42 protein-coding genes, 1 tRNA gene, 2 rRNA genes and 10 pseudogenes (2 of these 55 running past the window's edge) are annotated in these 57,671 nt (G+C 60.9%); 32 read left to right on the top strand and 23 right to left on the bottom strand.

The window, feature by feature from the left end; translation table 11 throughout:
* The 7 genes and pseudogenes from AC0X69_RS00445 to tnpB all read left to right on the top strand — a co-directional run.
* A pseudogene (locus AC0X69_RS00445) lies at positions 1–68 on the top strand (ISAs1 family transposase) (it extends 1,050 nt beyond the left edge of the window).
* A 241-nt stretch (positions 69–309) separates the two neighbouring features.
* Positions 310–1,305, top strand: coding sequence for a hypothetical protein (locus AC0X69_RS00440; RefSeq protein ID WP_482610247.1), 996 nt, complete (start codon positions 310–312; stop codon positions 1,303–1,305).
* 524 nt (positions 1,306–1,829) lie between these two features.
* Entirely contained in the window at positions 1,830–1,949 is a 120-nt protein-coding gene (locus AC0X69_RS00435) for a helix-turn-helix domain-containing protein (RefSeq protein WP_482610245.1), read from the top strand.
* 21 nt (positions 1,950–1,970) lie between these two features.
* A pseudogene (locus tag AC0X69_RS00430) lies at positions 1,971–2,813 on the top strand (IS30 family transposase).
* 66 nt (positions 2,814–2,879) lie between these two features.
* Positions 2,880–3,151 (top strand): annotated as a pseudogene (locus tag AC0X69_RS00425) (IS110 family transposase); the annotation flags it as partial.
* A gap of 129 nt (positions 3,152–3,280) precedes the next feature.
* A complete protein-coding gene (gene tnpA / locus AC0X69_RS00420) occupies positions 3,281–3,652 on the top strand; it encodes an IS66-like element accessory protein TnpA (RefSeq protein WP_256035853.1) in 372 nt (123 codons plus the stop codon).
* Positions 3,649–3,954, top strand: a complete 306-nt coding sequence (tnpB, locus tag AC0X69_RS00415) for an IS66 family insertion sequence element accessory protein TnpB (protein ID WP_482610243.1) — start codon at positions 3,649–3,651, stop codon at positions 3,952–3,954. The genes tnpA and tnpB overlap by 4 nt, the downstream gene beginning before the upstream one ends.
* Here tnpB and AC0X69_RS00410 read toward each other — a convergent pair.
* Complete coding sequence (locus AC0X69_RS00410; protein WP_482610241.1) at positions 3,942–4,823, bottom strand: hypothetical protein; 882 nt, start codon at positions 4,821–4,823, stop codon at positions 3,942–3,944. The two genes, tnpB and AC0X69_RS00410, sit on opposite strands and share 13 nt — an antisense overlap.
* 165 nt (positions 4,824–4,988) lie before the next feature.
* On the opposite strand from AC0X69_RS00410, the gene AC0X69_RS00405 reads away from it, so the two are divergent.
* Entirely contained in the window at positions 4,989–5,810 is an 822-nt protein-coding gene (locus AC0X69_RS00405) for an IS5 family transposase (RefSeq protein ID WP_482610239.1), read from the top strand.
* On the opposite strand, the gene AC0X69_RS00400 is transcribed toward AC0X69_RS00405, so the two are convergent.
* The gene (locus AC0X69_RS00400; RefSeq protein ID WP_482610237.1) at positions 5,804–6,496 is read right to left on the bottom strand and encodes a recombinase family protein; all 693 of its coding nucleotides are present in this window, start codon (positions 6,494–6,496) and stop codon (positions 5,804–5,806) included. The two genes, AC0X69_RS00405 and AC0X69_RS00400, sit on opposite strands and share 7 nt — an antisense overlap.
* Before the next feature lie 657 nt (positions 6,497–7,153).
* Between AC0X69_RS00400 and tnpC the strand changes: the two are divergent.
* The 8 genes and pseudogenes from tnpC to AC0X69_RS00360 all read left to right on the top strand — a co-directional run bounded on the left by tnpC (position 7,154) and on the right by AC0X69_RS00360 (position 22,543).
* Positions 7,154–8,758, top strand: a pseudogene (gene tnpC / locus AC0X69_RS00395) (IS66 family transposase).
* A gap of 2 nt (positions 8,759–8,760) precedes the next feature.
* Positions 8,761–8,994 carry a hypothetical protein gene (locus AC0X69_RS00390; RefSeq protein WP_256032252.1) on the top strand — a complete coding sequence of 78 codons (234 nt, stop codon included), beginning with the start codon at positions 8,761–8,763 and terminating at the stop codon, positions 8,992–8,994.
* 44 nt (positions 8,995–9,038) lie between these two features.
* A pseudogene (locus AC0X69_RS00385) lies at positions 9,039–9,588 on the top strand (transposase); the annotation flags it as partial.
* Between the two features lie 531 nt (positions 9,589–10,119).
* Positions 10,120–11,355, top strand: a complete 1,236-nt coding sequence (locus tag AC0X69_RS00380; RefSeq protein ID WP_482610235.1) for a trypsin-like serine protease — start codon at positions 10,120–10,122, stop codon at positions 11,353–11,355.
* Positions 11,356–11,467: 112 nt separating this feature from the next.
* A complete protein-coding gene (locus AC0X69_RS00375; protein WP_482610233.1) occupies positions 11,468–12,397 on the top strand; it encodes a peptidoglycan-binding protein in 930 nt (309 codons plus the stop codon).
* 48 nt (positions 12,398–12,445) lie between these two features.
* The gene (locus tag AC0X69_RS00370; protein WP_482610231.1) at positions 12,446–15,859 is read left to right on the top strand and encodes a tetratricopeptide repeat protein; all 3,414 of its coding nucleotides are present in this window, start codon (positions 12,446–12,448) and stop codon (positions 15,857–15,859) included.
* Positions 15,856–19,053: a CHAT domain-containing tetratricopeptide repeat protein gene (locus AC0X69_RS00365; protein ID WP_482610229.1), complete on the top strand. Its 3,198-nt coding sequence runs from the start codon at positions 15,856–15,858 to the stop codon at positions 19,051–19,053. The genes AC0X69_RS00370 and AC0X69_RS00365 overlap by 4 nt, the downstream gene beginning before the upstream one ends.
* Positions 19,054–19,216: 163 nt before the next feature.
* Positions 19,217–22,543, top strand: a complete 3,327-nt coding sequence (locus AC0X69_RS00360; protein WP_482610227.1) for a CHAT domain-containing tetratricopeptide repeat protein — start codon at positions 19,217–19,219, stop codon at positions 22,541–22,543.
* A 146-nt stretch (positions 22,544–22,689) separates the two neighbouring features.
* Here AC0X69_RS00360 and AC0X69_RS00355 read toward each other — a convergent pair.
* The 3 genes and pseudogenes from AC0X69_RS00355 to istA (AC0X69_RS00345) form a co-directional block, all read right to left on the bottom strand.
* Positions 22,690–23,469 (bottom strand): annotated as a pseudogene (locus tag AC0X69_RS00355) (IS3 family transposase); the annotation flags it as partial.
* Positions 23,470–23,561: 92 nt separating this feature from the next.
* Entirely contained in the window at positions 23,562–24,290 is a 729-nt protein-coding gene (gene istB / locus AC0X69_RS00350; protein WP_482610225.1) for an IS21-like element helper ATPase IstB, read from the bottom strand.
* A pseudogene (istA, locus tag AC0X69_RS00345) lies at positions 24,223–25,789 on the bottom strand (IS21 family transposase). The gene istB (AC0X69_RS00350) and the pseudogene istA (AC0X69_RS00345) overlap by 68 nt, the downstream one beginning before the upstream one ends.
* 390 nt (positions 25,790–26,179) lie before the next feature.
* Here istA (AC0X69_RS00345) and AC0X69_RS00340 point away from each other — a divergent pair.
* Positions 26,180–26,409: pseudogene (locus tag AC0X69_RS00340) on the top strand (IS5/IS1182 family transposase); the annotation flags it as partial.
* Positions 26,410–26,611: 202 nt separating this feature from the next.
* Here AC0X69_RS00340 and AC0X69_RS00335 read toward each other — a convergent pair.
* Positions 26,612–27,355, bottom strand: a complete 744-nt coding sequence (locus AC0X69_RS00335; protein WP_482610223.1) for a CHAP domain-containing protein — start codon at positions 27,353–27,355, stop codon at positions 26,612–26,614.
* Positions 27,356–27,509: 154 nt separating this feature from the next.
* Here AC0X69_RS00335 and AC0X69_RS00330 point away from each other — a divergent pair.
* A pseudogene (locus tag AC0X69_RS00330) lies at positions 27,510–27,799 on the top strand (IS630 family transposase); the annotation flags it as partial.
* A 1,340-nt stretch (positions 27,800–29,139) separates the two neighbouring features.
* On the opposite strand, the gene istB (AC0X69_RS00325) reads toward AC0X69_RS00330, so the two are convergent.
* Complete coding sequence (istB, locus tag AC0X69_RS00325; protein ID WP_482607322.1) at positions 29,140–30,006, bottom strand: IS21-like element helper ATPase IstB; 867 nt, start codon at positions 30,004–30,006, stop codon at positions 29,140–29,142.
* Positions 30,003–31,268 carry an IS21 family transposase gene (gene istA, locus AC0X69_RS00320; protein WP_482609828.1) on the bottom strand — a complete coding sequence of 422 codons (1,266 nt, stop codon included), beginning with the start codon at positions 31,266–31,268 and terminating at the stop codon, positions 30,003–30,005. The genes istB (AC0X69_RS00325) and istA (AC0X69_RS00320) overlap by 4 nt, the downstream gene beginning before the upstream one ends.
* A 250-nt stretch (positions 31,269–31,518) precedes the next feature.
* On the opposite strand from istA (AC0X69_RS00320), the gene AC0X69_RS00315 reads away from it, so the two are divergent.
* The 4 genes from AC0X69_RS00315 (at position 31,519) to AC0X69_RS00300 (ending at position 34,193) form a co-directional block, all read left to right on the top strand.
* Positions 31,519–32,226: an NAD(P)/FAD-dependent oxidoreductase gene (locus tag AC0X69_RS00315; RefSeq protein WP_482610221.1), complete on the top strand. Its 708-nt coding sequence runs from the start codon at positions 31,519–31,521 to the stop codon at positions 32,224–32,226.
* A 120-nt stretch (positions 32,227–32,346) separates the two neighbouring features.
* Positions 32,347–32,682: a hypothetical protein gene (locus tag AC0X69_RS00310; protein ID WP_482610219.1), complete on the top strand. Its 336-nt coding sequence runs from the start codon at positions 32,347–32,349 to the stop codon at positions 32,680–32,682.
* A gap of 128 nt (positions 32,683–32,810) precedes the next feature.
* A complete protein-coding gene (locus AC0X69_RS00305) occupies positions 32,811–33,029 on the top strand; it encodes a hypothetical protein (protein WP_482610217.1) in 219 nt (72 codons plus the stop codon).
* 432 nt (positions 33,030–33,461) lie between these two features.
* Positions 33,462–34,193 carry a hypothetical protein gene (locus tag AC0X69_RS00300; RefSeq protein WP_482610216.1) on the top strand — a complete coding sequence of 244 codons (732 nt, stop codon included), beginning with the start codon at positions 33,462–33,464 and terminating at the stop codon, positions 34,191–34,193.
* Here AC0X69_RS00300 and AC0X69_RS00295 read toward each other — a convergent pair.
* On the bottom strand, positions 34,190–35,380 hold the full coding sequence (locus AC0X69_RS00295) for an extracellular solute-binding protein (RefSeq protein ID WP_482610214.1): 1,191 nt from the start codon (positions 35,378–35,380) through the stop codon (positions 34,190–34,192). The genes AC0X69_RS00300 and AC0X69_RS00295 overlap by 4 nt on opposite strands.
* Before the next feature lie 421 nt (positions 35,381–35,801).
* Between AC0X69_RS00295 and AC0X69_RS00290 the strand changes: the two genes are divergently transcribed.
* From AC0X69_RS00290 to AC0X69_RS00275, 4 genes are all read left to right on the top strand, one after another.
* Positions 35,802–36,059 (top strand): hypothetical protein, encoded by a 258-nt coding sequence (locus AC0X69_RS00290; RefSeq protein ID WP_482610212.1) that lies wholly within the window; start codon positions 35,802–35,804, stop codon positions 36,057–36,059.
* A gap of 623 nt (positions 36,060–36,682) precedes the next feature.
* Positions 36,683–37,162, top strand: a complete 480-nt coding sequence (locus AC0X69_RS00285; RefSeq protein WP_482610210.1) for an FkbM family methyltransferase — start codon at positions 36,683–36,685, stop codon at positions 37,160–37,162.
* Between the two features lie 416 nt (positions 37,163–37,578).
* Positions 37,579–38,808: an acyltransferase family protein gene (locus AC0X69_RS00280; RefSeq protein WP_482610208.1), complete on the top strand. Its 1,230-nt coding sequence runs from the start codon at positions 37,579–37,581 to the stop codon at positions 38,806–38,808.
* Positions 38,809–38,841: 33 nt separating this feature from the next.
* Complete coding sequence (locus AC0X69_RS00275) at positions 38,842–39,309, top strand: peroxiredoxin family protein (RefSeq protein WP_482610206.1); 468 nt, start codon at positions 38,842–38,844, stop codon at positions 39,307–39,309.
* A 10-nt stretch (positions 39,310–39,319) separates the two neighbouring features.
* Here AC0X69_RS00275 and AC0X69_RS00270 read toward each other — a convergent pair whose 3' ends face one another.
* Positions 39,320–39,733: a metallopeptidase family protein gene (locus AC0X69_RS00270; protein WP_482610204.1), complete on the bottom strand. Its 414-nt coding sequence runs from the start codon at positions 39,731–39,733 to the stop codon at positions 39,320–39,322.
* 95 nt (positions 39,734–39,828) lie between these two features.
* Here AC0X69_RS00270 and AC0X69_RS00265 point away from each other — a divergent pair, with 95 nt between their 5' ends.
* Positions 39,829–40,152 (top strand): hypothetical protein, encoded by a 324-nt coding sequence (locus AC0X69_RS00265; RefSeq protein ID WP_482610202.1) that lies wholly within the window; start codon positions 39,829–39,831, stop codon positions 40,150–40,152.
* A 26-nt stretch (positions 40,153–40,178) separates the two neighbouring features.
* Here AC0X69_RS00265 and leuC read toward each other — a convergent pair whose 3' ends face one another.
* Entirely contained in the window at positions 40,179–41,594 is a 1,416-nt protein-coding gene (leuC, locus tag AC0X69_RS00260; RefSeq protein ID WP_482610200.1) for a 3-isopropylmalate dehydratase large subunit, read from the bottom strand.
* Between the two features lie 207 nt (positions 41,595–41,801).
* On the opposite strand from leuC, the gene AC0X69_RS00255 reads away from it, so the two are divergent.
* Together AC0X69_RS00255 and AC0X69_RS00250 are read left to right on the top strand one after the other, a co-directional pair.
* Positions 41,802–42,797, top strand: a complete 996-nt coding sequence (locus tag AC0X69_RS00255; protein WP_482610198.1) for a small ribosomal subunit Rsm22 family protein — start codon at positions 41,802–41,804, stop codon at positions 42,795–42,797.
* Positions 42,797–43,210, top strand: a complete 414-nt coding sequence (locus AC0X69_RS00250; RefSeq protein ID WP_482610196.1) for a VOC family protein — start codon at positions 42,797–42,799, stop codon at positions 43,208–43,210. The genes AC0X69_RS00255 and AC0X69_RS00250 overlap by 1 nt, the downstream gene beginning before the upstream one ends.
* A 65-nt stretch (positions 43,211–43,275) precedes the next feature.
* Here the strand turns inward: AC0X69_RS00250 and rplS are convergent, their stop codons facing one another.
* Positions 43,276–43,650 carry a 50S ribosomal protein L19 gene (gene rplS, locus AC0X69_RS00245; protein ID WP_482610194.1) on the bottom strand — a complete coding sequence of 125 codons (375 nt, stop codon included), beginning with the start codon at positions 43,648–43,650 and terminating at the stop codon, positions 43,276–43,278.
* A 237-nt stretch (positions 43,651–43,887) separates the two neighbouring features.
* Here rplS and AC0X69_RS00240 point away from each other — a divergent pair, with 237 nt between their 5' ends.
* A complete protein-coding gene (locus tag AC0X69_RS00240; RefSeq protein ID WP_482610192.1) occupies positions 43,888–44,286 on the top strand; it encodes a hypothetical protein in 399 nt (132 codons plus the stop codon).
* Between the two features lie 34 nt (positions 44,287–44,320).
* Here AC0X69_RS00240 and AC0X69_RS00235 read toward each other — a convergent pair whose 3' ends face one another.
* The 4 genes from AC0X69_RS00235 to gltX form a co-directional block, all read right to left on the bottom strand.
* Positions 44,321–44,548, bottom strand: coding sequence for a dodecin (locus AC0X69_RS00235; RefSeq protein ID WP_482610190.1), 228 nt, complete (start codon positions 44,546–44,548; stop codon positions 44,321–44,323).
* Positions 44,549–44,627: 79 nt separating this feature from the next.
* Complete coding sequence (locus AC0X69_RS00230) at positions 44,628–46,136, bottom strand: YcjX family GTP-binding protein (protein WP_482610188.1); 1,509 nt, start codon at positions 46,134–46,136, stop codon at positions 44,628–44,630.
* A gap of 109 nt (positions 46,137–46,245) precedes the next feature.
* Positions 46,246–47,532: a citrate synthase gene (locus AC0X69_RS00225; RefSeq protein ID WP_482610186.1), complete on the bottom strand. Its 1,287-nt coding sequence runs from the start codon at positions 47,530–47,532 to the stop codon at positions 46,246–46,248.
* Positions 47,533–47,828: 296 nt separating this feature from the next.
* Complete coding sequence (gene gltX / locus AC0X69_RS00220; RefSeq protein ID WP_482610184.1) at positions 47,829–49,253, bottom strand: glutamate--tRNA ligase; 1,425 nt, start codon at positions 49,251–49,253, stop codon at positions 47,829–47,831.
* Positions 49,254–49,487: 234 nt separating this feature from the next.
* On the opposite strand from gltX, the gene lexA reads away from it, so the two are divergent.
* Positions 49,488–50,198, top strand: a complete 711-nt coding sequence (lexA, locus tag AC0X69_RS00215) for a transcriptional repressor LexA (RefSeq protein WP_482613279.1) — start codon at positions 49,488–49,490, stop codon at positions 50,196–50,198.
* A gap of 151 nt (positions 50,199–50,349) precedes the next feature.
* Here the strand turns inward: lexA and AC0X69_RS00210 are convergent, their stop codons facing one another.
* A complete protein-coding gene (locus AC0X69_RS00210) occupies positions 50,350–52,614 on the bottom strand; it encodes a ComEC/Rec2 family competence protein (RefSeq protein WP_482610182.1) in 2,265 nt (754 codons plus the stop codon).
* 322 nt (positions 52,615–52,936) lie between these two features.
* On the opposite strand from AC0X69_RS00210, the gene AC0X69_RS00205 reads away from it, so the two are divergent.
* A complete protein-coding gene (locus AC0X69_RS00205) occupies positions 52,937–53,221 on the top strand; it encodes a DUF983 domain-containing protein (RefSeq protein ID WP_482610180.1) in 285 nt (94 codons plus the stop codon).
* 111 nt (positions 53,222–53,332) lie between these two features.
* On the opposite strand, the gene AC0X69_RS00200 is transcribed toward AC0X69_RS00205, so the two are convergent.
* The 6 genes and pseudogenes from AC0X69_RS00200 to AC0X69_RS00175 form a co-directional block, all read right to left on the bottom strand.
* Complete coding sequence (locus tag AC0X69_RS00200; RefSeq protein ID WP_482610178.1) at positions 53,333–53,641, bottom strand: DUF421 domain-containing protein; 309 nt, start codon at positions 53,639–53,641, stop codon at positions 53,333–53,335.
* 170 nt (positions 53,642–53,811) lie between these two features.
* Positions 53,812–54,897, bottom strand: a complete 1,086-nt coding sequence (locus tag AC0X69_RS00195) for a transposase (protein WP_482608161.1) — start codon at positions 54,895–54,897, stop codon at positions 53,812–53,814.
* 74 nt (positions 54,898–54,971) lie between these two features.
* Positions 54,972–55,157: pseudogene (locus AC0X69_RS00190) on the bottom strand (DUF421 domain-containing protein); the annotation flags it as partial.
* A 182-nt stretch (positions 55,158–55,339) separates the two neighbouring features.
* Positions 55,340–55,416: transfer RNA gene (locus AC0X69_RS00185), tRNA-Met, on the bottom strand.
* Positions 55,417–55,531: 115 nt separating this feature from the next.
* Positions 55,532–55,647 (bottom strand): 5S ribosomal RNA (rrf, locus tag AC0X69_RS00180).
* A gap of 73 nt (positions 55,648–55,720) precedes the next feature.
* Positions 55,721–57,671: ribosomal RNA gene (locus AC0X69_RS00175) — 23S ribosomal RNA — on the bottom strand (it continues 869 nt past the right edge of the window).

Here is a 57,671-nt window from a genome sequence, read left to right as displayed (position 1 = left end):
TCAAAAACGCCAGATGGCGCAACGCTATCGATCTCAACGAAGTCCTAAAAATGCATTGGATTTGTTGAGAACTAAACAGCCCTGGCTGCGCCCCTCGCGCAAAATGCCAATGATCTGCTCTTTCGTGAACCGTTTCTTCTTCATCTCGTCCGTCCTACAATAGGCCGGACTCTAATCGACGTGGAGGAGTTTTTCAGAGGCAGGTCAACTTCCCTCGAAGAAAGTGATCCGTCTTTGTCTAGTTGCCGTAGCAATTTCATATTAAGATTGAGCTATAAAATTTTGATTCGACATTGCGGGGGCGCGAGCATGATAATCCTCAGATCGGCAAACCGTAAACTCGCCCTAGGGGCAATTCTCCTTGCTTCTATTTCTCTAGTTGGTTGCGGTTCAACATCGCTCTATCTTACCGAATCTATTTATCTCACGAGCCCGTTCCCCCCTGAGGAGCAAAATGACGACCGCTATATGTTCATTGCACCATATTTTGCGAAGCTAAAGACCAGGCTCAACATAGCAGTTAGCAAAGATTCCAAGATGTCAATAACCACTGTCGCGGTCCCGGAGGCTCGTTCATACCTTTACGTCTTAAAAAATGCTCTATTTGATGATACTATAGCGGTTGATGTTGACGCGGATGGACTTTTGACAAAGTCGGGAACTACCTCCAAGCAGCAATTAACAAGTATCATTACTACTTTAGCGCAAACCGCCGCCCAGCTAACGGGCGGCCCTCGGACTGCGGGGGTTGCAGGCGAGGAAGAGGATCCTTGCCAAAAGGTCTTTAAATCCTTGGCAGAGAGTAGCACTCTTACAGAGGATATCTCCACTACTCCCCAATCATATCTGATTAGAAAGGGGCAAAACGGTGTATCAATTTGGTTGGATTTAAACTTTAATGATTTAAAGCCTGCCGAGGCGGTGACTAACGCCCCGCACGAAGGAATAGTGGTTTTTTATCCTTACCCGGCATATGCAACACTTGTTTGCAAATCAGCAGACAAGGCTGTATTGGTAAAATATGCGGCTGCAAAAATTAATTTATACAGAGATAGCCACTTTATTGACCCGAAACGCGACTTCTTTACTAATGAGGATCACGTGGCGACGCTCGAGGCGGGTTTTTTCACCGGACAAACTTACAAGGCGCAAAGTTCCGCTAAGACAGTAGTGGATACAATTACTGCGCCGGTGCGAGCTGTCATGCCCACTGTTACGGTCAACACACAAGTTGTCAGCGTGCCTGGTAGCGCTGACAAAATTACCACGACCACAAGTAGAACATCCCCCAAAGGAGGTCAGTGAATCTCACCCCCTTGCTGCAACGCTGGTCAACGCTCTTTACAGGCCGCGGCAGGGTGACGGCGGGATCGAGTGCGCCGCTCCAAAGGGCTCGGGCGATGTTGGCGACGTCGTTTGCCCTAACGATGTTGAGGGCTTGCGAACGCAGGCGCGCCATGACGCCTGGATTGACGCGGGATGCGGCTGGCGTCTTCAGCAAGGGTCACGTCGCGAACCCAATGGCTCTCGTTCTCCCCAGCCCAATGACCGCGGATGGCGCACGCGAAGATTTCCGCGGGCAACATGACGGACGACGCATAAAAAGAGGTTTCTTCCCGCCCTTTCCAGAGCCCTGTGGCGGCGGAACGAATCAATGTAAATCGCATGACACGGACGATTGCGGCGATCAACGGCGCCCATTCGTCGTCATCGAGGGCAGCGCCGGGACCATAGACTTCGACAGGCCGGCCTGCGTTCTCACGCGAAGTGCAGCACCCCCTGCCGATGGGATATCGGCAGGTTGTTCAAGCCATTATGGGAGTGTTGCTATGCGAGGCTACTCGCACCTGTCGGAAGACGAAAGAGATCAGATCGCCGTTTTGCGCGCCGCCGGACGCTCCCTTGGCGCCATCGCCGAGACGCTCTGCCGCGCGAAGTCCACCATCTAGCGGGAGCTGCAACGAAACGCCTTGCCGAGCGGCCGCTATTCGCCGCTTCACGCCGCTGGAGCCTATCAACTGCGCAGACGGCGTGAAGTGATCCTCGAAAAGGATCATAAGCTCAAGGCCTTTGTCTGCGATCGTCTCGCCGAAGGCTGGCCCCCTGCACAGGTCGCCGGCTGGCTCAAGGCGGGCCATGAGCGCGGCCTGCGCGCTTTGGGACTCGCGGCCAATTACGCCTTCGTCCATCGCGCCGCCCGCAAAGGCGAAGAGTTATGGCGATATTTGACCCGGCGGCATAAGCGCCGCTGGCCACGCCGGGCGAGGCCGTCCCGGGATATGATCAAAGATCGGACCTCAATCCACGATCGGCCGAAGGACGTCGACGCTCGCGCCGACATCGGGCATTGGGAAGGCGATCTCATCATCTGCAAGCGCATGGGCCCGTGCTTGTGCTGCATGAACGAAAATCCCGCGTGACATTGGCCGCCCATCTCGACGGCAAGACCCGCAGAGACCATCTCCGTCATGCTTGCCGTGTTCGGGCGCATCGATCAGGCCTTGCGAAAATCCATCACCTTCGACAACGACACGACTTTTGCCCAGCATGGCTTGCTACACTCCATGCGTGACATGACGATATGGTTTTGTGACGCATATGCCTCTTGGCAAAAAGGCGGCGTCGAAAACGCCAATGGCCGATTACGCCGCTGGCTGCCTCGCCACCTTGATATCGATCAGCTCTCAGACGAGGACATTCAGGAAATCGTCCTCACCGAAAACCTGACTCCGCGAAAATGTCTTGGTTTTAAGACCCCGTTCCAGGCCATTCTCGCTGAACTTGGCAAAGACGTGAAAATCCGCTTCGCTTAGTCCGTTGCGCTTCGCATCAGAATCCAGGCGTTCTTCCTGGCGATTTCGCGCCAGATTGCCAGATTGCGGCTGTCGTCGACGGCGATGGGCGCGAGGCCGAACAAGACCGACCGCAACGACGCGCGATCGCGCAGATCATGCGCACGGCTGGTTCCGCGAGGTCCATGTGAAATACCCGCACTTTCGCGCGTGGCGCTCGCTTCTGGTCCCGCGCCGAACGGTGCTCAACGAGATGCGCACAATCGAATGTGGTTCGCGCCATCCTGCGCGAAGTCGGGCTGAAGCTCGGGACGCCGAGCCGAAAAGAGTTCGTTGATTGCGTTCGCACTCTGATCGACGACGACAGGGCTCTTGCGCGTATGCCTCCGCGGGGGGCCGCCTGGCGTTGATTGCGGTTTTTGAGATAGCTGCGTGACGGGTGGCGCGATGATCGTGTCCACTACTATTACAAGCGGACACTATCGCCGATGTCGCGCAACGATGCCGATTCGCCGGCTCTCCGGCGCAGGCGCCGGTCCTGGTCTCTCGATGAGAAGCGCCGGATCGTCGACGAGAGCCTCGAGGATGGAGCTTCGATCGCCGAGGTTGCGCGACGGCACGACCTCAACACGAACCAGCTCTTCACCTGGCGTCGGCAGTTTGGCGTCGAGCTGGCCACGCCGCAGGAACGCGCACCGATCCTGCCCGTAACGATCACGCCGGACGCGACGTCGGAATATTCCGCTCCAGGGTCGACCGGCCAGATGGAGATCGTGCTCGCCGAGGGGGATCGGATCATCGTGTGGGCCGATGTCGAGACAGCCGCGCTGTCGCGGGTCGTGAAGGCGTTGCGGCGGTGATCCCGCTGCCGGCGGGCTGCCGGGTCTGGATCGCGACCGGCCATACCGACATGCGGCGCGGCATGCATGGTCTTGCCCTTCAGGTGCAAGAGCAGTTGAAGCGCGACCCGCATGCTGGCGATCTCTATATCTTCCGCGGGCGCCGCGGCGATCTCGCCAAAATCCTCTGGCATGACGGGATCGGACTATCGCTCTACGCCAAGCGGCTCGACCGCGGAAAGTTCATCTGGCCCTCGGCGAGCGCGGGCGCGGTGTCAATCTCGGCCGGGCAGATGGCCTATATGCTCGATCACCCATGTTGATGCCCCTCCTGGTCAGGCCGACAGATTCTGAGATCGAGGCTGTCGATCATGTGGTTTCGAAGGTCTCGAACTCCCTCCAGGACGTTTTCTGCGTCGCCGAAGAGATACGCGCCATTGGGCTGCCGATCCACCATCAGCCGCTGTTTCCTGATTTGCACATACAGCCAGTTTACGGGGATGCTCAGCTTCGCCGCCAGCTCCTGCGCGGAAAGAGCGCCGGCGCTATGGGTCCATCGCGTGCGGGCGCGCGGGAGTTCGACGCGCGCAGCAAGCCGGATTTTCTGCACAGTGACGGGGAGAACCTTGTCCTCGCATGTCGGGGAGCGATGCCCTTCGCTCGTGAGAACGGCGGCGATTGCGTCGTCGTACAGACCCTCGCGCGCCAAGGTGAGCGCGCGCTCGCGCATTTCTTCGGCGCGCGCGAGCTTCGAGAGGGAGGCGACTCTCATTCTGACCTCGAGGCAGGTAACGGCGCCGCCACGCCAGACGATGCGGACGGTCGCGATGTCGTGTCCGCCCCGATCGAGGATGACCTTGTCGACGAGACATCGCAGCAGCGCCTTCCGGCGGGCGTCGGAAGTGGCCGGGTCGTCCCAAATTTGCGGCAGACGTCCCGCCAAGTTGATGACTTTGCCCTCCAAGGCTTTACCGATCCCGAGCCGCGCGCCGACGTCGGGTGAAGCTTGACGGTCGAGCGCCTCTTCGGCTGCCCGGACTTCGATCAAAGCCGCTTCCCAACGGCGTTCGAGCTCGGCGGCGACAAGACGATTATCGGGGTCCACGCGATTGAACTGTCGCTCGGCCAGTGACGCCTCGTATCGCTTCCGTTCGAGCTGGCGCTCGGCGCTCGTCCGCAGGGCGGCGTTCACCTGGGATCGTGCGCGACGGGCCTTCGACAGGGCATCGAGTTCCGCCGGCGCCAACGCCGTCAGAAACGCCTCGGCGACGGCGGCGTCGACCGGCGCCGCGCGAACGTGCTGAGAGACCGTTTGAGAATGGTTGCGACGGAGTGAGGGGCGTGATTCAAGCTTGGGATGTGGACCCGAGCGAATCGCGCCAAGATGGCCGCCATTGAGAAGAAAACCAAGCGTTACCCAACGGATTTGACCGATGAGGAGTGGGAGCGCGTTGAGCCGTTCCTTCCCTCGCCGGCGCGCAGAGGGCGCAAGCCTTCGGTCGACCCACGCGAGGTTTTGAACGCCATCCGCTACATCGCCCGCGCCGGCTGCGGCTGGCGCATGCTGCCCAAGGATTTTCCGCCCTGGCAAACCGTCTACTGGTGGTTTCGCCGCTTCATGCGCCGTTTTCTGTTTGAGACCATCCACGACGTGGCGCTGATGATCGACCGGGAACGCGCTGACCGCGATGCGAGCCCATCGGCTGGCGTCATCGACAGCCAATCGGTCAAAGCTCCGGCGGCGCAAGCGCGGGGTTACGACGCCGGCAAGAAAATCAAAGGGCGCAAGCGCCACATTGCGGTGGATACGGACGGACGGCTGCTCATGGTCAATCTGACGACAGCGGATGTTTCCGACTCCGCGGGCGCGCAGCATATTCTCGACGCCATCCGCAAGCGCTGGCCGTGGGTCAAACATCTCTTCGCTGACGGCGCCTATGATCGCAGAAAACTCATGGATAAGGCGGCGTTCAAGGAGTTCGTCGTAGAGATCGTGCGAAGGATCGACGCCGATCCGGGCTTCAAGGTTCTGCCGCGACGCTGGGTCGTCGAGAGAACCTTCGGCTGGATGACCCGCTGGCGGCGCCTCGTGCGAGATTACGAAAAGCGCATCGACGTCTCAAAAGCCATGATCCACGTCGCAATGGGCGGCCTCATCTTGCGAAGGATCGCTCATTGAACAACATTCTCAAACGGACTCTGACAGGTCGGCAGACCTTCGTTGGAGCGCAGATGATTGCAGACATATTCGCCGCCGCGACTCTTGTAACGGACGTACATCTTGTGTCCGCAACGTGCGCACCAAGCGATCCCATGCAGCAAGAGATCGCCGTCGCGAGGCGCGCCTCTGGTCTTGATGCGCATGTACTCGGCTCGGTTGTCTTTCAGGGCGGCGTTGATCTTTTCATAAGTCGGCCAATCGATGTAGGCGGGATATCGGTCCTTCACGACAATGCGCCATTCACCCACGGGGCGCGGCGCCTTCATCTTCGACGCGCCTTCGCGCCCGCCGGCATGCATCCGCGTCCGTCCATAGACGAAAGCGCCCGCGTAGGCGGGGTTTTTCAGAATCGAGGTCACGGACGAGACAGTCGCCCGCGCCCAGCAAGAATCGCCTCGCCGGTCGCGTCGCGGCAGATCGAGACCGCGCTCGTTGAGTTTGCGCATGACTTGGGCGGCGGCGCCGAACTTCAGAAACAGCTCGAACACCAGCCCGAGCCGGTCCTGAACCGCCATATCGGGATCTTTGACGACCACGCCGCTGGGATCGCGCGTCAGGCCGATGGGCAGATTGAGCGCGAGTTCGCCACGTTCGGCTTTTGCGAGCAGGCCGGCCGTGAGCCGGCTGCGAATGGTGTGGACCATCCGAGCTCGCGAGCGCGTTGACGCAGCGCGTATTGCAGCCTCAGGCTTTCTTGATTGCTCACCACCTGATGCGGCGTCGACTGACGGATATAAACGACCGCCTTGCGCGCCAGGTGAGCCGGCTTGACCAGTTCGGACATCATGGGAGAGCTCCGCCAGAATGGCCGCGACGTCGTCGACGACTTGGCGGCGCAGAGCGTTCGGCAACGTCGCCCAAAGATCCTTCGGATCCATGCTCATCGCCTTCGAGACATTCTGCGGCTGAAACGAGCTCGCGAAGCGCCTCTATACTCAGCTTAGTTTGATTCGTGTCCTGTTGATAGGGCTCCGTTACAGCTATTGGGATCAATAGACTGGCGCCCTTCAGGTATTCGACCTCGTATGAGGGGGACACGACGCCGCCAGGAGATCTCGCGCGCCCGATGACCCGAAACGATCGCCCGTAAAGCGGGTGTCGCGGGTCGCGGACCTGAACGACCGATGATTCATCAGCCTGCTCAGAGGGGATATTCCTGAATGCCTTCGCTGGAAGGAATCGACTGGCGAAATCCGCAACTCACCTACAGGCCGCAAAGCGCGGCGTGAGGCGCGAAAAATCCGGGCACGGGGGCATTTTGGGGCGCCTCGAATCGCTGGATTCGTGATTCACTTCAGGTCATGGACGCCGCCGCTCTTCTCGATGAAAACGCCGCGCTGAAGGCGGAATTCGCCGTCGCGCGGGCGAAGGCGTCGGAAGACATGGCGCTGATCGCTGCGCAAAAGCTCCAGATCGCCAAATTGCAGCGCCAGATCTACGGGCAGAAGTCAGAGCGGTCGGCGAGGCTGCTCGATCAGTTGTCGCTCGAACTCGAAGAGCTGGAAACGAGCGCGACGGAAGACGAACTCGCCGCGGAGCGCGCTGTCGCCAAAACGACGACGGTCGCTGGCTTCGAGCGCAAGCGACCGGAGCGCGACACCTTCCCCGACCATCTGCCGCGCGAGCACGTCGTGACCGAGGCGCCGAAAGCCTGCGCCTGTTGCGGCGGCGCGCGTTTGCGCAAGCTCGGCGAGGACGTGACGCCGACGCTGGAGACGACGCCGCGCCAGTGGAAGGTCATCGAAACCGTGCGGGAGAAGTTCACATGCCGCGACTGCGAGAAGATCACGCAGTCGCCGGCGCCGTTCCATGTCGTCGCGCGCGGCTGGGCGGGTCCGAGCCTGCTCGCGATGATCGTGTTCGAGAAGTTCGGACAGCATCAGCCGCTGAACCGGCAGGCCGAGCGCTATGCGCTCGAGGGCGCGCCGATCGCGCTGTCGACCATGGCCGACGCAGTCGGCTCCGTCTGTGCGGCGCTCGAGCCGCTGCTGCGTCTCGTCGAGGCGCATGTCCTCGCCGCCGAACGGTTGCATGGGGATGACACTACGGTTCCAGTCTTGGCGAAGGGCAAGACGGACACGGGCCGGTGCTGGGTCTATGTCCGCGACGACGCGCCCTTCGGCGGCGCCGGGCCGCCGGCGGCGATGTTCTATTACTCGCGCGATCGGCGCGGCGAACATCCGTAGGGCCATCTGTCGACTTATTCCGGCATCCTGCAAGCGGACGCCTATGACGGCTACAACCGGCTGTATCTGGCGGGGCGCGCGCCCGGCCCGATCCACGAGGCGGCGTGCTGGAGCCACGCGCGACGGCCCTTCTTCGCCATGGCCGACATCGAGGCGAACGCGCGTCGCAAGGCGGCCGGGAAAAAGGAAATGCCCCTTTCGCCGATCGCTATGGAAATCGTGCGTCGCATCGACGCGCTGTTCGCCATCGAGAGATCGATCAACGGCAAGAGCCCCGAGGAACGGCTTGCTGTTCGTCGTAACGAGAGCCGGCCGCTGGTCGACGCGCTCCGGACTTACATGCGAGAGCAAGTCGCGAAACTCTCACGCGGACACGACCTCGCCAAAGCGATACAATACATGCTGAAGCGCTGGCCCGCCTTCACACTGTTCCTCGAAGACGGGCGCGTTTGCCTCTCCAATAATGCCGCCGAACGCGGCCTGCGCGGCATCGCTTTGGGAAGAAAATCGTGGTTGTTCTGCGGTTCAGATCGCGGGGGCCAGCGTGCCGCCGCCATGTACAGCCTCATCGTCACGGCGAAGATGAATGGCGTTGATCCGCAGGCATGGCTCGCCGATGTCCTCGCGCGCATCGCCGCCCATCCCGCGCACCGGCTTGATGAACTGCTTCCGTGGAACTGGCGCCCGCCGGCTCAGCGGGCATCAGCGCTGGCGGCCTGAGCATGCACGTCAACAAGGTCGATCACGTCACGACCGTCGAGCGCGTCGCCGCACGTCTCGGTGAGAGCGTCGACTTCATCCACGACGTCGCTCTCGAAATGGATGCCGAGGACGGCGTCATCTGGGTCTACGGCATCGGAGACGACGGCGTTCTCGCATTCACCGACTTCGGCATCGAAACTCTCGTCGAACTCATCGAAATCCACAAGGACTTGAAGTCGAGCGCGGACGCCTGACGCAGCGCGAGATCAGCCTCTGCGGCCCACGCCGGATGCTTTCTCTTGCGCAAACGCTCGAGCCTTTGCTCGGCATTCTCGTCACTATGCTGCGACAGTTTGCCAAATTGACTAGGCAGGCGCTCGATATTGTTCGCAGGGAGCCCGTATGCCGCTGATTGATGAGCGCCCGGGCGTCGGACCGCTCACCGCCTGGCGTTTCGCGCGACGATCGACGATCCTTCACGATTCGAACATTCAAGAGCTGTCGGGGCGCATCTGGGGTTAATACCGAGACGCTATCAGTCGGGCGAAACCGACGTGCAAGGACGGATCAGCCGATGCGGTGACGAACTGGCGCGCACGGCGCTCTATGAAGCGGCCCATTCTCTGCTGACGCGCAGCAAGAAATGGTCGAGCCTGCGGGCGTGAGGAATGAAGTTCGCCACGCGGAGGGGCATGGCGAAGGCGCGCGTCGCCGTGGCCCGCAAGCTTGCGACGATCTTGCATCGCATGTGGGTCGAGGCGACGGCGTTCCGCTCCGGCCGCGAGACCGTGTCGCCGCCGCCTGGAGCGCATAAACGTCTCACCGGCAAAGGAGACCGAAGGATATAAAGGTTCTCGAGTTCCGCATAGCGGAAAGGCGTCGTCTGATGGCGACGACAGGCAGGGCGATCTCGTTGAGAGTCCGGAACCCGAAGGCGAAAGCCTCTGAAGTCGTGAAACAGATTGAGACGCCTTACCTTCTGACCCATCATGCGGCGGTCGCGTGCCGACCGTGCAGAGAAGCGTGTGATCCACGCGAACGAAGCCACCGGCATGCGGCAAACCGGAGCAGCTCAGGAAATCACTTGACGAAGAGAACCCCAATCAGAGAGGTCTCTCATCTTGATTGCCACGCGTTACTGTGTTTGATATACAAGCTAAACAGCGGACGACTCACATTATACGTATGCAACCTTCTAATCAAAGATTAATTGACAGAGCCGTCGAATAAATGGCGGGAAGAAGCGGGTCGGACGCGTCGGCTCTCACGACAACGCTTTGTCTGGAAGCGCCGAGGAAGGGAGGTGGGTAATGGCTTGCGCCCGAAATGTGCTTCGGTCTCTCAGATATGCCCCTATTGCTTTTGCAGTCTTAGGTTCCTTGAGCGCCGCTAACGCTGATGATTTGAAGCGGGGCTTCGATTATGAAAAGGAAGAAAATCGGCGCGTATTGAATGAGATAATTGATCAAACGCAAGAGGCCCTCAGGACGCTTGATAAACCCGAGGAGGCTCGCGATGCGCGAGCCGTACGCAACAGACGCGAACGAAGCCAACCTCGAATAGTGAATGGACGTGGAACAAAAGAATACCCCGCGGTTGGAGCCTTGTTGAAGGGATCCGAATCTCGGGCAGCAATTGCTTGGTGTTCAGGCACGCTGATTGCGCCAGACAAGTTTTTGACGGCGGCACATTGCATTGCGAAAGATCCGCGCCCGAGCCAATATAAAGTGTTCTTGCACAGCGCTGGTTTCCTAGATGTCAGCGCGATCGACTGGCAAAAAGACCTTTATCAATTTCCCAAGGCGGACGTTGCCATTCTGACTCTAGCTGCTCAAGTTTTGAGGATAACGCCTGAGGCAATGCTGAAGAACGAGCGACCGTTGCATGGGACGCTTGGTACAATCGTCGGCTTCGGACGCACTGGCGGGTTAAACCAAGACTACGGCCTCAAACGCGAGGGGTTCATCGAAACGGCGGCCTGTCCAGCAACACAAAGCGGCATACCGCTGGTCTGTTGGAATTTCTCGGCCGAAGTGCAGAACGGTGCGCTAAGATCCAACACGTGCAACGCCGATTCAGGCGGACCGCTCTTTGTCTACGAGGTCGTAGGAGGCCGGCAATACCGCAGGCTTGCGGGCGTGACCTCAGGGGGCGAAGCAGAAGATTGTTTGCTCGGTGATCAAAGCTATGACGCCGATGTGGTTGAGTATTCGAAGTGGATTGCGGAGCAAGCTCGGGTGAGCGGTGAGCCCGCACCGGTGGGTCCGGGGCCAGCATTGGTCACGGAACGCGATGTTGCCGCAGAGACCTCCAAGCTTACCGAAGCTCGTCCTGAAATCACGTTTCCCTTCGATGTCCGCCAAGGCATTGGGACTCTTATGGTGGCCATGAATGGAGACGATAGTGGCAGCGGCCGTAACAATTTCGATCTCTATGTAATCCGGACGAATGCGGGTGCAGATACCGTTGTTTGCAACGAGGAGGGACCTGGACAGTTTGCATTTTGCCGCTTTGAAAACCCGGGTTCCGGGGCATGGAAGGTCATGGTTAAGCGCAAGAAGGGGGAGGGAGCAGTTCAGGTCGTTGTCACCCAGCTCCCAGCCGCCGCGCCATAGCATTTGAGTGGAATGCGCTTGCTTGCTTCAGGCGATTAGAAATCATTCGGTTTAGCGCCGAAGCGCACTTTTTGGGGGGGTTGGAATGACACCGAGAACTCTGCGTAGCTGCATGGCGATCGCGTTGTTGCTGACAGGCAGTTCTCTCCTCGCTCAAACTGAACAGGATCGGGCGGCAAATCGGCCCACTTCGGAAGAATATCGGCTCGATACAGGTACTCTCGCCCGATTCTCTCCGCGCGCCCGAGCGGATCTCATTGGGGTGATTCTACAGCAGTGGAAACTCGCTGAAGCCGAAGGCATCAATTCGGCAGACAGAGTTCACCACTTCATCGCACAGATGGCGACCGAGACGGGCGGCCTTCGGCTAATCGCTGAGAACATGAACTACTCCGCAGAGCGTTTGCTGAAGGTATTTCCACGCAGGGTGACGCCCCAACAAGCGGAACAGCTGGCGCACAAACCGGTTTTAATTGCGAATCACGTCTATAATGGAAGGCTAGGAAATCGATTGCAGAACGATGGATGGGATTACCGGGGTTCCGGGCTTATCCAACTCACTGGGCGTGGGAATTTCTCGAGCAGGGGAAAGGAGCTGGGTCTTCCATTTGAGGATAATCCGGAAATGGTCCGCACGCCCGCAGCCGCGTTCCAAGCCGCGGTTGGATATTGGACCGCCCGCAAAGTAAACGCGATTGCAGATACGGGAGATCTACGCGCGGTACGAGTGGCTGTGAACGGAGGAACAAACGGCCTCGAGGAATCCGGTCTTTGGCTGGCGCGCGCTCGGCGATATATCAGGGCAGCGGGCGCTCGCGAGGCAGAGAACCAAGCCGAGGAATCGCTTGCTGTTGAGCGAACGCTGCGCAGTCTCGGGTTTTTGCAGAGCCCGAGGTCAGGCGAACGCAGCGCGCTTGAGGACGTCGACAGCGCCGTGAAACGGTTTCAGCGCAGCCGGGGATTGCCCGAAACCGGACAGGTCGATGAGGACACGCTCTACGAACTCGTCGATCCTGACAATTTCAGGAAAGAGGAACCTTAGAGCTGATGGCGAGCATCGCTCGAGTGCTCGCTCCGGCGGGACTTTGAGATGAACCTCTATTTTTTCGCAAAGCCAAGGTGTCGCGGCCTGTGCGCATTGGTTCTGCTGGGTTTCTTTGCAACGAATCAAGCTCGACCTCAGTCCTCTGAGCGCGCGGTCCGCAACTTCGACGAAGTGTTTTCATCTGGACGGATGCTTGAGGCCTTTGCGCTAGCTAAAGAAAACCTAGATGCCGCCAAGCAGGTTTCGCAATACGATCCGGGCGCACTTGCGGAGCGGTTCGCCGATACCTCGCGGGCGCTAATAGGCCTGCGGCGATCGGCCGAAGCCATACCTTATATCGATCAAGCCTTATCGATGAGCACGGACTCGCGCCAGCGCGCTCGGCTATCCAATATACTTGCGACTGCTCTGATCGGCACCGGCAAGGGGGCTGATGCAGAACGCCTGCTCAAAGAGCTTATAGAGCTCCAATCAGCCGCAGGCCCCTCGGCTGCGAGCGAGCTCAGTCAAAACCTTTATGATCTCGGTAACCTGCAGCGGGAGTTAGGCCGACTAGACGCTGCCCAGCTGTCCCTGCAACGTTCATTGAATATCCGACTAAATTTGCTTGGAAGGCAGCATCCCGACGTAGCTGCCACGCTAGTAAGCTTGGGAAACGAGCGGTGGCAGCGGGGAGACTACGTCGACGCGAAAGAACTCTACGAACGAGCGCTTACGATCCTGGATAAGCCTGCTCACGCGGATGACCCACGCTTGGCAACGGCGTTGAATAATCTGGCTACTACCCTGGTCGAACTGGGAAGGTTCGATAACGCACTTGCTCTTCACAATCGAGCGCTAGCAATTCGGGAGAGGTCGCTAGGTCCAGAGAATTACGAGGTTTCCGTCAGTCTGAATAACATTGGGAATGCTTCGAGAGAGTTAGGTCGACTATATGACGCACAAGGTGTTCTTAGGCGAGCACTGGCAATCAGAGAGCAGTGGGATGCTCCTAACAGCCCGAGTGTTACGACAATTTTAAACAATCTTGCCTTGGTCTACGCGGCCATGGACCGGCGAGAAGATGCTGAGACGCTCTATATTAGAGCAATTGAAATCCTGCAGGACCGTCCTGATGCTGGCCTAAGAGGCTTAGGGCAGATCCTTTCAAACTTGGGCCGCTTGTATCTCTCGTCAGGCCAAAACGACCAGGCCGAAAAAACATTAAAGCGCGCATATGACGTGAGTGTCCGGACGAGGTCGCCGAAACATCACGAGATCGCGACAGCCCTTAATTTTTTGGCGCTGATCAAGATACGAATCGGCCGGTACGACGAAGCGATTTCGGATCTCCACGAGGGTTTGGCTATTCGGAAGGAAAGCCTGGGCAAGGATCATCCTCACACAGGGATCACCGAAACTCGACTGGGTGAAGCTCTGTACGAGAAAGGACAGCAACGCGAGGCTGAAGAGTATGTGCGGCGCGGAATCGAGAGCTTGCAAACCCAGCTCGGTAACGACCATCCCGAGACGGCGGCAGCAGTGCGGCAGCTCGGCTCAATCCTAGTAGACCGTGGGGAGTTGACGGAAGGATTTAGAATGCTCGAGGCTGCTGCGGCGACACACACCAAACTCCAAGAGTTCAACTTCGCGCAGTTTGCAAGCCTTGATCAAATCAGTGCTGGGAAGGTGATCTATGGGGAACTCGTGCGAGCAGCCTTGCTCCGTTCAGGCGACATTCCTGGACACAGCGATGATCTAGAACTTGCCTTTTCTGCTGCCCAGTTGAGTTCCCGCACCGTCGCTGGCACGGCCCTCACTCAGATGAGTGCTCGATTTGGTTTAGGGTCAGGAGAATTGGGTCAATTAGTCCGCGGCGCACAAGACCTTTCAGAGCTCAGATCAGCAATCGATCGTCGTCTCTTTGCCGCGTTGACATCTGCAGGGGGACGCAATGAACAGATCGTATCAGTTTTGCGCCGTGATCTCGGGGCAGTAGAGGATCAGCTATTGAAATCAGCCCAGCGGTTAAAGGCTGAGTTTCCAGGTTATGCAGCTTTCGCGCGCCCGTCACCTCTGACGACTGCGCAAGTTGCTAGCGAACTCGCAAGCGGTGAGGCTCTCATCATGTTCTTGGACCGCCCCAAGATCGGACGGTCGGCAGAGGAAACGACAATCTGGGTGGTGACGCGGGAGACTGCGCGATGGGCGCGAACACCGTTGGGCACGTCGGCGCTCACCGAGAAGGTCCAGGCGCTTCGCTGTGGTCTCGACAGCGAGGAATGGGAGGGGATCAGCCGGCCGGCTCGCTGTGGACGTCTGTTGGGGATGAGGATGCAGCCGCGGTTGGCGGACCCGCTCCCGTTCGATCTCGGGATTGCGCATGAACTCTACCAAGCGTTGCTGGGTCCGGTTGAGGACCTGATCAGGGACAAGCACCTCCTCATCGTCCCCTCCGGCCCACTCACAAGCTTGCCGTTCCAGGTGCTGGTGACGGAACAGCCCCAATCGGTCCGGCCGAAGACCTTCGATGGGTATAAGGGGGTAGCGTGGCTCGGCCGGCGCCAGCCCCTCACGGTTCTGCCTTCCGTCGCCAGCCTGCAGGCGCTACGCAAGTTTGCCAAGGCGAGCATGGGAGAGAAGCCATATCTTGGCTACGGGAACCCCGTGCTGCTGGGCGACGGCGGGTGCCGACGCCCGATGATGACGAAGCAAGCATGCACGCCGCCCCTGATAGTAGCAGCCAATGGCCCGATGCCATCACGCGAACGGTCAGACGTGCGCAGCGGCAGCCTTGACCGGATCTACCGCAGGGGCGCTGGCCAAGAGGCTGTGATTGCGGAGGTTCGCGCGCTCTGTCCGCTGCCGGACACAGCCTTCGAACTCCGGTGCGTGGCGAAGAGCCTGGGCGTCCCAGAGAGCGAGATCCGCCTTGGACCATCCTCAACTGAGGCCGACATCCAACGGCTGAGCGAGACGCATAAGCTCGAGAACTATCGGGTGGTGCATTTTGCCACCCACGGGCTCCTCGCCGGCGATACTGAGGCGATGGCCCGTCGCCAAGGAGAGCCGGCTCTGGTGATGACACCGCCAGATCGCCCCAAGGATGCCGACGATGATGGCCTGTTGACCGCCTCAGAGGTCGCGCAGCTGAGGCTCAATGCCGATTGGGTGATCCTGTCGGCCTGCAATACGGCCGCCGGCGACAAGCTCGGCGCAGAGGCCCTCTCCGGCCTTGCACGAGCGTTCTTCTATGCTGGCGCCCGCGCCCTGCTCGTCTCGCACTGGCCTGTCTACTCCGATGCCGCCGTGCAGCTGTTGGACAAGACCTTCGCGGAACTGCGTCAGGACAAAACCATGGGCCGATCCGAAGCGCTTCGCCGCGCCATGGTCGACCTCATGGACGACCCTCGCCAAGACGATAACCCGCACCCCTCCATCTGGGCTCCATTCTCCCTCGCCGGAGAAGGTGCTCAATGAAACGCTACCTGCGAGAATTCGCGAGGCGCAGCTTTAATTGCGCGCTTGTCGGACTGAGCATGCTTTTAAGCGGTACCCTTGCCTTAGGTCGGCCGCTGGAAGAAATCGACCGCTTGTCCACGCTCGCCGAGCGATATAGCGCGGAAAACAGATGGAACGAAGCTATTGCTGTCGACGAGCAGGCTTTGGAGATTGCTTCTCGTAGCGCAAGCACGGAGGATGCGCGTATTGCCGACATATTGGACCGTCTTGGCCGGCACTACGCGAGATCCGGCGATCCGCGCGCTGCTGAGGATCGTTACCGAAGGGCGCTAAAGATCCGCAGACAACTCCACCCGATGGCTCTTCAGACCGCCATCACCCTAAACAATTTAGGAGGTGTTCTGAAAGACCGCGCGCGCTTTTCCGAGGCAGAAGACCTGTACAAAGAATCGCTTGCCATCCGGCAAGCTCTTAACAATCAGATGGCTGTAGCTACTGTCCTGAATAACATTGGCCTGCTTTACTTAACTCAACTGCGTTTCACCGAAGCTGAGCCGAACTTTGTAAATTCCCTCGACATACGCGCTCGAATCAAGGGACCGACCTCCTCCGAGGTTGCGACCGCGCAAAACAACCTTGCATTTTTCTATCACCAAGCGGGCCGATTTGCGATTGCAGAGGATTACTATAAGCGGGCTGCCGCAACTCGCGAACAAAGACTTGGGCTTAATGACCCATTGTTAGCCACCACACTTGGTGGACTCGCAGTGTTGTATCGAGTTCAAGGGCGTTATGACGAAGCCGAACCGCTCTTCGAACGTTCGCTTTCCATCCTGCGTAGCAGGTTGCCGCCAAATCATCCAGACATCGGCACCACCTGCAACAATTTCGGCAACCTACTCATGGACGAGGGGCGCTACGATCAAGCCGATATACTGTACCGCTGCGCGTTGGTCATCCGTGAGAAGCTTAACAACACACCCGCGGTGGCTACTACACTGATTAATCGCGCTGGTCTCCTTGCACGCCGACGGGCTTATTCCGAAAGCGAAGCGCTGCTTACACAGGCACTTGAGATGGTGCAAAGGGACTTCGGAACGGAAAGTCTACGCGCGAGCGTCATCATCAACAGCATGGGCGGGCTTGCGCTGGAGCAGTCGCGCCGATCTGAGGCGCAAGAGTTTTTTGAGCGAGCGCTTGCCATTCGGGAAAAGGCGCTCGCCCCAAGTCACCCGGACATAATCGAGTCGCTCGGCAATTTGGGAGGCTTGTATTACCTCAATGGGGAATGGGGGAAATCAGTCGCCTTCTTTCGCCAAGCGAGCCATGCGGCTATGTCGCGATCTCGGAGAGGAGGCAACTCAGTTGGCGGCGCTCTGCTCGATAGAGAGCAAGACGACCTTACCCTGCGTGGCCGCGTGTTCGGTTTTTTTGCGCAATCGACATTCCGGTTGGCCGCTACGCAACTTGCTGACTCTGGTTTACTCGAACGGGAAGCTTTCGAGGCTGCGCAATGGGCCCAGCAATCCGCCGCTGCGTCGTCTCTAGCGCAAGCGTCTGCGCGACTGAGCCAAGATGATCGCGATTTGGCTACTATGATCCGAGAGCGTCAGGATCTCGTACACGAGTGGCAGTCGAAGGATGCCTATCTCGTGCAGAGCTTTTCGCAGGATCCTAACGATCGCGATTCAAGTCTTGAACAGGAATTCCGCACTCGGGTGGCGGGGATCGAGAGCCGGGTGGCTGAGCTTGACGAGCAACTGCAGAAAAATTTTCCCAGATACGCTGCCCTGATTCAACCGAGGCCGCTTGGAATCGGTGAGGTGCAGGCTCTGCTCGGACCTACCGAAGCTCTGATAACTATATTGAGTACCGAAACGGTGCGAGCGATAGAGGGTGCAACGTTTATCTGGGTGGTGACGCGGGAGACTGCGCGATGGGCGCGAACACCGTTGGGCACGTCGGCGCTCACCGAGAAGGTCCAGGCGCTTCGCTGTGGTCTCGACAGCGAGGAATGGGAGGGGATCAGCCGGCCGGCTCGCTGTGGACGTCTGTTGGGGATGAGGATGCAGCCGCGGTTGGCGGACCCGCTCCCGTTCGATCTCGGGATTGCGCATGAACTCTACCAAGCGTTGCTGGGTCCGGTTGAGGACCTGATCAGGGACAAGCACCTCCTCATCGTCCCCTCCGGCCCACTCACAAGCTTGCCGTTCCAGGTGCTGGTGACGGAACAGCCCCAATCGGTCCGGCCGAAGACCTTCGATGGGTATAAGGGGGTAGCGTGGCTCGGCCGGCGCCAGCCCCTCACGGTTCTGCCTTCCGTCGCCAGCCTGCAGGCGCTACGCAAGTTTGCCAAGGCGAGCATGGGAGAGAAGCCATATCTTGGCTACGGGAACCCCGTGCTGCTGGGCGACGGCGGGTGCCGACGCCCGATGATGACGAAGCAAGCATGCACGCCGCCCCTGATAGTAGCAGCCAATGGCCCGATGCCATCACGCGAACGGTCAGACGTGCGCAGCGGCAGCCTTGACCGGATCTACCGCAGGGGCGCTGGCCAAGAGGCTGTGATTGCGGAGGTTCGCGCGCTCTGTCCGCTGCCGGACACAGCCTTCGAACTCCGGTGCGTGGCGAAGAGCCTGGGCGTCCCAGAGAGCGAGATCCGCCTTGGACCATCCTCAACTGAGGCCGACATCCAACGGCTGAGCGAGACGCATAAGCTCGAGAACTATCGGGTGGTGCATTTTGCCACCCACGGGCTCCTCGCCGGCGATACTGAGGCGATGGCCCGTCGCCAAGGAGAGCCGGCTCTGGTGATGACACCGCCAGATCGCCCCAAGGATGCCGACGATGATGGCCTGTTGACCGCCTCAGAGGTCGCGCAGCTGAGGCTCAATGCCGATTGGGTGATCCTGTCGGCCTGCAATACGGCCGCCGGCGACAAGCTCGGCGCAGAGGCCCTCTCCGGCCTTGCACGAGCGTTCTTCTATGCTGGCGCCCGCGCCCTGCTCGTCTCGCACTGGCCTGTCTACTCCGATGCCGCCGTGCAGCTGTTGGACAAGACCTTCGCGGAACTGCGTCAGGACAAAACCATGGGCCGATCCGAAGCGCTTCGCCGCGCCATGGTCGACCTCATGGACGACCCTCGCCAAGACGATAACCCGCACCCCTCCATCTGGGCTCCATTCTCCCTCGCCGGAGAAGGTGCCCTATGAGAAAACCTGATTCCCAATCATTGCCTAAGGCACCAGCGCTGTCATCCGAGCGTGGGGCGCGGACACACAATAGCGGACACTGGCATTTCCGCGCTGGGGAGTAACCATTCGGCACCACCGCAATTCGCGCGGCAGCATAGTGCTGGCTTTTGGGGGACGCCAGATGAACGATGATGGCAATTCGCTTCCTGATAACGTTCTCAGGTTGAGAGCCCTTTCAAACAAGACTCTGTTTAATCGTCTATGCTCCGACGCGCTCAGGAAACTCACTCGAGTTGTGGTGCTCCTGACCTTCTTAGCGGCAATGCCGACGTCCCGTGCACAAACTCCGGAGGAGATGGAGGCAGTTAGTCAATACGTGTTCCAGCTGTACCAACAAGGACGTTACGATCAGGCACTTCGAATAGCGGAGAAAATGCTCGTAACCACGGAAAATGCTTCGGGATCCGACCACCTCGCCGTAGGTACTTGGGCATTAATCACTGGAACAATACTATCGGCTCAGGGCAAATACGATGCTGCAGAGCCTCTCCTAAAACGTGCGTTGCAAATTCGCGAGCGCTCCCTCGGCCCAGTGCATGTGGCCGTCGCTGAGTCAGCAAACAATCTTGCATCCCTTTATGTCAAGACTGGTCGATTCTGGGATGCAGAGCCACTGCTGATTCGTGGCCTAAACATCCTAAAGGGTCTTCTCGGTGAGGAACACACACAAACATGGGCTGCTATGAACAACCTCGCTGCCCTCTATGTCCATCGTGGATTGTTCAACGACGCCGATGTCGTTCTTCGTCGTATTGTTGAGTTAGCTGAGAGTAGAGGTGATACAAACGACGACTTCTTTTGCACAGCATTAAACAACTTGGCCACCGCCTCTTTTCGTCAAGGCTCCTATTTAGAAGCCGAGAAGCTATTCAAACGCGCTTTGAGGATCGCCGAGGCAAATTCTGGACCGGAAAGCATTATCTACGCGAGGCAAATGAATAGCTTGGCGCTCCTCTATGTTCGGATCGGCCGATACGAACTCGCTGAGCCCCTGTATAAAGCCGCGCTGAAAATTTTGCACAAGAGGCTTGGCCCTTACCATCTCGACGTAGCTGAAATAACGGGCAATGCGGCAGAAATGTATCGTGCGATCGGCCGCCTAAATGAGGCCACGCCGCTGTATGAGCATGCTCTTGCTATTCGCGAGCGACTCCAAGGACCAGATCATCCGGATGTAGGACGTGTCTTGAACGATCAGGGTTTGCTATTTCTCGATGCAGGAAAACAAGGCGAGGCTCGAGGTGCTTTTGAGCGTTCCGTGAAGATTATGAGGTCGGCGCTTGGTTCAGAGCACCCTTTTGTTGCCAGCTCCATAAACAACTTAGCCATATCTTACCTTAAGGAACGGCGGCTCGCCGACGCAACCAACCTGCTCAAGGAAGCGATTTCCAGTCAGGCCAAGGGTGCGAACCTCGGAACGAGGCTGACGGCCACGCTCTACATCAGTTTAGGGAGAGTTTATGCTGCTGATAACAATTGGGCAGAAGCGGTCAGCTCTTTGGAGCACGGGACTGAAATTCTAATTCAGCGTACTAAGCGTATGGCGAGCAGCCATGCAATGACGACCGAAGCCGAACCGGAGTCGGTCCGGGAATCAGGTGCATTCTCGCTTTTCGTAGAAGCGGCCCATGCGTTGGCGAGTTCTGGCGGGATAAGACCGGACGCTCTATCGGCCGCTGCTTTTGAACGTGCTCAATGGGCTATGGCGTCCAGAGCGGGCGATTCACTTCGAGAGATGGCCGCTCGGTTGACGCGAGGAGACCCAATCCTGTCGAAAATGGTTCGTGACCGTCAGGATCTGCTGAAGGAATGGCGTGGTCTCGATGAACGAGCGGTTTCGATGGGTGCAGACCGCATGAGGAGCATAGACTCCAAATTTGAGCTTGTTCTACGCCAAATCAGCGCAATCGAGCGTATTTTGGCCGAATTAGATAATTCACTTGCGGCTCGCTTCCCGGAATTTACCGCCTTAGAATCGCGTAGCACGCTTTCTGTTTCACGTGTTCAGGCACTTCTTCAGCCGGATGAGGCCGTGGTTCTCATTTTTCTCGCGTCCAATCGCGATTTTCAGGACGAGACGTTCGTTTGGACGATTACTCAACGAGAGGCTCATTGGTATCAGCCTAAACCGAATAATGGCGAAGCGTTGGGCACGTCGGCGCTCACCGAGAAGGTCCAGGCGCTTCGCTGTGGTCTCGACAGCGAGGAATGGGAGGGGATCAGCCGGCCGGCTCGCTGTGGACGTCTGTTGGGGATGAGGATGCAGCCGCGGTTGGCGGACCCGCTCCCGTTCGATCTCGGGATTGCGCATGAACTCTACCAAGCGTTGCTGGGTCCGGTTGAGGACCTGATCAGGGACAAGCACCTCCTCATCGTCCCCTCCGGCCCACTCACAAGCTTGCCGTTCCAGGTGCTGGTGACGGAACAGCCCCAATCGGTCCGGCCGAAGACCTTCGATGGGTATAAGGGGGTAGCGTGGCTCGGCCGGCGCCAGCCCCTCACGGTTCTGCCTTCCGTCGCCAGCCTGCAGGCGCTACGCAAGTTTGCCAAGGCGAGCATGGGAGAGAAGCCATATCTTGGCTACGGGAACCCCGTGCTGCTGGGCGACGGCGGGTGCCGACGCCCGATGATGACGAAGCAAGCATGCACGCCGCCCCTGATAGTAGCAGCCAATGGCCCGATGCCATCACGCGAACGGTCAGACGTGCGCAGCGGCAGCCTTGACCGGATCTACCGCAGGGGCGCTGGCCAAGAGGCTGTGATTGCGGAGGTTCGCGCGCTCTGTCCGCTGCCGGACACAGCCTTCGAACTCCGGTGCGTGGCGAAGAGCCTGGGCGTCCCAGAGAGCGAGATCCGCCTTGGACCATCCTCAACTGAGGCCGACATCCAACGGCTGAGCGAGACGCATAAGCTCGAGAACTATCGGGTGGTGCATTTTGCCACCCACGGGCTCCTCGCCGGCGATACTGAGGCGATGGCCCGTCGCCAAGGAGAGCCGGCTCTGGTGATGACACCGCCAGATCGCCCCAAGGATGCCGACGATGATGGCCTGTTGACCGCCTCAGAGGTCGCGCAGCTGAGGCTCAATGCCGATTGGGTGATCCTGTCGGCCTGCAATACGGCCGCCGGCGACAAGCTCGGCGCAGAGGCCCTCTCCGGCCTTGCACGAGCGTTCTTCTATGCTGGCGCCCGCGCCCTGCTCGTCTCGCACTGGCCTGTCTACTCCGATGCCGCCGTGCAGCTGTTGGACAAGACCTTCGCGGAACTGCGTCAGGACAAAACCATGGGCCGATCCGAAGCGCTTCGCCGCGCCATGGTCGACCTCATGGACGACCCTCGCCAAGACGATAACCCGCACCCCTCCATCTGGGCTCCATTCTCCCTCGCCGGAGAAGGTGCTCACCAAGGACGATCGGCGAAACGGCAAATACGAGAACGTCGCCTTTGACAGAGCTGGCCCGCAATTTCGGGCAGTAGAGTGATGGAGTCGTCTAATCGCGGCTGCCGTGTCAAGTAATTTTTCGTGACGTCCAACGCGTATGCCGGGTGCAGGGTCGTCTTCGCGATCGACATTGGTCGCCGTGTTGTCGCCCCTTAATTTCCGGACACGGGCTCCACAGCCTCTTTGATTGACCTATCGGCGATGAACTCACGCGGCGAACGATAACCCAGCGCGCGATGCGGGTGAAGTTGGTTGTAGTGGTCGAACCATTTCGACAGCGATCGGATAACGGTTTGCGCATCGGGTGTCGGATTGACGCGGACATAGTCGCGTTTGATCGTACGCACGAAAGCCTCGGCCATTCCATTCGATTGTGGGCTCTCCACGGGAGTCGTCAGCGGCTCGAAGCCGATCTCGCGAGCAAACTTGCGTGTTTCTCCAGCAATGTAGCAGGAGCCGTTGTCGGTCAGCCATTCGATCGTCGCCGGCAGTCGATTGATTGGTCCGAAGCGCTGTTCGACGGCCGCGACCATGAGGTCGCGAACATCTTCTCCCTTGATGCCTTCGGTCGTCGCGACATGGCCCACAGCCTCGCGGTCACAGCAATCGAGCGCAAAGGCGATGCGCACCTTTTCGGCATTGTCGCATGTGATCTCGAAGCCGTCCGAGCACCAGCGGAGGTTCGATTGTGCGACAGCGATCTTGCCGTCATGTCGGCGTTCGTCGGCGCCACCCGCGTGGCGTGAAAGCAAAAGCCCGTGAGCGCGCATTACTCGATAAACCCGCTTGCGGTTCACAGGCGCGCGGTCCTCGGAGATGCCGTCGCGGCGCAGGACAGCCCAGACGCGCGCATAGCCATAGGAGGGCATATCAGCGATGACGGCCTTGATCCGCTCCAGCAACTTGTCAATCGGCGTTGAAGTTTGACCCCTTATCGGCGTCCAACATTGACCCCTCTGTTGCGCGCGTCGTGACGGAGGGAGGGCGTAGCCCGACCGGAGTTACGATGCGCGCGGCGGCGTGATCAGAGGCGGTTCTTGAAGCGCCAGCTTTCGTTGCCGGTCTCGACGATGTCGCAGTGGTGGGTAAGCCGATCGAGCAGCGCGGTCGTCATTTTCGGATCGCCGAAGACGCTCGGCCATTCGCCGAAGGCCAGGTTGGTCGTGACGATGATAGAGGTGCGCTCGTAGAGTCGGCTGACCAGATGGAACAGGAGTTGGCCGCCGGCCTGGGCGAAGGGCAGATAGCCGAGTTCGTCGAGAATGACGACGTCGAGACGGGTCAGATAATCGGCGAGCCGCCCCTGCCGTCCGGCGCGCGCTTCCGCCTCAAGGCGATTGACCAGATCGACGGTTGTGTAGAAGCGCCCGCGCGATCCGGCGCGAATGCAACTTCGGGCGATGGCGATCGCAAGATGGGTTTTGCCTGTGCCCGTTCCGCCGACCAGCACGACGTTACGCTGCTGGGCGATGAAGGCGCCGCTGGCGAGGTCGCGCACCAGCCCTTCGTTGATCGGCGTGTCCTTGAAGGCGAAGTCGTCGATGTCCTTGGCGAGGGGCAGCTTTGCGATGGTAAGCTGATATTTGATCGAGCGCGCCTGCTTTTCCGATATCTCGGCCTTGAGCAGGTCGCCGACCAGACGCTGCGGTTCATGTTTGCGCTTTAGCGCCGTCGCCAATGTCTCGTCATAGGCGCTCCGCATGCCATAGAGCTTGAGTTCTCCCATCAAGTCGAGCACTTCGGTTCGTTCCATGGTCATACGCTCCTGAGCTGATCGTATCTGGCGCAGTCGGCGATCGGGGCGTGGGTCAACCGCAAGGCCGCCGGGGTTGCAATGACCGCGGCGGGTTCGGGATCGCGCCGGCGCGCGAGAATGTTGAGGATGACGTCGGCGGAATGGACGCCGTTTTCGAGCGCTTCGGCGCAGGCGGCGTCGAGTGCCGGCAATCCGTCAGTGAGCACGGCGGCGAGAATGGCGACCATCTGACGATCGCCGTCGTCAGACCCGGCGAGCTTGCGGCGGACGCGCTCGAGCGCGCCAGGCAACAGCCAATCCTTGAACGGCGCGCCATTCCTCAGCGCGCCGGGCTTTCGCGCTAGAACGGGGACGTAATGCCACGGGTCATAGATCGTCTCGCCGCGCCCGAAGCAACGGGCGTGTTCCGCGACAATCCTGCCATCCTGCCGAATGACGATACGATCGGCGTAGGCGTGGATCTCGACCGGGCGGCCGACAGCGCCGGCGTTCACCGAGTATTTGTTGTTGTCGAAGCGGACCAGGCACGTCTTCGACACGGAAGCCGGCAGCGCGTGGAATCCGTCGAAGCGGCCGCGATAGGGAATGAGCCGGGGGCGCTCCTCCTCGAAGACCTCCCAGACGGTTCTGTCGGCGCGCTCCGGATGGGCGTGCGCCTTGGCGTAGGCGATGCATTTATCCATCAGCCAAGCGTTCAACTCGTCGAAGGTCTTGAACCGCAGGCGAGGCGTGAAGAAGCGCTCGCGCACGAGGCCGACCTGATTTTCGACCTGTCCCTTCTCCCAGCCCGACGCCGGCGTGCAGGCCACAGGCTCGACGAGATGGTGCGAGCACATCTGAAGGAATCGGCGATTATATTGCCGGTCCTTGCCGACGAAGATCGTTTCGACCGCCGTCTTCATGTTGTCGTAGACGCCCCGGCCGCAGGCGCCCTTGAACAAGGCGAAGGCACGCTCATGCGCGTCGAAAACCATCTCCTGTGTCTCGCGCGGATAGGCTCGGGCGATAAACATCCGGCTGTGACAGAGCCGCAGATGCGCGACCTTCACGGTCATCGTCACGCCGTTCATCAGAACGATCTCGTGGCTCCAATCGAACTGGTAAGCCTCGCCCGGCGCAAAGCTCAGCGGCACAAAGGCGCTCGCCGTCTCGCTGGCATGGTCTCGCGCCCAACTCCGCGCGTAACGCCGCACCGCGTCATACCCGCCGTCATAGCCAAGCGCCCGCAACTCTTCGAACACACGGATCAGCGTCAGCCGCTCGCGCGCCGGCTTTGTTGCATTCTCCGCGAGCACTCGGTCGATCTCCGCCTTCCAGGCGCCGAGCTTGGGGCGAGGCTGAATCTCCCGCTCGTAGGAAAACGACGTCTCGCCTGATCGCAGAACCTTGCGAACCGTATTGCGCGATATCTTCAGATCACGGGCAATCTCCTTGATCGACTTGCCCTTCTGGAAATGCTCCCGCCGAATCCGGCCAATCGTCTCCACAACAAGCATCCCCCACCGCCCGCTCGATACCAAAGCGGGCAGACCTGCAAACAGTTCAGATGGGGGTCAATTTTGGACGCCGATCCCCCGGCTTAGGGGGTCAAAATTGCACGCCGAAACACAAGCAACTCCCCGTCCGGCAGCGGCGGGCGGCCTCTGCGCTTGGGAGAGCGCCCGGCCACCCGCTCCGCGACGTTCGAGCGGGTGACGCCGATTGTCTCGCATATGGCCTTCATCGCGAACCGTCCCTGGGCAGCGACAGCGACCGCAATGTTCGTTTGCGTCGATCGAGCGGCTCATCGCGTAGCCGACGACGCGGCGCGACCAAGCGTCAAGAATCACATCGCCTTTCAAACCTATCTCAACGCCATGGACGCAGCGCTGCGCGAGGCCGGCTTTCGCAAGAAGCTCAAGGGCAAGCCGATGCCGGAGCGAACGCGCATCGCCAATGCGCAGAAGTCGAAAGTGCGCAGCGCCGTCGAACATGTGTTCGCGCATCAGAAGGGGCTGATGGGCCTGTTCGTGCGAACAATCGGCCTGGCGCGGGCGCGGCTCAAGATCGGGCTCGCCAATCTCACCTACATCATGCGCCCTTCGTCTGGCTGCGCGAGAGAGGGGCGCCTGCTTAGCAAAATTAGCGGCAAAGGCCGCGCCGCTCACCGGGCGACGCCGCTTTCGAAGCCCATGAACCGATTCTCCCCGGAAGGATGGCCTCGAGCCGCCTCACGAACAACAGCCAGTCCACGAAAAGCCCGGTTATTGGAGGTGTCCAGCTCTTTTCTAGGGAAGACCATCGTGCATCAACAGACCATAGCTTTTTCGGAAATCCCCTTAGTCGGGCCGAACAAAAGCAGCCAAGAATTTACCGGAAACGGCTGGATCCTTCATCAGATTGAGCGAATAGCCTGACGTATCAATACGACTTTGGCGATAACCCGGCCCACAACCGGTTGTCGATCGGCCAGACTGATTACCGCCAAGGACGCGCACTGAATCGCCCGTCATTCCATTGAAAAAACCAACGTGCCCGTGTGCGGAATCGCCGATATTGGTAAATACACAAATATCCCCTCGCTGCGGATTATCTACCCTCTTGCCGTAACGCAAAAAGCTTTGGGATGAAGCAGGATCGGGGGGGATTTCTTTTCCAACTCTCTGCAAGCACCAAGATACAGTTGCCGCGCACCATGCTGTACAGTCGCCAGGCATTGGTGTTTTTTTGTAACCCACATCATGAAAAAATTTGACGAGAAGAGGGTTACCGATCCGCTTCCAGCGGGAATTGAACTTCTCCCCGGTAGAACCAACGTCCGTCAATGCAGCGAGCCTCTCCATAACTGCTACATGATCTTCTTTTGGAAGATCTGTTATAATATTTCGCACCTTTTCTAAGTCAGCCGGATCTACGTCCCTGATTGGACCGCGCCCATGCGCGAAGTAGTCATCAAAGTCGTACTCAATGTATTCAGGGTCAGGGCCGGCCAACTCTGCTCGCGCACAAAGGCTTGATCCGACAAGAAAGCCGATCCCCGTCAGCAGAGTGCGCCGATCTATAAACATGTCAGAAAAATACATAATTGCACCATCCTGCGCATTTACCGCATTTATTTTCTTACCATGATAAATTTTCCCCTACAACAATATCGTATAGATTTCATTGCCCGTCATCTGGATCCGAAGTTAGGGTACGATATTATATGCGCTCTCGTGATTGCATGGGAGCGAGACAATGGCGAATGCTGCGGGGCATCCGGTCGAGCCTGTTGTTCTGACAGACGAGGAACGGGCCCCATCTGGCAAAAAAATTCCAACGTCATCGCGTGGCGCGCGCTCTGTCGGAGCGTTTACCGAATCATTCTTCGCTGCGCCGGCGGTCTGCCCAGCAAAGTGGTCGCCGCCGAGTCTGGCGTCCATGAACATACAGTCGGCAGGCGTAGGCTCTTTTTGAAAGACCGGGGTGAGGGCCTTCTGGATGTAGACCGTCCTGGCCGACCGCTCACGATCGACGGTAACCAGGTTTGCAGCACGGCGCTGTCTATCGTGGAGTGCGGAGGCAAGCGGCGTAATCGGCGGTGGATACTCAGATGACCGGCTCATCCAAAGGCCGGCGCGGATGTGAAGTGCACCTCGTTTTGACCGGACATCTTGCATAGCCGATAAGGCATAGGCATACGTCTATGGATACGACTATGATCAAAGCTCCGGATGACCCGATTTTGCGGGTTGAAGTCATTACCTCCGTTCAACGCCGGTGCGCTCGTCGCCCCAAAATGCAGCGCCTCGACCTTCCACAGGCGCTCGCGTAGCTGATCTTCGATCTCCACCGTCGTCCCGCCTTTCCACGGAACGACGCCAGTTCCCCGAGGCGTGGTCAACATCGCGCGTAGAGCTGTGCACAGCCGATACCCGCGGGGCCCCGCTCCGCTTACGGCCCACAGGCTGCACTCGGGCTTTTTGAGGGAAGTGGTCCAGCAAGGCGTCCCTCGCCCTTAGGCATGCCGCTAAGCCAGCATCCTTCGGGGCGGCGTGATGGGGGAGTGCCTGCGACTTTTTCATAGCGGTTCGCCACGATGCGACGATTCAAGCAGCCATTCGGAATGGCGGCCCGATACCGCCCGTAGCCGACCTTCACGAGCAGACCCTCCTCGCACATCCTGGAGAGATAACACCGCGGAATACCGGCGTCCGTTAGATCGCGGGTCCACACCTCGCCCCGTTCTCGCGCCAGAGCAACGGCGCGTTCCCGAAGCGATGGCGGCGGACCGCCGGCCAGGCGTAGCGCTTCGGCGCGATCCCGGTCGCGCTTGCGCATCTTCGGCGACTGTGGCGCCTCCCGGCGGAGGGTGATAGCGAATTCATATTTCTCAGTTTCGTCGACTCCGGGGAGCCATTTCCAAACGAAGCTGTAGGTCCTCGCTAAAGAACAACAGCAAGCGGGTTTCGGCTCTCCGCCTTCGCCCGACAATTCGGCCGCTGCGGCATCGACGGTGCTGCGTGGGCAAGCCGATGCTCACCTTTGCGATTCTGCGCGTGGGCGCACCCGCGCCGCCCTATATAAAAGCGCAAATGGATCTCCCTCACCGTCGCTCATAGCCCCTCATCACAATAGGCAAGCATGCGCTGCGCTAGCGCTGAGGCGCGAGAGGTCGAAGATGCGCCAGCGTTGGGATTCAATCATCATCGGCGCGGGACCGGCCGGACTGATGGCCGCAGTTTATCTCGCCAGGTATCGACGCTCGACGCTCGTTCTGCATGATGGGAGGAGCCGGGCGGCGTGCATTCCTTTGACGCATGTAAATGCCGATGTTAATTTCCCCAGAAGCGCCGGAGTAAAATTCCCCAGTTGGCGGGCGTGGCGATCAGCCGAGGTCTTGATCGGCGCCTCCGTTTTTTGGCGGGCGTCCGCGACGACGCAGGGTCGGCGGGATTGGCGCGGGTTGGATGCTGGCTTTCGTCCGAACATGTTCGGGCAAGAGGTCGGCGTGCTCGCGCAGGCGATAGCTCGAGCCTTCGATCTGGAAGACGACGGCGTGATGCAGGAGACGGTCGAGGAGCGCCGTGGCGACGACTGGATCGCCAAAGATCTCGCCCCATTCCGCGAAGCCGCGGTTCGAGGTGAGGATCATGGCGCCCCTTTCATAGCGGGCGTTGACGAGCTGGAAGAACAGATTGCCGCCGCCGGGCGTAACCGGCAGATAGCCGATCTCGTCGACGATCAGCAGCGAGAAGCGGCAGAAGTAACGGATCTTCTCCCGCAGCGCCCCTTCGCGTTCGGCCTTGGCCAATGTTGTGATGATGTCGGCGAGGCAGGCGAAGTAGACGCTGCGGCCGGCTTTAACCGCCTCGACGCCGAGCGCCAGGCTGAGATGGGTTTTGCCTGTGCCGGGCGGTCCGATGAGATGAACCGCTTCGGCGCGATCGATGAACTGCAATTCGGCGAGCGCCATGACGCGGCTCTTGTCGAGCGACGGCTGGAAGGCGAAGTCGAAGCCGGCGAGCGTCTTGACGGCGGACAGGCGCGCCATCTGGAGCGCCATCCGGACGCGGCGGTTCTCGCGTAGCGTCAGTTCTTCGGTGAGCAGAATGTCGAGCGCGTCGAGCGCCGTAGTCTCGCCACGCTCGATGCCGCGCAGGGTGATGTCGAGGATTTCGAGGGCGCGCGGCATTCTCAGGCCGACGAGATTGCGTTTGACGCGGTCGATGACGGCGGAGGGCGTTGCATTCATCGTGAGCCTCCCTGCATCGCCAGCCGGCGCCCCACCGCGTCATAGAAGGCCAGCGGGCGTCTCGCGGCGTGATCGCCGGCGCGCAGCATGAGGGACGGCAATGCGTCGGGCGGCCGGCGACGATACGCTTGCAACGGCATTCTGCGATGCGCCGGATCGAGACGTTTTTCGCCGCGGCCTTCGAGCGGCGCATGGGCGGCGATCAATTCGCCGTCCTCGAAGATGCGGATGGCGTCGGCGAAGACATGGACATCAAGGACGCGTCGCCGGGTCGTGTCCGGGACGCTGTAGAGATTGCCGCCGACGCTGACCATGCCTTCATGCGACGCGCGCCGCTCGAGCCGAAGCACCGCCTGATAGGGCGTCGACGGCACCGGCTTGAGCGACGCCTTCTCTTCGGCGAAAGCCTCATCGACGACGCGCCTGGTCGTGGCGTGGACCCTCGGATTGGCGATCGTATCGAGCCAGATTCGGAGCTGGGCGTTCAGGTCATCAAGATTGCGGAAGGCGCCGCCGAGGAAAAAGTCTTCCCGGATGTAGCGGAAGGGCCGCTCAACCTTGCCCTTCGTTTTGGCGCGGTAGGGTTTGCAGGCGCGCGGCTGAAAGCCGTAATGGCGCGCCAGATCCAGTAGCGCGCGATTGTAGACAACGAGGCCATCCGGGTCTTCCCCGATAACGGCCGTCTTCATGCGATCGTAGAGGATCTCGCGCGGGACGCCGCCGAGCGCCTCGAAGGCGGCCATATGGCAGCGTAGGACGCTTTGCATATCCTGGTGCAGGACGAAGCGCGCCCAGATGAAGCGGGAATGCCCCAGGACCATGGAAAAGAGCCAGACGATCCGCTTGACGCCGAGCTCGTCGAGGAACTCGACATCGAAGCGGGCGAAGTCGACCTGAGCCTGTTCGCCAGGCGGCGTCTCGAAGCGCACCTCGAAGCCTTTCGAGCGCGGCGGCCGAAGTTCGCGCAGGAAGTCGGTGACCGCAGTGTAGCCGCCGGCATATCCGCGATCCTTGATCTCTCGCCATAGCCGGCGGCCGCTCAGCGCCGGATAGGCGACGAGGCGCTCCCGCAGATAGGCCTCGAAAGTTGCGATCGCGCGTTCGCGCGGCGGCCGCGCCTTGTAGCTGGGCGCCGTCAGCCCCGCGGCGATGTGCTTGCGGACGGTCTTCCGGTCGATTCCGAGCTGGCGCGCGATCGCGGACACAGAGACGCCCTGACGATGTAATTCCAGGATCATGACAATTTCCCCGAGTTTGATCACCGAGCCCTCCCTTCCGCCAAGGGGAGCAGCATCGGCGAGTCGGCGCCGCCCGGCCTTCCAGGGCATGCCCTGGAAGGCCGGGCGTCACGAAAACTGGGGATTTTTCAATCGGCACATTTGGGGAGTTTACGACCGGCACTCACAGACGCACAACGCCCCCGGTTGGACAAAGGGGATCAGCGGCAAGCGGCTCCTCGCCAAAATGGCCGCTCAGGGCGCCGGGTTTGGCGCGTGCTTCCATAGCGCCCACGTGGAGCAGGTCCAAAAGGCGCCGTCCGATTTCGTGGTGGGCGCGGCCGGCGGAGCGACATGGCGCTCAAGCACGCTCATAGTCGCGACGGGCGCGGATATGAACCAGATCCCATTAGAGGCGAGCGACCACGAAACAGCTCTCGCGAATCGCGTCCTGGGCTATTGCCCGATTTGCGATGGCTTTGAGCATATCGACCAGAGCATAGGGGTGATTGGATGCGGCGAGCACGCCGCGAAAGAAGCGCTGTTCCTAAGCCGGTATTCAGCTCGCGTCACCCTGATCAAAAAGACTCGGTTCGATCTCGACCCGCAGCTTTCGGAACAGCTTTCCAAGGCGGGGATCGAGGTGCTCGAGACGCCGGTGGAAGAGTACCTGGTTTACGATCGGGAAATGGCGTTGCGCATGGCGGACGGAAGCCAGCTCGCCTTTGACGTGGTTTACCCTGCACTGGGCCTGCGTCCTCGCAGCGAATTGGCGGCTGCGCTCGGTCTGGCCCTGGATGACGCGGGCCATGTGAGCGCCGACTCACCCTACGTCGCCCATGTTCCGGGGCTTTACGCCGCCGGCGACGTCGTGGCTGGACTGGACCAAATCAGCGTCGCGACGGGCCATGGCGCAATCGCGGCAACGAAAGCGCATAACTGGATGCGCGAGCAGGAGCTTATTTCGAAAGACTTCGGCGCCTCAGACGAGGGCCGTGGTTGAAGCTCGAACTATGCTGTGCTGGCGGCTTAGCGTGTCGAAAGCGCAATCAGCAGGTTTGAATCGCGTCCGAGTGAATTAAGCTCGCATGAATACAGGCGATTCGGAATCGGGGCTGAAAAAATGAGCGCCAATCAATCGAGTGAACCGCGTTTCCAAATCATCATCTGGAAGGGCGCGAAGCAACTCGGAACGCTGCGTGATCGCGACGCCAGCCGGGCGCGCAGCAATTACGGCGGCGTCGTGGCGCGTTACAAAAATTCCACCGACAATCACCGGATCGAACTTTACGACGGGACGGATTTGATCGAGGCCTGGTCGACCGAGGACGAAAAAAGAGCTCCTTCCGCAGAGACGCGTGTGCCCGCCAGCGGAAAAATCCATCGCGAGGCCGAGCCCGTCGGGCGGGCCATGGCGATCCCCTGTCAGCTTGTGCCATCACGCTCGGCGAAATCGTGATCTGGACAGTGGCGATTCTCACGCAAGCGGCTGAACGAAGACCATGAAATCTAAGGGGCAATCCTTGCCGCCGGGAGGGTTGGCGCTACCATAAGGCGCATGCCAAACGGCAACGCCTGGAGCAGCCGTTGGCGTTCCCCCAGAGTTGGGAGGAAGCTATGCGCAAGGTCACGCTTTTGGTGGCGGCTCTGCTGATGACGAGTCTTCCAGCGGTGGCGCATACCCCGCAGGCCGTCGGCGGCCACTACCGTCACATGCATCGTGATTGGAGCCAGCAGGGACGACACGTGCATAACGTCTGCTGGGAGTGGGATCCTGCCGAAGGATGGGTGTGGGTCTGCCGCTAAATGGAACGGATGGCGGCCGGATTCAAACTGTCGGTCCCTGGCCGTCGTCCTCCCATCTTTCCTCCGCCTAACCTCGGCCGAGTTCCCAACGCCTCTTCACGCCAGAGGCCGAATGGCCGCGCCGCCTCTCGCCGCTTGCTGATTTCGCGCCGAGCGCCTGACAGCATCATGGCCGTCTTGTCGTCGAATAGATGGTTGGGCCAAGCGCGATGGTTGCCATTTGCGAGAGCAAGACAATGTTTGCAGTGTGGGCCGCTTTCCGCGGGTGGGCATGACACGCGATTGGACGCTGTTGAAGAAATTATCCGCGAGGGCCCGATGACCATTCTGAACAGAAAAACTCGAAAAGCGGCGCAGCTCCTGGCGGGAACCGCTCTCCTTGTCATGATTAGCCCCCCATTCGCCGAAAGCGGGCCTAGCGGCGAGCGGGCTTTGGAAACCGGAAGTCATGAGCCCCAACTAGTCGCTCGCCGCTATCGCGGTGCCCGCCGCCCGTTTTCCGACGAGAACGCCAGGGAACAAACGCTCGAAGACGCTTCATCGCCGAGCAGCAGCGGGGCGCTGGCGGCGGCGCTGGCCTCCTGCGACAAGACTTCGAATGGAACGCCAAGCCTGACGTTGCCAGGCGCCAAGGGCGCGATCAGATTGGACAGCTGCTATCGCGGGCGCGAACAATTCGTTTGTAGCGTCAACACGCTCCTCGATGAGGCCAAAAAGCTCAACACTGAGTTCGGACACATCGTCGAGGCGAGATATCCCGGAGTGGCCAGCGTCGATGCGATCTGCCGTATCCGGCCCGACGCTCTTTCTGCGGATTTGACAAAGGCGGGCACTTTCGCCGCTAGGTTTAAGGACTTAAGGGCCGAATACGATCGGCGCCTCAGCTGCGCCATGAAAGTTGAGCAAAACCTGAAACAGGTGAATCTTGGCGATATGCCCCACTCGGCGGACATATTGAAGTCGATGAACGAGACGCTTGAGGCCGACTTGAAGGATGTCGCCGCCACAAGACAACAGATTTTCGAACTTAACGAGAAAATGCAGGCCTCGCAGAAGGCCATCGTGACCATCGAGAAGCTTCGTCCGACGATGTGTCTCTCGACATCGGTCCCGACAGCCGCCGAAGACTATGAAAGCGGAGAACGACGCCCAGTCTATCGTTAAAAGATAGGCGGCTTGGCCGGCTTTACGAATGGCCGGCCCGATCCCCACATCGTGGCTCCCCTTCTTCCCGGCGTTCCCTCGCGACTGATCGGCCCCGTCGCGCGAGCGCCGCCATCGAATTGAGGCGCGACCAGTCGCTGCATCATGGCGGCGTCCGGGTAAATCGACTTGTTTCGGGCGATGGTCCCGTCGACCAAGGTTCTCGAGGCCGGGACGCTGTTGGCGACGCCATTGAAATTCGTGTTGCGGGCGGCGATTTCCGGCTCGAGAAGGAAGTCGATGAATGCGTACGCCTCTTCGACATGCGGGGCGCTCGTCGGAATAAGAAGATTGTCGAGTAGAATAGGAGCGCCCTCGCGAGGGATGAAAAAGTCGATCTCGACGAAATTGTTCACCATGCCGGCTGTGTAGCGGGCGCGCATGCTATCGAGCGAATAGCCGACCGCGACGCAGACGTCGCCGTCGACCAGCGCGTTGACGTAATCGATGGGGTTGAGCCGTTTCCCCTCTCGCCGGAGGGCGTTCAAGAGTTCGGCGGCGCGCGCCGCGTCGGTGCGGCGATCCAAACCCGCCGAAAGTCGCCAGTTGGACCACAGATACTGCAGCGCGGCAGAAGACAAAACCTCCGGACTGTCCAGTATTCCCACTCCGCAAGCCGAAAACTTCTTCAAATATTCCTGCTTGAACAGCAAGCCCCAGGAGTCGAACGCGTCCGCTAAGCGCGGAGAGTCGCCCATGAGGCCCCTGACCTTTCCTACGTCGTAGGCGATGCCCATCGCGAACCACGCATAATTCACCGCGCGTTCGTTGCCGGGGTCGTAAACGGCAAGACGCTCCATGACCTCCGGCCAAAGGTGCACGGCGTTCGGAAGCTTGTTCTTGTCGAGCTTCTGATAGAGGCCCGCTGCAATCTGCTTTTCCAGAATACGGCTGGAAACGATCACAACGTCGAAGGCCGCATTCCCGGGCTTGAGCGTCTTCTCTGCGATCTCATCCGATGTATAATTTTCGTACGTCACCTTGATGCCGGTCGTCCTGGTGAAGTCTGCAAGCACGCGGGGATCGACGTAATCGCCCCAGCCATAGACATTGACGATCCTCTCTTGGCTGATCGCAGGTAAAGCGCAGCAAGGAAACGCCAGCGCGACGCTGGTGACTGCGACCCGAAGGACGCTTGTGGGACTCATCGGGAAACGCTCTGATGTCTGTCGATCGGCCCATACGGGGGTCTTGAACCCAGATATCTATGCGTGCCCGCAATTGCGGCAATGTTCGCGTAATAACGACGGCGTTGCGAGCCGTAGCGCGGGATGTCGGGCAATCACGAAGCCGCCCTTTGGCTCTAGCCGCGGCGTGGGAAGGCGATAACTCAGCAGCGACTCCAACCTATGTGGCCTGCGGCAGGTGGCCAGGGCGAATTGCAGCGGTCCAGTTCGACTGGTTTGAGACGTGAAGTGGTTATGACGCACTCAGGAGCGCGCCATGCGGTCACGCGAAGTTCGGCCGACTCAAGTTCAATCTAGCCAAATCCGACCACCCCCGCCGCGTGTGCGGTATCGCCACTGGATTTTCAGGCTTCCACTCGCCCGCAATTACCGCGGAATGGTCGTGGGGCGAACGATCCTCTTCAAGGGAGACGAATCGGAGGTTTCATCGACGCTCATTCGGCATGAACTCATCCACCAGGAGCAGATCGAGCGCCATGGGATAATGCGTTTCTATCTCATCTATTTTCGCGACTATCTTTCGAACCTTTGGCGCTTGCGCGATCACGACGCCGCCTATCGGAACATTCCGTTCGAAATTGAAGCTTTCGAACGTCAAAGCGAAACGGCGAGCGATCTGGACGACGGCCGACGGAAGTGATCCAGCTGTCATTGGTCAGAATACAACCAGGCGGCAGACCCTCCGCAGCCCGCGCCTTGCAAAGCGACTCTCTGCTTCTCTATCCGGACTTGACTAATTTGGTCTGGCTTGAGCCAGATAGACCGCTGTGTTAGCAAACGCGATGCTTTATCTGTCCGATAGAATTATCAGCGGCTCCTTCGCAGATTCTCTCCTGAAATGGCTTCCGTCGGGCCTTAAGAACGCCATCTCATACAGACTTGAAGACCTGACAGTCAGATCGCTCGAACAGACCGAAACATGGCGACGCTGGCGCCTTTTCGACGAGATTTCGGAAAAGTCCAATCTGAGCCTCTTTTGCGTCGGTTCGAGCGCCGAGCATTTTGTCATCAACTGTCGCGACAAGCACATCAGTCGGGAGTTGTTCCTGGCGGGAGAGCATCGCGATTTCCAAAAGCTCTCAGATTCTGTCGAGCTTATCGCGCGGAAGGGACGCCGCCCGTCCGTGCTGGTCGATGTCGGCGCAAACCTCGGATCGATCTGCGTGCTGGCTGTTGCGCGAGGACATTTCGCCAAAGCGATCGCGATCGAACCACACCCGTTGAATTGTCGACTTTTTACGGGCGAACGCCGCGCTGAATGGCGTGCATGACAAGATTGCGATTTTTGAAATTGCGGCGGGCGCTCAGCCCCATGAGCTGCTCGAGCTGGAGTTGTCCACGGAGAATTGGGGAGACCACCGCATCGCCGTCGCCGCCGAAGCGACAGCTGAATCTCTTACGTCCCTCGAGCGGCTCCAAGTGCAATCGAAGCGCCTCGACGACATCCTGGACGTGCCCGACGTAAGCGACGCACTGCTTTGGATGGACGTGCAAGGCTATGAGGGCCACGTCCTGCGGGGCGCAGGCGCGCTGCTCGCGTCAAGGACGCCACTCTGCATAGAATTCTGGCCTTACGGATTGGAACGGGCGGGAAGCATTGAACCGCTTCTCGAAAGCGTCGCGGGATACGAAGTTTTCTACGACCTCTCGCAGACGGAGCGCGCCCGTCCGATCCATGAGCTTCGGTCGTTCTTCGATGAAATTGGGTACGGCGAGCAGCAGACCGATATTTTGATCTTATAGCAGCGAAATCACGCTCGGCGAGCGCTCCGAATTGCTTTAGGCGCCACTCCTCCGCCCGGTCGGGTGCGAGACGCGAAACTTAAAAAACGCATTGAACCCAGCTCGTCGCATCGCGCCGAGGCTGGATGCCGACGGTCGCGCTGCCGACAGCTCAGCCCACAAGCATGATTCGTCTCATTGGCTAAGCCACAGTTTAGTCTCGGCTTTTTTAACAGTTTTTCCACATTTTTGTGCATTGCCGCCCTCACGCCGACTGGATTAATTCTAAAGAGCTTCGCGCCGCTTAGGCCGCGCTCAAGGTCGCTTTTTGCTGGCGCCGGCGTTGCCGGGCGTGTTCTTCCGAGGCAAATTCATCAACAGCGGCAAACCTTTAGCAACAGACGTCACCTTTGGATGACCGAACATATGGGCCGCACATGTCATTTAAGCTCGGATATCGCACGGAACTGGATGGTTTGCGCGCCGTCGCCGTTTTGTCGGTCATGGGCGTCCATGTCATCACCATCGGCTCGGGCGCGGATCTCGCAGGAAAGAGCGCGGGCCTGCCGCCGCTAACGTCTGGCGGCATGTTTGGCGTCGACATGTTTTTCGTGCTCAGCGGTTTCCTGATCACGAGCATACTTCTGCACGAGCACTCGAAATTTGGTCAGATCGATTTCAGGGCGTTCTATATCCGCCGCATCCTACGCCTCTCGCCGGCGATGCTGATGCTCCTCTCCGCCTGCGCGGTCTACCTTCTCCTCAATGGTGGAACCAGCGGCGGCTTCGACTGGTTCTCGATTCTTTTCTCCGCTCTCTACATCGCCAATTTCGCGTTGATATTCTGGGGCCTGCGTCTCGGCATGCTCACGCAGACTTGGTCACTGTCGGTCGAAGAGCAGTTCTATTCCGTTTGGCCGCTGGCGGTTTCAAAACTTGTCAGGCTTCCCCGCAGAAATGCGCTTCGGATCGTGGCGGCGGCGGCGGTCGCCTCCTGGCTGTTGCGCGTCCTTCTGTTCACGACCTTTATGAAATATCCGGCTTGGCCGCTGTTCGGCTCGGCGGTGCATCTCATCTTGGCGCATTGCGACGGACTGCTGTGCGGCGCGCTCGTCGCCATGGCGGCGAACTGGGGTTGGCTGCCAGCAGCGCGCGGAGACCGGCGCGTGGAATGCGTCAGTTGGTTCTGCGCCCTGTCGCTTCTCGGAGTCCTGTTCTTTGGACCGGGGATGCACAAGGGCATTGCCGACGCCGGAGACATATTCTTTTTCTATTACGCCTTCGTCGCAGTCGCGACAGCGGCGCTCATCGCGACATTCCTTATCGACCCCCATCTGACCCTTTGTAAATTGTTGCGCTGGGCTCCCATGGTCTGGATCGGAAAGATTTCATACGGACTCTACCTCTATCACATGCCTATCTTCGTCCTTACGCCGGCGTCGGCGCTTGGGCCAAACACTGCGTTAATTGTCGCGCTTGCTGGCTCGATCGCGACCGCCGCCGCCTCCTATTTCCTCATCGAACGTCGTTTTCTCGACCTGCGGCGCACGCTTGGCGTTCCGCGCACAGCGCAGATCGTTCGCCGACCTGCGCCAAGCGAGGGAGCGCAAGCGCTCGCGCGTCAGCCGCGCGTCGCCCGCGTGCGCGCAAAAACAACGGTGCTATGATCCTTCGTCCGCCCTGCTGGATAGGAGGCATCAGTGCAGGCGCCCGAACTTGCCGTTTCACGCTGGTTCAACACGCCGACGCCGATCACTCTTGCGGCGCTGCGCGGACGCGTGGTCTTGCTTCATGCCTTTCAGATGCTTTGTCCGGGTTGCGTCGCGCATGGCACGCCGCAAGCGCAGCGCGCCCACACGCTGTTCCGCAATTCGGATCTCAGCGTCATCGGCCTGCATACGGTGTTCGAACATCATGCGGCGATGACGCCCGTCGCGCTCGAAGCCTTCATCCATGAATATCGCCTGACCTTTCCCATCGGCGTCGATCAGCCAGGAGAAAGCGGGCCGATTCCCGTGACCATGGCGCGCTACGGGATGCGCGGGACGCCGACGGCGATCCTGATCGGCCGCGATGGCCGCATCCGCCATCACGGATTCGGACAAGAGGACGACATGGCGCTCGGCGCCATCATCGGAACGCTGCTCGCCGAGCCCGCGCTATCCTAAGGCGCAGCCGCTATTCGGCGCGTCGTTCGATCTCTTCAATATCGGCGTCCGTCAATCCGAAATGATGGCCGATCTCGTGCACGAGCACATGGGTGACAATGGCCTCGAGCGTGTCGTCGCCTCCAGCCCAATAGTCGAGGATCGGCCGCCGATAAAGCCAGATCATGTTGGGCTGCTCGCCCGTTTCGGAGAGATGGGCGCCCTGCGTCAGACCGCGGCCGCGAAACAATCCGAGAAGATCGAACTCGCTCTCGCAGCGCATATCGTCGAGCGTCTCATCATCGGGAAAATCCTCGACGCGAATGACGAGGCCTTCGCAGAACTGGGTGAACCGCTTCGGCAGAGCCGCATAGGCGGCGTCAGCGAGCGCTTCCATATCGGCCAGCGTCGGCGGCCTCGCCCGGCTCCACGGCTGTCCAGTCATCGCAGGCTGACCATAGGCCGCGAAAAGCCGGGAAAGTGAGGAACAATCGGCGGAACGGGGTGTTCAGGCAGGATCACCATCATAGGGAGAAACCCATGAATAAGCTGTTCATCGCGGCGCTCGCGCTTGGCGCTTTGTCGTTCACTCAATCCGCAGTTTCCGCGCCTGCCGCCTCTCCCGCCCTGAACGTGGCGCAGAGCGATGGCGGCCTCCTCCAGAAGATCGGCGATCGCGACCGCGATTGGAAGCATCGCGGCGACTGGGATCGTGATCGCGGTTATCATCACGGTTGGGATCACAAACGTGGCTGGTGGGGCCGGGATAACGGCCAGTGGCGCGACGATCGCTGGCGCGACAAAGATTGGCGCCGCGGACACAAACGGGACTGGGACAACGACCATCGGCGTGGCAACGACTAAGCCTTCGAGGCGCTGGACCCGTTCGTCTAGCGCCAGTTCCTCACGTCGACGAAACGTCCGGCGACCGCCGCCGCCGCCGCCATCGCCGGCGACACGAGATGCGTTCGGCCCTTGAATCCTTGCCGCCCTTCGAAATTGCGATTCGACGTCGAGGCGCAGCGCTCGCCCGGCGCCAGACGGTCCGGGTTCATCGCAAGGCACATTGAGCAACCCGGCTCCCGCCACTCGAAACCTGCCGCGGCGAAGATCTTATCGAGCCCTTCGGCTTCCGCCTGGGCTTTCACGAGGCCGGATCCGGGCACCACCATTGCATTGACCCGATCGGCGACTTTCTTGCCTTCCACCATCCTGGCCGCGGCGCGCAGATCTTCGATGCGGCCGTTGGTGCAGGAGCCGATGAACACACGATCGATCTCGATATCGGTCATGCGCTCGCCGCCCTTCAGCCCCATATATTCGAGCGCGCGTTCGATCGCGGCGCGCTTTTGCGGCGTCTTAGCGCTGTCTGGCGTGGGCACGAAGCCCTCGATGGTCGCAACGTCTTCTGGCGAAGTCCCCCAGGTCACGATCGGCGGCAGCTTGCTCGCGTCCAGCCTGACGATCTTGTCGAAATGCGCGCCCTCGTCGGTATAGAGCGTCTCCCAATATTTGCGCGCCATGTCGAAGGCCTCGCCCTTCGGACCTTTCGGACGATCCTTGAGATAGGCGAAGGTTTTCTCGTCCGGCGCGACGAGACCCGCGCGCGCGCCGCCCTCGATCGACATGTTGCAAACGGTCATGCGGCCTTCAATCGAGAGGTCGCGAATCGCCTCGCCGGCATATTCGATGACGTGTCCAGTGCCGCCGGCGGTCCCGATCTCGCCGATGATGGCGAGGATGATGTCTTTTGCGGTGGCGCCGTCGGCGAGCTTGCCGTCGACCTGCACCAGCATGTTGGCGGCCTTTTTCTGGATCAGCGTCTGCGTCGCGAGCACATGCTCGACTTCCGATGTGCCGATGCCATGCGCAAGCGCGCCGAAGGCGCCGTGAGTCGACGTATGGCTGTCGCCGCAGACGATCGTCATGCCGGGCAGGGTGAAGCCCTGCTCCGGACCGACGATATGCACCACGCCCTGTCGCCGGTCGTGCTCGTCGTAATATTCGACGCCAAACTCCCGCGCGTTGAGCGCAAGCTGCTCCACCTGCGCCTTGCTTTCCGGATCTTCGATCGGCAGCGAGCGATCGGTCGTCGGCACATTGTGGTCGACGACGGCGAGCGTTCTTTCCGGCGCGCGCACCGAGCGGCCCGCCATGCGCAGACCTTCGAACGCCTGCGGGCTCGTCACCTCATGGATGAGGTGGCGATCGATGTAGAGCAGGCACGCGCCATCATCCTGACGGTCGACCACATGGTCGTCCCAGATCTTGTCATAGAGCGTGCGGGGCGCAGCGTTGGCGGACATGTCTATCTCTTCCTCTTGCCGGCTTGTTGCGATCCGGCTCGCTTTTTTGATTTCCTCATCCTCAGGAGCGGCCGCAGGCCGCGTCTCGACGAGGATTCACGCGCGGCAATGCGCGCCTCTCATCGTCCCCTTGAATTGAGGGTGTTCTACCCGTAACGCAAGCGCCATGGAAGAGAGACCGCAGCGCAGTTCCGACCCGAGGCCCTGGTGAGCCTGCCCTCCCCGGAGCTGCCGGCGCCGCTTGCGGCGGCGATCGAGGCCAGGCTCGAGGGCCGCTCGCATAGCGCGCTTCGCGAAAGAGCGCGCGAACTCTCGCAGCGCTTCCGGTCCCGGAAGCCGACCAGCGAGACGATCCGTGATGAGACCGACGCCCTGGCCTATGCCGCCACCCGCATGCCGGCGACCTACGCCGCGATCGTGACGGCCCTCGGACGGCTCGAGCAGGAGCGCCCGGATTTCGCGCCGGCCCGCGTGCTCGACGCCGGGTGCGGTCTCGGCGCCGCATCCTGCGCCGCCGCCGCCGTGTGGCCGGCAGTCGCCGAGATGACGCTGCTCGACCGCAGCGCCCTGTTCCTCAAGCTCGCGACGAGCCTGATGCAGGAAAGCGTCGCCGGGGCCGTTCAGGCGATCCTTGCGGATTTCTCCACGTCGCAGACGGCCGACGCCGTCCCTTTCGACCTCGTCGTCGCCGGTTATGCGCTGACGGAGGTCGCCGAACCTGAACTTCCTTCGGTGATCGACAGGCTTTGGGCGCTCACCGGCGACGCGCTCGTGATCGTCGAGCCGGGGACGCCTCGCGATCACGCCCGGCTCATGATCGTGCGGAGCCGCCTTCTTGCGCTCGGCGCGAACCTTATTGCGCCGTGCCCGCACCGGGCGCCCTGCCCTTTGCCGACGAACGACTGGTGCCATTTCTCGGTCCGGCTGCCGCGCCGCCGCGCGCACAGGCTGGTCAAGGGGGTCGACGCGCCGTTCGAGGACGAGAAGTTCGCCTATCTCGTCGCGAGCCGGTCAAGAGGAACGCCGCCATGGGCGCGGGTGATCGCCCCGCCGCGCGCCGGCAAGGCGGGAGTTTCGCTAAAGCTCTGCGCCGATAAAGCATGCGGTGAGACTTTCATTCCCAAGCGCGACAAGGCGCGCTACGAAAAGATTCGAAGAAAGGACTGGGGCGATTCGCTGCGCGCCCCGGCGGAGGAAATTTGATGAAACAGCCACGTCCGAGGGTCGCGCCCTATCTGACTGTCAGCCCCGCCGCAGCAGCCATCGCTTTTTACACCGGCGCCTTCGGCGCCCAGCAGCGCGCCCTCATGCCGTCCGTGGACGGGCTGCGCATCGCGCACTGCGAATTGTTGATCAACGGCGGCTCGGTGATGCTCGCCGACATCTTTCCGGAATTCGGCCAGACCCGCGTGCCGCTGCCGGGCGAGCACGCGACCGTCTCCATCAGCCTCGAATATGACAAGGCGCAGGAGGTCGACGACGTCTGCGCCCGCGCGACCAAGCTTGGCGGCAAGATCGAAACCAACCCGACGAATTCATTCTGGGGGACGCGCTACGCGTCGCTGCGCGACCCCTTCGGCCACCGCTGGATCCTCAACGCGCCGCTGGAGAGCTAAACAAAAAGCCGCCCGAAACCCTGCGGTCGCGAGCGGCTCGTTTCTGTGGAGCGGCGTTAGTCGTCCTAGGCCTTCGGCTTGGTGTCGACGCGCTCGGCGATACGCGCGGACTTGCCCCGGCGATCGCGCAGATAATAGAGCTTCGCGCGGCGCACCTTGCCGCGGCGCACGAGCTTCACCGAGTCGATCAGCGGCCCGTGGAAAGGAAAGACGCGTTCGACGCCTTCGCCATAGGAAATCTTGCGGACCGTGAAGCTCTCGTTCAGCCCCGAGCCCTGGCGGGAGATGACGACGCCCTCGTACGCCTGCACGCGGGTGCGCTCGCCTTCCTTCACCTTGACGTTGACGACGACCGTGTCCCCTGGGCGGAATTCGGGGATTTTCTTGCCCTCGATGAGCTGAGCGGCATGTTCCGCCTCGAGCTGCTCGATAATGTTCATAACGGAAACTCCTGCCGTTTCGTCTTGGCCGGATGGGCCGACGAGCGTTTCGGGACGCTGTTCTAGTTGAGGCCCGCTCCATAGCTGAAAGGCGGCCGCTTGTCGAGCCGCTCCGTGGCGCTCCGCCCGGCCAAGCTCTGGCGGGCCAGGAAAGAGCCGGCCGTCACAGACATTCCCGCTTGCGGCCTTATATAGGCCCCCGGGGGCGCTGGCGTTTCAGCGAAGAGGGAGAGACGCATGACCCAGCAGGAAGAGCGGCGCGGCGAAGGCGCTCAAGCGGGCGGCGCGGCGGCCGAAGCAGTTGCTGCGGAAGGGCGGCAACGGCTGGAGGACTTCAGTCAGACGCGCAATGAGATCTGGGACTGTCTGCAAGACGCCAACCGCGTCTTGATGGAGCGCATGCAGCAGGAGGCGACGCTGACAACGGAACTCGCCTCCAAGCTCACCGCCTCGCGCTCCTTCTCCGAGACCGCGACGGCTCTGCAGGACTGGACCAGCAAACATATCGAAATGACCACCGAGGACACGCGGCGGCTGTTCTCGGACGCGCAGCAGATCTTCAACGCCGGGGCGCGCTTCTGGTCCGTCTCCGCGCAGCCGCCGAGCCCTGAAGCCGCCGGACGGTTCATGTCCTAGCGACGGCGGAGCGGAAGCCCTGGCGGCTTCCGCTTCACCTCATGCCTTCGTCGTCGCGATCAAGGGTGAAACCGACTTTCAGCATGACCTGATAATCGGCCACAACTCCCTTATCGACGCTGCCGCGAATCTGCACGACCTCGAACCAGCGCAGATGACGCAAGGTTTCGCCAGCGCGCTTGAGCGCGGCGCTCACCGCGCCCTCGACGCTGTCGGGAGAGGATCCAACGAGCTCGACGACCTTATAGACATGTCTTTCCATATGACGCTCCCTCAATTCGAGGCTCCAAACGGCTTGCCTGCGAATAGGTAGCGCGGACTTCGCCGCCGACAGCGCCGGGTCAGCTCAATCGGTCGCCAAAAAGAAACTCCATGGCGCGATCAAGTCGGATATGGGGGAGCGGCAGCGGCTTCCGGTCGGCGCCGAGCGTGGCGACCGGCGGCCGGAATTTGAGAAAACGAAAGTCGGCCTCTTCGTCGGAGACGGCCAGCGCCTCGCCGCGAAAAACGGCGCGCGGATCCTCAGGCAGTTCGCCGGGGAAAATCGCGCCTTCCGCCACGCCATCGAAGACTTCGTCGCCAATGCGTTCGCCCGCGACCGGCGTGCCGACGATGGCTGAGAGCTTTTCGCCCTCATGCCGCACCATCGCTTCGCGGGTGGCGCGCACGGCGGCGAGCGCGATCACGTCGATCGTCGCGCCGACCCCCTCCGCGCGCTCGATGGCGCGCGCCGTGAGGTGACGCAGGATCGCTTCCAGCCGGTCGTGGCTCGTGTGATGCAGATGGTCGGCCTTCGTGGCCGCGAAGAGGATGCGGTCGATCTTCGGTCGGAAGATCGTCGAAAACAGATTGGCGCGGCCGGTGCGGAACGCCATGAGCACGTCGGTCAGCGCCGTCTCGAGATCGCGCACCGCCTCTGGACCGGAATTCAGCGCTGCGAGCGTATCGACCAGCACGATCTGCCGATCGAGCCGCGCGAAATGATCGCGGAAGAACGGCCGCACGACCTGTGATTTATACGCCTCGTATCGGCGCTCCATTTCGCGCCCAAGGCTACGGTAGGGCAGCTCCTCGCCCTCGGAGACGGGCAGCGGCGCGAAGGTCAGCGCGGGCGATCCTTCGAGATCGCCGGGCATCAGAAAACGTCCGGGCGGCAGGCTCGAAAGCGCGAAACGCTCGGACCGCGCAAGACGCAGATATTGCGTGAAGGTCTGCGCCAGCGTCTGCGCGGTTTCCTCGTCGTAGCGCGCCTTGAAATCCGTCTTCGCGGTCAGGCCGCGCCACTCGCTGGCGATCATCGCGCGCGCGGAGACGCTTGCCGCCTCGAGCGTCTCGCGGGACCATTGCGCGTAGGATTTGCCGAGCAGCGGCAGATCCAGCAGCCACTCGCCGGGATAGTCGACGATGTCGATGTCGAGCCGAGTCGGACCTTGGCCGAAGCCTTTGCGGATGGACCAGCCTTTCGATCGATATTCGAGCGTCACCCGCAGTTCGGAGATGCGCCGCGTCGACTGTGGCCAGTGCCGGTCCAGACCCGTGAGCGCCGCGAGATGCTCCTCGTAAGCGAAACGCGGGACGCTGTAGTCGGGCTGCGGATCGAGATGCGCCGAAGCGATGCGCCCCTCCGTCAACGCGCGGAACACCGGAAGCTGGGTCTTGCCCTCTGCGCCCTTTTCCGCGCGCGCCGAGAGCGCCCGCGTCAGATGATGCACGAGCGCCGTGATGAAGACCGTCTTGCCGGCGCGCGACAGGCCGGTGACGCCCAGCCGCAGCCGCCCGCCCGCGAGATAATCAGAGACGCTCTCGGCGGCGATACGCGTTTCGAACAGAAGATCGGATAGTTGCGACAATGGCGCTCCAGGTCCGCCGACCTATAGCATCACGTCGCGTCTCTTCAAGAGTCGTCAAGACGCGCGACGCGCTGCGCTTTGCGAGGAAGTCGGCGATCGCGGCGCGGCGTCACCGCTTCGACATCGGCACGTAATCGCGCTGCTTCTCGCCCGTATAGAGCTGGCGCGGACGGCCGATGCGCGAACCCTGATCCTCGATCATCTCTTTCCACTGCGCGATCCAGCCGACCGTGCGCGCGACCGCGAACAGCACGGTGAACATCGCCGTCGGGAAATTCATCGCCTTGAGCGTGATGCCGGAATAGAAGTCGATGTTGGGATAGAGCTTCTTCTCGATGAAATATTCGTCGTGCAGCGCGATGCGCTCGAGCTCCAGCGCGACGTCGAGCAGATCATCCTTGACGCCGAGTTCGTTCAAGACTTCGCGCGTCGTGCGCTGCATGATCTTGGCGCGTGGATCATAGTTCTTATAGACGCGATGGCCGAAGCCCATCAGCCGGAACGGATCGTTCTTGTCCTTGGCGCGCGCGATGAACTGCGGGATGCGTTCCGGCGTGCCGATTTCGCCGAGCATCTTCAAGACCGCCTCATTGGCGCCGCCATGCGCCGGCCCCCACAGCGAGGCGATGCCGGCCGCGATGCAGGCGAAGGGATTCGCGCCTGACGATCCGGAGAGGCGAACGGTCGAGGTCGACGCGTTCTGCTCGTGATCGGCGTGCAGGATGAAGATGCGGTCGAGCGCACGGGACAGCACGGGGTTGACCTTGTATTCCTCGCAGGGGACCGCGAAGCACATGCGCAGAAAGTTCGACGTGTAGTCGAGATCGTTCTTCGGATAAACGAAGGGCTGGCCGATCGAATATTTGTAGGCCATCGCCGCGAGCGTCGGGATCTTCGCGATCATGCGCGTCGAGGCCACCATGCGCTGGGTGGGATCGGCGATGTTCGTCGAGTCGTGATAGAAGGCCGAAAGCGCGCCCACGGACGCGACCATCACCGCCATCGGATGCGCGTCGCGGCGGAAGCCCTGAAAGAAGCGCGCCATCTGTTCATGCACCATCGTGTGGCGCGTGATCCGGTAATCGAAATTCGCCTTCTCGGCGGCGGACGGCAATTCGCCGTATAGCAGCAGATAGCAGGTTTCGAGGAAGTCGCCGTGTTCGGCGAGCTGTTCGATCGGATAGCCGCGATAGAGCAGAACGCCCGCGTCGCCGTCGATGAATGTGATCTTCGATTCGCAAGACGCGGTGGACGTGAATCCCGGATCGAAGGTGAACATGTCGGTTTCGGCGTAGAGATTGCGGATATCCGCAACGGACGGCCCCAGAGTTCCGTCCTTGATCGGCAAATCGATCGATTTATCGCCGATGGTGAAGATACCGTTCTTCTCCGGCATGCCCGCTCCTCTTTACAAGCGCCCCCCGCCCGCGACGAGCCGGATCGCGGAGCGACGCGCGCGAACGCTATGCACGAATTGCGTCGCCTTCGCGATACGTCGCCGTCCTTCGCACGCCGATGCGCTGCAATCGGTTTCTTATGCGGCGCAAAAAGCTATATCAACGGCCAAGCCTGTCAAGCGCGCGCCAGCGTTTTGCGCGCGGAGCGCGCGAAGCGATGAGAGTCGGCGGCGCGAAAATCGGCGCGGCGCCGAAAATCGCGTCAGGAACTTCGACGCGCGCGCGAGGCGCAGGGCTATCCTGCGGCGGCCTGATCGGAAATGCGCGCAAGACTTTCCTCACGTCCGAGAATTTCCAGCACGTCGAAAATTCCGGGCGAAGTCGCGCGGCCCGTGAGCGCGGCGCGCAACGGCTGCGCGAGATCGCCGAGTTTGACGCCAAGCGCCGTGGCGAGATCGCGCACGACGGCCTCTGTCGTCGCGGCCGTCCAGTTCGGCAGAATCGCGAGCTTCTCGACGAGCGTCGCAAGCCGCGCGCGCGCCTCCGACGAAAGCAGCTGCGCGGCCTTGGCGTCGAGCGGCAGCGGACGATGCGCAAAGAGAAAACCGGCGCCGTCGACAAGTTCGTTCAAGGTTTTCGCGCGCGCCTTCAGCCCCGGCAACGCCGCGCGCAACTGCGCGCGCTTGCGGTCGTCGAGCGCATCTGCGATCGCCTGGCCGCCCTCGAGATAAGGAAGTGTCGCGATAAGCAAATCGAACAATTCGTCGTCGCTCGAGTCGCGCAGATAGTGACCGTTCATATTTTCGAGCTTGGCGAAATCGAACCGCGCCGGCGAACGATGCACCTGCGCGAGATCGAAGGAGTCGATCATCTCCTGCGGCGTGAAGAACTCCTTGTCGCCCTGCGACCATCCCAGTCGAACGAGGTAATTGCGCAGCGCCGCGGGCAGATAGCCCATCGCGCGATAGGCGTCGACGCCGAGCGCGCCGTGGCGCTTCGAAAGCTTGGCGCCGTCCGGTCCGTGGATCAGCGGAATATGGGCGAAAGCCGGCGCGGCCCAGCCCAGCGCCTCATAGATATGTGTCTGTCGCGCGGCGTTGGTCAGATGATCGTCGCCGCGGATGATCTGCGTGACGCCCATGTCGTGGTCATCCACGACGACGGCGAGCATATAGGTGGGCGCCCCGTCCGAGCGCAGCAAAATAAAGTCGTCGAGATCCTTGTTCTGGAAGACGACGCGTCCCTGCACGGCGTCCTCGACGATCGTCTCGCCGTCCTGAGGCGCCTTGATACGCACGACATAGGGAACGCCGGCGGGCGCCTCCGAGGGGTCGCGATCCCGCCAGCGGCCGTCGTAGCGCCAGGGACGCTTTTCGGCCCTCGCCTTCTCGCGCATCTCCTCCAGCTCCTGCGCCGTGGCGTAGCAGCGATAGGCCTTGCCCTGCGCCAGCAGCTCTTCGGCGACCTCGGCATGGCGCGCCGCGCGCGTGGACTGGTAGACGATGTCCCCATCCCATTCGAGCCCAAGCCATTTGAGCCCGTCGATGATCGCGTCGATAGCCTCTTTCGTGGAGCGCTCGCGGTCCGTGTCTTCGATTCGCAGCATCATCCGGCCGCCGCGCCTTTTGGCGTAGAGCCAATTGAAGAGCGCCGTGCGCGCCCCGCCGATATGCAGAAAGCCGGTGGGCGACGGAGCGAAGCGGGTGACGACCTGTGACATGAGCGCCGGGAATTCCTCGTTTTGTGAGCTGGATCTGGCTGGATGGCCCGTCTAACACGCGCGACGCGACGCGAACATAGTTCGCCGCCTTGATCGCTTAACCAAAGCGTGAACATATCGCTTGCGGAACGCAGTGCGAACGTATATCGTTCTGTTCATGATTTGTTTAGGTTATCGAGCCAAAAGCTGCGGCTCAGCCAAGATCAACGATTCGGCTTGCGGGGCGGTGCGGCGATGCTGACCAAGAAACAAAACGATCTTTTGCGTTTCATCCATGAACGTTTGAAGGAATCGGGCGTGCCGCCCTCCTTCGACGAGATGAAGGACGCGCTCGACCTGCGGTCGAAGTCCGGCATTCATCGGCTCATTCTTGCGCTCGAGGAACGCGGCTTCATCCGCCGCCTGCCCAATCGCGCGCGCGCGCTCGAAGTTCTGCGCCTGCCGGAATCCGCGACGCCGCGGGCCGCCGGCGCGCGCGGGGGCAAGTTCTCGCCGTCGGTCATCGAAGGAAATCTCGGCCGCATCCGGCCGCTAAGCGAGCGTTTCGACGACGCAATCGATCAGCAGGTCGCGATTCCGGTGATGGGACGCATCGCCGCCGGCACGCCGATCTCCGCCATCCAGAATCGCAGCCACACGATCAGCCTGCCGCCCGATCTGCTCACGAGCGGCGAGCACTTCGCGCTCGAAGTGCGCGGCGATTCGATGATCGAGGCGGGGATCCTCGACGGCGATACTGTCGTCATCCGCAAGCAGGACAACGCCGACACCGGCGATATCGTCGTGGCGCTGATCGACGATGAGGAAGCCACGCTGAAGCGCCTGCGTAAGCGCGGCGCGTCTATCGCCCTGGAGGCGGCGAACCCCGCTTACGAAACCCGGATCTTCGGCCCCGATCGCGTGCGCATTCAGGGCAAGCTCATCAGCCTATTGCGGAAATATTAGCGGTACGCATCCGCGCGATGAATGTCATCCTCGACGCGCGCAGAGCGCGATCGGGAATCCAGGACAGCTTCATCATTCATGACATCGCTCTGGATTCCCGGTCAGGCCTTCGGCCTGCCGGGAATGACACCAAGAATGGCGGCGTTGCTCTTCATTCGAGCGGCTCCATCGCGCGCGCGTCTTCCTCATTGCGCTCTTCGTCGCTGAGCGGCGCCGCAAATCCCGGCTTGCGGCGCTCGCGCGGCGCAGGCGACCATGGCCGATCCTCGTCGACGGCGCGCGCGCTCGTCCATTCGACCGCGTCACCGACGAACCGCAACGCCACCGCGCCGGTTTCGCTCAACCTGCGGCGATCGATCACGATCGGCGCCGCGCAGCCAAGCGGCGCGTAAAGCGGCGTGATGACGACGGCGGCGCGCGCGCAATCCTCGAGGAACGCGCTGCGCCCGGCGACAAGCGCCACAAAGCGGCCGTCGATCGCCTTCGCCACGCAGCCGCTGTCGTCGCAAGCGACGCCGCTCTTCGCGTCTGAAGCTGACCGCGCGTCGCCGTCCGCCCTCAGCCATTGTTCGGCGGCGAAAATGCTGGCTCTCTGACCCATAACGGCGAGCTGGCCGGACGGCAGGCGCAGCGCCGCCGATTCGCCCGTCGCCGGCACGGCAAGATCAAAGGGCGCGCCGTTCCTTGCCCCCATCAATCCGATAAGGGCGAGAGGGATCGCCAGGGCGCGCCACGCCCAGGTCCGCCACAACACGAGCGAGAGCACCGCGAGAGAAAGGAAGAGGATCGCCCAGGGCGCGAAGGCTTTGACCGGCAGGCTCGCGCCGGGCGCGCTGGCGATGAGCCCCGCGAGATAGGTCACGAGATCGATGCCCATCTTGAGATAGCGCCAGATGAAACCGTCGAGGCCGAACGGGTGAAGCGCGGCGCCGACCAGCGCGCAGGGAACGGCAAAGAATTCGATGATCGCGAGCGTCAGCGGATTGCCGATCAGCACATAGGGGCTGAGCTCATGAAAATCATTCGCCATGAATGACGCCGTCGCCGAGGTCGCGCAGAGCGTCGCGAAGATCGCGGCGCCCGGTCCGTGCAATAGACGTTCGAGGGCGCTTTCGCGCAGCGCGCCCCACCATCCTTGCGGCGCGCGGTCGTCGATGCGGCGCTTCGCGAGATATTCGCCCCGCCATTCGTAGACTGCGATCAACGCCGCTACGGCGGCGAAGGAGAGCTGAAAGCTTGCGCCGAGCAGCGCCTCCGGCTCGAAGGCGATGATGACGAGCGCGGCAAGCGCGAGATTGCGCATCGATAGCGACGGGCGGTCGAACAGAACCGCCGCCAGCATGATCAGAGTCATGACGAGCGCGCGCTCGGTGCCGACGCGCGAGCCCGTGCCGATGTCGTAGAGAATGGCGCCGACCATGGCGAGCGCCGCGGCCCACTTCTTGATCGGATAATTGAGCGCCAGGGTTTGCGAGGTTGCCAGGAGATGGCGAAAGCCGACGAAGAATATGCCCGCGACGAGCGTCATCTGAACGCCGGAAATGGTGATGATGTGAAAGATGCCGGCGCGGCGGATGAGGCTCCTGGCGTCTTCCGATAAGAGGTCGCGCTTGCCGGTCACCATCGCGGCGGCGATCGCGCCGGCGTCGCCTTCGATGATTCGATAGACCCGCATCGCCAGCGCGTTGCGCGCCTGATCGACGCGCGCGTAAAAGCGCAGCGAAAAAGGCGCCGGCTCGGGCGGCGGCATCGTCTCGATACGCCCCAGCGCGTTGCCGACGCCGCCGATGCGGGCAAAGAAGGCGTCGCGCGCGAAATCATAGCCGCCGGGAAGCGCCGCCCGCGCCGGCGGCATCAGCCGCGCCTTGAAGGCGAGAAAATCGCCGGCGGAGAAGTTCGGATCGCCGCGGGTGGTCAGCCGCACGCGGGCGGGAACGACGTCGTCCGGGAAGCCTTCGGCGCTCGCGACGCGCAAAATGAAGCGCGCCCCCGCGCGCCGCAGATCCACCTCCTCGACGAAGCCCGTCAGCTCGCCGACGCCAACGCGCGGCACGATCGGCGCGGCGACCCGCGCCGTCCGCCAGGCGCCTGACGCGAAACCGCCGGCGAAGAACGCGAGCGCCAGAAACAGCGCATGCGCGCGCGCATGTCGGCGCGTGAGCGCGGCCAATGTCGCCAAAGCGGCGAGCGCGCAGAGGCAAATCGCCAACGAGGGCTCGCGCTCGGCGGAAAAATAGAGCACGACGCCGCCGCCAGACGCCACGACCAACCAGAGAAATGGACGCCGCAGCGCCCGTTCCTGCTCGAGCGCCGCGCTTAGCGCCTCCGCAAGTCCTGCAACGCGGCTTGGAAAGAAGCGCGATGGCAGATCGCGGCCGCCCTCATCCCTCTCAGCCGTGCGCGAAATGTCGTTCAAGAAATGCTCGACCCCGCTCAAATGCAGGGAGAGCTTAACGCCGATCACGGCCGCTGTCTTGCGCCGCGGTTGTCCTGCTTGGGCTGCTTGCCTAGGCTATCTTGCGCCGACCTGCGGTCCCTGACCTCGCCGTTCGACGTTGCCGCCGGCGCGACAAACAACTATTCCTGTCCTCACGGCGAGATTCACGCCGCAATGCGACTGCACGCAGTAGCGGCCATCGCCGTCATCTGGTTTGGCGTCAATGAAGAGCGATCCATCGCCGCGTATGTCCTTGTTTCGCGGCGTTACGCGAAGATGCCCAAACTGCGGCGTGGGCAAATTGTTCTCGAGCTACCTTAAGCCGCGCGATTCTTGTGCGCATTGCGGGGAAAGCTTTGCGGGCCTCGAGGCGGACGACGGCCCGGCGTGGCTCACCGTCGGCGTCGTGACGATCATCGTCGTGTCGCTTCTCTTCACTTTGGAGAGCAGCGGACGTTTCTCCTACGCGATCGAAATGTCGATCGTGCTGCCGATTACGATTGCGCTCGCCCTGCTGCTGCTCCCGCTTACCAAGGGATTTTTCATCTCCGCGCTATGGCTGCTGTCGAGAAAGCCAAAATCGTAAATTGGTTTTAGTTGCTTCATTATCCGGGGCAGCCGGCGGCCGCGCTTCGTAGGCCGCGTCGTCCAAATTCCAAATCGCCGAATCCAATGAGCACGGGGCGACCCCGCCAAATTAATCGCCGGCGGGCAGACCCCTAACGTTCCGCAGCGTATCCAGCCCTTCGCCTTTGTCCTGCACGACGCTGAGGCTGCCGTCGGTTTCGAGCACGACCGCCTTGACGCGGTCGAGATCGGAGACGCCCTGGCTGCGCATCGCCGCCAGCGTTTCGTCTTCGGTGACGCGCTCGCGCCGCAACGCTTCAGGAAGGAAGCGGCCCTCGAAATAAAGCAGAGCGGGCTCGGATTTCACCAGATTGGCGAACAATCTCGAGCGCACCGAGGTGAAGGTCACGACATATTGAAGCGCGCACAGCAGCGCCAAGGCGAGCGCGCATTCGACAAGCGAAACCTGGGCACCTCCAATAACCTGGCTTTTCGTGACTGGGTGTTGGGCGTGAGGCGGCTCGAGGCCATCCTTCCGGGGAGAATCGGTTCATGGGCTTCGAAAGCGGCGTCGCCCGGTGAGCGGCGCCGTCTTTGCCGCTAATTTTGCTACGCAGGCGCCCCTCTCTCGCGCAGCCAGACGAAGCGGCGCATGTTGTAGGCGAGATTGGCGAGCCCGATCTTGAGCCGCGCCCGCGCCAGGCCGATTGTTCGCACGAACAGGCCCATCAGCCCTTTCTGATGCGCGAACACATGTTCGACGGCGCTGCGCACTTTCGACTTCTGCGCATTGGCGATGCGCGTTCGCTCCGGCATCGGCTTGCCCTTGGGCTTCTTGCGATGAATGCGCGAGACGAAGCCGCGCCGCGACAGCATCGCTTCATTCTTCGCCGAGCGATACGCCGTGTCCGCATAGACCTCGCTCGCCGTGTTGGTTTTGTCGAGCACATCCTCCAGCCGCGCGCCGTCATGCGCGGCAGCGTGCGTCGCCGTCCATTTGCGGATCAGCCCATGCGCCCGGTCGATCGACACATGGTTCTTGTATCCGAATGCGGGGATGGCGAGATCGACCGGCGGAACAGAGCCGTCCTCCTCCCGCACTTTGGCTTTCGTATATTTGACCGTCCAACGCGCATCGCGATCTTTCTGTGCGAGCTTCGCCGGCTTGTCCTTCCAGCCCTCTGGAATGCGGCCGTCCTTGATCGCCTGCTTCTCGCCGTTCGTATTGCGCTGCTTGGGCGCGGCGACAATCGTGGCGTCGACGATCTGGCCCGACATCGCGAGAAAGCCGGCCTCGCGCAGCGCTGCGTCGAACTGCTCGAACAAGCGGTCGGCCGCATTTGCCTTCTTCAGCGCCTCGCGGAACGTCCAGATCGTATTGGCGTCGGGAACCGCGTCGGCCAAACCCAATCCGAGAAAGCGCATGAACGACAGGCGGTCCTTGATCAGATATTCGCAGCGCTCGTCCGACAGAGAATGCATTGCTTGCAGGATCAGCACCTTGAACATGAATACATGATCAAATGGCGGACGCCCGCCCTTGGAGCGGTCGGCCCGCGGGACTGCCGCCTCCAGCGCCGCCCGGAACATCTCGAAATCGACAAGCGCCTTCACGCGCTCCAGATCGTCGCCCTTCGCCGACAGCTCAGCCAGCCGTTCGTCGACATCAAAAAATCCGGGCGTTCCCTTCGCCATGGCCGCGATCCCCTTGCGACATGACCAAGTGAATCAACTCAACGCCGATTTGGCCAGAGGTTTTTGGAGGCGTCCACCTGATTGTTGAGTATCGCCGCTGACAAGGTTGAACCAAGCGCCACAGTGACGATCAGATCGAACGCATTCATTTTCGAAAGCGTGCGTTTGCCCGTGAACCTGAGCATCACGATCAGCGCGATATAGGCGAGAACGCCAACGACAGCGATTCGCTGAAGATCGTACAGACTATGAAAGAACATTGAGAATCTCGCGCAGGCCCCCGCCCTAACCGCTGGGACCCGGCAAGGTTCCCGCGTGCCTGGCGCCGCATCCGGACAGTGGCGCGAGATCCGGGCGCACCGGCGCCGCCCGTCCGCCGGCGCTCAAAGAAATCTGCGCGCAAAGAAAAACCCCGGCCGCGAGGACCGGGGTTGGATCGGATTGGTTGCGGGGGCCAGATTTGAACTGACGACCTTCAGGTTATGAGCCTGACGAGCTACCGGGCTGCTCCACCCCGCGCCAAGACGAATGGCGGCACGCGCACACTTAAATATAACGCGCGAAGACAAAAAAGCAGCGCGGCGAAAGCAGCGCTGCTTCGAAATCGTTGAAGAGGATGTGATGCGCTTCGCAGGCCTGGCGACGACCTACTCTCCCAGGTCTTGAGACATAGTACCATTGGCGCAGAAGCGTTTGACGGCCGAGTTCGGGATGGGATCGGGTCTGATCGCTCCGCCGAAGGCCACCAGGCCGGCGAAACACATCATCGAAGCAAAGGGTCTTTCTATTCGCGCCACACCATGATGGGCGTCGATAAATGAGAGCGATCAAGCCAATCGAGCTATTAGTACCGGTCAGCTCCATGCGTTGCCGCACTTCCACACCCGGCCTATCAACGTGGTCGTCTTCCACGGCTCTCAAGGGAGAACTCGTTTTGAGGTGGGTTTCCCGCTTAGATGCATTCAGCGGTTATCCCGTCCATACATAGCTACCCTGCACTGCGGCTGGCGCCACAACAGGTCCACCAGAGGTATGTTCATCCCGGTCCTCTCGTACTAGGGACAAATCCTCTCAATTCTCCTACACCCACGGCAGATAGGGACCGAACTGTCTCACGACGTTCTGAACCCAGCTCACGTACCACTTTAATCGGCGAACAGCCGAACCCTTGGGACCTTCTCCAGCCCCAGGATGTGATGAGCCGACATCGAGGTGCCAAACAACCCCGTCGATATGGACTCTTGGGGGTTATCAGCCTGTTATCCCCGGCGTACCTTTTATCCGTTGAGCGATGGCCCTTCCACGAGGGACCACCGGATCACTATGACCGACTTTCGTCTCTGCTCGACTTGTCTGTCTCGCAGTCAGGCAGGCTTATGCCATTGCACTCGACGAGCGATTTCCGACCGCTCTGAGCCCACCATCGCGCGCCTCCGTTACTCTTTGGGAGGCGACCGCCCCAGTCAAACTGCCTACCATGCACTGTCCCGGCTCCGGATGACGGAGCGCGGTTAGACATCCATGACGATAAGGGTGGTATTTCAAGGGTGGCTCCACGCGAGCTGGCGCCCACGCTTCAAAGCCTACCACCTATCCTACACATGCCGACACGAATGCCAGTGCAAAGTTACAGTAAAGGTGCACGGGGTCTTTCCGTCTGACCGCAGGAACCCCGCATCTTCACGGGGAATTCAATTTCACTGAGCTGACGTTGGAGACAGCGGGGAAGTCATTACGCCATTCGTGCAGGTCGGAACTTACCCGACAAGGAATTTCGCTACCTTAGGACCGTTATATTTACGGCCGCCGTTTACCGGGGCTTCAATTCAGAGCTTGCACTCCTCCTCTTAACCTTCCGGCACCGGGCAGGCGTCAGACCCTATACGTCATCTTGCGATTTCGCAGAGCCCTGTGTTTTTGTTAAACAGTTGCCACCCCCTGGTCTGTGCCCCTCCCGCCCGCTTGCGCGAACGGAAGGCCTCCTTATCCCGAAGTTACGGAGGTAAATTGCCGAGTTCCTTCAACGTCATTCTCTCAAGCGCCTTGGTATACTCTACCTGTCCACCTGTGTCGGTTTCGGGTACGGTCTAATGCAGGGGCTATTTCCTGGCGCCGCTAGGCTGCCCGAGAAATCCAGTAATCTCGAACAACTTCCGCAACGCGTCACCACCTGCTGGCCCACGAATATTAACGTGGTTCCCATCGACTACGCCTTTCGGCCTCGCCTTAGGGACCGGCTAACCCTGCGAAGATTAACTTTACGCAGGAACCCTTGGACTTTCGGCGACACTGTCTTTCACAGTGTTTCTCGTTACTCATGTCAGCATTCGCACTTCCGATACCTCCAGGACGCCTCACGGCTATCCCTTCGACGGATTACGGAACGCTCCGCTACCGCTCATCTTGCGATGAACCCAAAGCTTCGGCTCGTGGCTTGAGCCCCGTTACATCTTCGGCGCGAGAACCCTTATTTAGACCAGTGAGCTGTTACGCTTTCTTTAAAGGATGGCTGCTTCTAAGCCAACCTCCTGGTTGTTTTGGGATTCTTACATCCTTTCCCACTTAGCCACGAATTAGGGGCCTTAGCTGTTGGTCTGGGTTGTTTCCCTCTCCACAATGGACGTTAGCACCCACTGTGTGTCTCCCGCATAGTTCTTCCAGGTATTCGGAGTTTGGTTGGGTTTGGTAAGTCTGTGGGACCCCCTAGCCCATCCAGTGCTCTACCCCCTGGAGAATACATGCGAGGCGCTACCTAAATAGCTTTCGCGGAGAAC

The sequence above is a fragment of the Methylocystis sp. Uni0008 genome (assembly GCF_056838045.1).
The sequence above is the reverse complement of the archived record's forward strand: the minus strand, read 5'-3'. Positions and strand labels throughout refer to the sequence as shown.

What these genes read in the sequence shown, in the direction of transcription:
- AC0X69_RS00440 (WP_482610247.1), top strand. Translation starts at nt 310, where the DNA reads ATGATAATCCTCAGATCGGCAAACCGTAAACTCGCCCTAGGGGCAATT.
- AC0X69_RS00435 (WP_482610245.1), top strand. Translation starts at nt 1,830, where the DNA reads ATGCGAGGCTACTCGCACCTGTCGGAAGACGAAAGAGATCAGATCGCC.
- tnpA (WP_256035853.1), top strand. Translation starts at nt 3,281, where the DNA reads ATGTCGCGCAACGATGCCGATTCGCCGGCTCTCCGGCGCAGGCGCCGG.
- AC0X69_RS00405 (WP_482610239.1), top strand. Translation starts at nt 4,989, where the DNA reads ATGTGGACCCGAGCGAATCGCGCCAAGATGGCCGCCATTGAGAAGAAA.
- AC0X69_RS00400 (WP_482610237.1), bottom strand. Translation starts at nt 6,496, where the DNA reads ATGGTCCACACCATTCGCAGCCGGCTCACGGCCGGCCTGCTCGCAAAA.
- AC0X69_RS00390 (WP_256032252.1), top strand. Translation starts at nt 8,761, where the DNA reads ATGCACGTCAACAAGGTCGATCACGTCACGACCGTCGAGCGCGTCGCC.
- AC0X69_RS00375 (WP_482610233.1), top strand. Translation starts at nt 11,468, where the DNA reads ATGGCGATCGCGTTGTTGCTGACAGGCAGTTCTCTCCTCGCTCAAACT.
- AC0X69_RS00370 (WP_482610231.1), top strand. Translation starts at nt 12,446, where the DNA reads ATGAACCTCTATTTTTTCGCAAAGCCAAGGTGTCGCGGCCTGTGCGCA.
- AC0X69_RS00365 (WP_482610229.1), top strand. Translation starts at nt 15,856, where the DNA reads ATGAAACGCTACCTGCGAGAATTCGCGAGGCGCAGCTTTAATTGCGCG.
- AC0X69_RS00360 (WP_482610227.1), top strand. Translation starts at nt 19,217, where the DNA reads ATGAACGATGATGGCAATTCGCTTCCTGATAACGTTCTCAGGTTGAGA.
- istB (WP_482610225.1), bottom strand. Translation starts at nt 24,290, where the DNA reads ATGGAACGAACCGAAGTGCTCGACTTGATGGGAGAACTCAAGCTCTAT.
- AC0X69_RS00335 (WP_482610223.1), bottom strand. Translation starts at nt 27,355, where the DNA reads ATGTATTTTTCTGACATGTTTATAGATCGGCGCACTCTGCTGACGGGG.
- istB (WP_482607322.1), bottom strand. Translation starts at nt 30,006, where the DNA reads ATGAATGCAACGCCCTCCGCCGTCATCGACCGCGTCAAACGCAATCTC.
- AC0X69_RS00310 (WP_482610219.1), top strand. Translation starts at nt 32,347, where the DNA reads ATGAGCGCCAATCAATCGAGTGAACCGCGTTTCCAAATCATCATCTGG.
- AC0X69_RS00295 (WP_482610214.1), bottom strand. Translation starts at nt 35,380, where the DNA reads ATGAGTCCCACAAGCGTCCTTCGGGTCGCAGTCACCAGCGTCGCGCTG.
- AC0X69_RS00280 (WP_482610208.1), top strand. Translation starts at nt 37,579, where the DNA reads ATGTCATTTAAGCTCGGATATCGCACGGAACTGGATGGTTTGCGCGCC.
- AC0X69_RS00270 (WP_482610204.1), bottom strand. Translation starts at nt 39,733, where the DNA reads ATGACTGGACAGCCGTGGAGCCGGGCGAGGCCGCCGACGCTGGCCGAT.
- AC0X69_RS00265 (WP_482610202.1), top strand. Translation starts at nt 39,829, where the DNA reads ATGAATAAGCTGTTCATCGCGGCGCTCGCGCTTGGCGCTTTGTCGTTC.
- leuC (WP_482610200.1), bottom strand. Translation starts at nt 41,594, where the DNA reads ATGTCCGCCAACGCTGCGCCCCGCACGCTCTATGACAAGATCTGGGAC.
- AC0X69_RS00250 (WP_482610196.1), top strand. Translation starts at nt 42,797, where the DNA reads ATGAAACAGCCACGTCCGAGGGTCGCGCCCTATCTGACTGTCAGCCCC.
- rplS (WP_482610194.1), bottom strand. Translation starts at nt 43,650, where the DNA reads ATGAACATTATCGAGCAGCTCGAGGCGGAACATGCCGCTCAGCTCATC.
- AC0X69_RS00240 (WP_482610192.1), top strand. Translation starts at nt 43,888, where the DNA reads ATGACCCAGCAGGAAGAGCGGCGCGGCGAAGGCGCTCAAGCGGGCGGC.
- AC0X69_RS00235 (WP_482610190.1), bottom strand. Translation starts at nt 44,548, where the DNA reads ATGGAAAGACATGTCTATAAGGTCGTCGAGCTCGTTGGATCCTCTCCC.
- AC0X69_RS00225 (WP_482610186.1), bottom strand. Translation starts at nt 47,532, where the DNA reads ATGCCGGAGAAGAACGGTATCTTCACCATCGGCGATAAATCGATCGAT.
- gltX (WP_482610184.1), bottom strand. Translation starts at nt 49,253, where the DNA reads ATGTCACAGGTCGTCACCCGCTTCGCTCCGTCGCCCACCGGCTTTCTG.
- lexA (WP_482613279.1), top strand. Translation starts at nt 49,488, where the DNA reads ATGCTGACCAAGAAACAAAACGATCTTTTGCGTTTCATCCATGAACGT.
- AC0X69_RS00195 (WP_482608161.1), bottom strand. Translation starts at nt 54,897, where the DNA reads ATGGCGAAGGGAACGCCCGGATTTTTTGATGTCGACGAACGGCTGGCT.